At 45.5% G+C, this 57,671-nt stretch carries 56 protein-coding genes (2 of these 56 running past the window's edge); 32 read left to right on the forward strand and 24 right to left on the reverse strand.

Annotated elements, in window-relative coordinates; genetic code table 11:
* On the reverse strand, positions 1 to 1,266 hold the 5' portion of the coding sequence (locus MHH76_RS01405) for an aminotransferase class I/II-fold pyridoxal phosphate-dependent enzyme (protein ID WP_039073129.1). The gene continues 174 nt to the left of window position 1, outside the view; the window shows 1,266 of its 1,440 coding nt (coding positions 1–1,266); the start codon lies at positions 1,264 to 1,266; its stop codon lies beyond the left edge, outside the window.
* A 289-nt stretch (positions 1,267 to 1,555) separates the two neighbouring features.
* Here MHH76_RS01405 and MHH76_RS01410 point away from each other — a divergent pair, with 289 nt between their 5' ends.
* Positions 1,556 to 2,173, forward strand: a complete 618-nt coding sequence (locus tag MHH76_RS01410) for a nitroreductase family protein (protein ID WP_020449953.1) — start codon at positions 1,556 to 1,558, stop codon at positions 2,171 to 2,173.
* Between the two features lie 39 nt (positions 2,174 to 2,212).
* On the opposite strand, the gene MHH76_RS01415 is transcribed toward MHH76_RS01410, so the two are convergent.
* On the reverse strand, positions 2,213 to 2,878 hold the full coding sequence (locus tag MHH76_RS01415) for a GntR family transcriptional regulator (protein WP_039073258.1): 666 nt from the start codon (positions 2,876 to 2,878) through the stop codon (positions 2,213 to 2,215).
* Positions 2,879 to 2,952: 74 nt separating this feature from the next.
* On the reverse strand, positions 2,953 to 3,690 hold the full coding sequence (locus MHH76_RS01420) for a sulfite exporter TauE/SafE family protein (RefSeq protein WP_039073130.1): 738 nt from the start codon (positions 3,688 to 3,690) through the stop codon (positions 2,953 to 2,955).
* Positions 3,691 to 3,956: 266 nt separating this feature from the next.
* On the opposite strand from MHH76_RS01420, the gene MHH76_RS01425 reads away from it, so the two are divergent.
* Complete coding sequence (locus tag MHH76_RS01425; RefSeq protein ID WP_039073131.1) at positions 3,957 to 4,829, forward strand: SDR family oxidoreductase; 873 nt, start codon at positions 3,957 to 3,959, stop codon at positions 4,827 to 4,829.
* Positions 4,830 to 4,915: 86 nt separating this feature from the next.
* Here the strand turns inward: MHH76_RS01425 and MHH76_RS01430 are convergent, their stop codons facing one another.
* A complete protein-coding gene (locus MHH76_RS01430) occupies positions 4,916 to 5,230 on the reverse strand; it encodes a hypothetical protein (RefSeq protein ID WP_230631814.1) in 315 nt (104 codons plus the stop codon).
* A gap of 80 nt (positions 5,231 to 5,310) precedes the next feature.
* Positions 5,311 to 5,817 (reverse strand): DUF1648 domain-containing protein, encoded by a 507-nt coding sequence (locus MHH76_RS01435; RefSeq protein WP_039073132.1) that lies wholly within the window; start codon positions 5,815 to 5,817, stop codon positions 5,311 to 5,313.
* Positions 5,818 to 6,057: 240 nt separating this feature from the next.
* Here MHH76_RS01435 and MHH76_RS01440 point away from each other — a divergent pair, with 240 nt between their 5' ends.
* Positions 6,058 to 7,692, forward strand: coding sequence for a Na/Pi cotransporter family protein (locus MHH76_RS01440; protein WP_023857728.1), 1,635 nt, complete (start codon positions 6,058 to 6,060; stop codon positions 7,690 to 7,692).
* Between the two features lie 149 nt (positions 7,693 to 7,841).
* The gene (locus tag MHH76_RS01445) at positions 7,842 to 8,102 is read left to right on the forward strand and encodes a YiaA/YiaB family inner membrane protein (protein WP_020449960.1); all 261 of its coding nucleotides are present in this window, start codon (positions 7,842 to 7,844) and stop codon (positions 8,100 to 8,102) included.
* Between the two features lie 31 nt (positions 8,103 to 8,133).
* Here the strand turns inward: MHH76_RS01445 and MHH76_RS01450 are convergent, their stop codons facing one another.
* The 5 genes from MHH76_RS01450 to MHH76_RS01470 all read right to left on the reverse strand — a co-directional run bounded on the left by MHH76_RS01450 (position 8,134) and on the right by MHH76_RS01470 (position 13,156).
* Positions 8,134 to 8,589, reverse strand: a complete 456-nt coding sequence (locus MHH76_RS01450) for a hypothetical protein (protein WP_039073133.1) — start codon at positions 8,587 to 8,589, stop codon at positions 8,134 to 8,136.
* A gap of 114 nt (positions 8,590 to 8,703) precedes the next feature.
* On the reverse strand, positions 8,704 to 10,881 hold the full coding sequence (locus MHH76_RS01455) for a glycoside hydrolase domain-containing protein (RefSeq protein WP_039073134.1): 2,178 nt from the start codon (positions 10,879 to 10,881) through the stop codon (positions 8,704 to 8,706).
* A 117-nt stretch (positions 10,882 to 10,998) separates the two neighbouring features.
* Positions 10,999 to 11,418 carry a DUF2000 domain-containing protein gene (locus MHH76_RS01460; protein ID WP_035337395.1) on the reverse strand — a complete coding sequence of 140 codons (420 nt, stop codon included), beginning with the start codon at positions 11,416 to 11,418 and terminating at the stop codon, positions 10,999 to 11,001.
* On the reverse strand, positions 11,415 to 12,323 hold the full coding sequence (locus MHH76_RS01465) for a DMT family transporter (protein WP_043054027.1): 909 nt from the start codon (positions 12,321 to 12,323) through the stop codon (positions 11,415 to 11,417). Before MHH76_RS01465 ends, MHH76_RS01460 begins: the two co-directional genes overlap by 4 nt.
* Positions 12,320 to 13,156, reverse strand: a complete 837-nt coding sequence (locus tag MHH76_RS01470) for an AraC family transcriptional regulator (protein WP_025810854.1) — start codon at positions 13,154 to 13,156, stop codon at positions 12,320 to 12,322. The genes MHH76_RS01465 and MHH76_RS01470 overlap by 4 nt, the downstream gene beginning before the upstream one ends.
* Positions 13,157 to 13,408: 252 nt before the next feature.
* On the opposite strand from MHH76_RS01470, the gene MHH76_RS01475 reads away from it, so the two are divergent.
* Entirely contained in the window at positions 13,409 to 13,876 is a 468-nt protein-coding gene (locus tag MHH76_RS01475) for a helix-turn-helix domain-containing protein (protein WP_025810853.1), read from the forward strand.
* Positions 13,877 to 13,994: 118 nt separating this feature from the next.
* Here the strand turns inward: MHH76_RS01475 and MHH76_RS01480 are convergent, their stop codons facing one another.
* Positions 13,995 to 15,041 carry a LuxR C-terminal-related transcriptional regulator gene (locus tag MHH76_RS01480; protein WP_224066835.1) on the reverse strand — a complete coding sequence of 349 codons (1,047 nt, stop codon included), beginning with the start codon at positions 15,039 to 15,041 and terminating at the stop codon, positions 13,995 to 13,997.
* Positions 15,042 to 15,158: 117 nt separating this feature from the next.
* Here MHH76_RS01480 and MHH76_RS01485 point away from each other — a divergent pair, with 117 nt between their 5' ends.
* The 3 genes from MHH76_RS01485 to MHH76_RS01495 are packed head-to-tail and all read left to right on the forward strand — an operon-like array spanning position 15,159 to position 18,030.
* Entirely contained in the window at positions 15,159 to 15,845 is a 687-nt protein-coding gene (locus MHH76_RS01485; protein ID WP_043054537.1) for a methyltransferase, read from the forward strand.
* Positions 15,842 to 16,957, forward strand: coding sequence for a saccharopine dehydrogenase NADP-binding domain-containing protein (locus tag MHH76_RS01490; RefSeq protein ID WP_020449970.1), 1,116 nt, complete (start codon positions 15,842 to 15,844; stop codon positions 16,955 to 16,957). Before MHH76_RS01485 ends, MHH76_RS01490 begins: the two co-directional genes overlap by 4 nt.
* A gap of 17 nt (positions 16,958 to 16,974) precedes the next feature.
* Positions 16,975 to 18,030 carry an iron-containing alcohol dehydrogenase family protein gene (locus MHH76_RS01495; protein WP_020449971.1) on the forward strand — a complete coding sequence of 352 codons (1,056 nt, stop codon included), beginning with the start codon at positions 16,975 to 16,977 and terminating at the stop codon, positions 18,028 to 18,030.
* A gap of 50 nt (positions 18,031 to 18,080) precedes the next feature.
* Here the strand turns inward: MHH76_RS01495 and MHH76_RS01500 are convergent, their stop codons facing one another.
* Entirely contained in the window at positions 18,081 to 18,848 is a 768-nt protein-coding gene (locus tag MHH76_RS01500; protein ID WP_020449972.1) for a SurA N-terminal domain-containing protein, read from the reverse strand.
* A 154-nt stretch (positions 18,849 to 19,002) separates the two neighbouring features.
* The gene (locus tag MHH76_RS01505) at positions 19,003 to 19,767 is read right to left on the reverse strand and encodes a sulfotransferase family 2 domain-containing protein (protein ID WP_020449973.1); all 765 of its coding nucleotides are present in this window, start codon (positions 19,765 to 19,767) and stop codon (positions 19,003 to 19,005) included.
* 342 nt (positions 19,768 to 20,109) lie between these two features.
* On the opposite strand from MHH76_RS01505, the gene MHH76_RS01510 reads away from it, so the two are divergent.
* Positions 20,110 to 20,997 carry a glycoside hydrolase gene (locus MHH76_RS01510; protein WP_020449974.1) on the forward strand — a complete coding sequence of 296 codons (888 nt, stop codon included), beginning with the start codon at positions 20,110 to 20,112 and terminating at the stop codon, positions 20,995 to 20,997.
* 34 nt (positions 20,998 to 21,031) lie between these two features.
* Here MHH76_RS01510 and MHH76_RS01515 read toward each other — a convergent pair whose 3' ends face one another.
* The 3 genes from MHH76_RS01515 to mmuM are packed head-to-tail and all read right to left on the reverse strand — an operon-like array spanning position 21,032 to position 23,840.
* Positions 21,032 to 21,412 carry a DUF2512 family protein gene (locus MHH76_RS01515; protein WP_003178548.1) on the reverse strand — a complete coding sequence of 127 codons (381 nt, stop codon included), beginning with the start codon at positions 21,410 to 21,412 and terminating at the stop codon, positions 21,032 to 21,034.
* A 26-nt stretch (positions 21,413 to 21,438) separates the two neighbouring features.
* A complete protein-coding gene (mmuP, locus tag MHH76_RS01520; protein WP_020449975.1) occupies positions 21,439 to 22,893 on the reverse strand; it encodes an S-methylmethionine permease in 1,455 nt (484 codons plus the stop codon).
* The gene (mmuM, locus tag MHH76_RS01525) at positions 22,893 to 23,840 is read right to left on the reverse strand and encodes a homocysteine S-methyltransferase (RefSeq protein ID WP_020449976.1); all 948 of its coding nucleotides are present in this window, start codon (positions 23,838 to 23,840) and stop codon (positions 22,893 to 22,895) included. The genes mmuP and mmuM overlap by 1 nt, the downstream gene beginning before the upstream one ends.
* Positions 23,841 to 24,051: 211 nt before the next feature.
* Between mmuM and chbG the strand changes: the two genes are divergently transcribed.
* From chbG to MHH76_RS01540, 3 genes are all read left to right on the forward strand, one after another.
* The gene (gene chbG / locus MHH76_RS01530; protein WP_043054028.1) at positions 24,052 to 24,792 is read left to right on the forward strand and encodes a chitin disaccharide deacetylase; all 741 of its coding nucleotides are present in this window, start codon (positions 24,052 to 24,054) and stop codon (positions 24,790 to 24,792) included.
* Between the two features lie 13 nt (positions 24,793 to 24,805).
* Positions 24,806 to 26,179, forward strand: a complete 1,374-nt coding sequence (locus tag MHH76_RS01535) for a PTS transporter subunit EIIC (RefSeq protein WP_043054029.1) — start codon at positions 24,806 to 24,808, stop codon at positions 26,177 to 26,179.
* 121 nt (positions 26,180 to 26,300) lie between these two features.
* Positions 26,301 to 27,077 (forward strand): MerR family transcriptional regulator, encoded by a 777-nt coding sequence (locus MHH76_RS01540; RefSeq protein WP_023857747.1) that lies wholly within the window; start codon positions 26,301 to 26,303, stop codon positions 27,075 to 27,077.
* An 18-nt stretch (positions 27,078 to 27,095) separates the two neighbouring features.
* On the opposite strand, the gene MHH76_RS01545 is transcribed toward MHH76_RS01540, so the two are convergent.
* The 5 genes from MHH76_RS01545 to MHH76_RS01565 all read right to left on the reverse strand — a co-directional run bounded on the left by MHH76_RS01545 (position 27,096) and on the right by MHH76_RS01565 (position 32,403).
* The gene (locus MHH76_RS01545; RefSeq protein WP_025810840.1) at positions 27,096 to 27,818 is read right to left on the reverse strand and encodes a DUF421 domain-containing protein; all 723 of its coding nucleotides are present in this window, start codon (positions 27,816 to 27,818) and stop codon (positions 27,096 to 27,098) included.
* Positions 27,806 to 28,516, reverse strand: a complete 711-nt coding sequence (locus tag MHH76_RS01550) for a carbonic anhydrase (protein ID WP_025810839.1) — start codon at positions 28,514 to 28,516, stop codon at positions 27,806 to 27,808. The genes MHH76_RS01545 and MHH76_RS01550 overlap by 13 nt, the downstream gene beginning before the upstream one ends.
* Positions 28,517 to 29,434: 918 nt before the next feature.
* Positions 29,435 to 29,833, reverse strand: coding sequence for a DUF2809 domain-containing protein (locus tag MHH76_RS01555; protein WP_020449984.1), 399 nt, complete (start codon positions 29,831 to 29,833; stop codon positions 29,435 to 29,437).
* Between the two features lie 132 nt (positions 29,834 to 29,965).
* The gene (locus tag MHH76_RS01560) at positions 29,966 to 31,396 is read right to left on the reverse strand and encodes an alanine/glycine:cation symporter family protein (RefSeq protein WP_020449985.1); all 1,431 of its coding nucleotides are present in this window, start codon (positions 31,394 to 31,396) and stop codon (positions 29,966 to 29,968) included.
* A gap of 23 nt (positions 31,397 to 31,419) precedes the next feature.
* The gene (locus tag MHH76_RS01565; RefSeq protein ID WP_020449986.1) at positions 31,420 to 32,403 is read right to left on the reverse strand and encodes a glutaminase; all 984 of its coding nucleotides are present in this window, start codon (positions 32,401 to 32,403) and stop codon (positions 31,420 to 31,422) included.
* Positions 32,404 to 32,791: 388 nt separating this feature from the next.
* On the opposite strand from MHH76_RS01565, the gene MHH76_RS01570 reads away from it, so the two are divergent.
* Together MHH76_RS01570 and MHH76_RS01575 are read left to right on the forward strand one after the other, a co-directional pair.
* Positions 32,792 to 34,120 carry a sensor histidine kinase gene (locus MHH76_RS01570; protein WP_039073141.1) on the forward strand — a complete coding sequence of 443 codons (1,329 nt, stop codon included), beginning with the start codon at positions 32,792 to 32,794 and terminating at the stop codon, positions 34,118 to 34,120.
* Positions 34,121 to 34,126: 6 nt separating this feature from the next.
* Positions 34,127 to 35,062, forward strand: coding sequence for a DNA-binding domain-containing protein (locus MHH76_RS01575; RefSeq protein WP_020449988.1), 936 nt, complete (start codon positions 34,127 to 34,129; stop codon positions 35,060 to 35,062).
* 42 nt (positions 35,063 to 35,104) lie between these two features.
* Here the strand turns inward: MHH76_RS01575 and MHH76_RS01580 are convergent, their stop codons facing one another.
* The 3 genes from MHH76_RS01580 to MHH76_RS01590 all read right to left on the reverse strand — a co-directional run bounded on the left by MHH76_RS01580 (position 35,105) and on the right by MHH76_RS01590 (position 37,928).
* Positions 35,105 to 35,641, reverse strand: coding sequence for a GNAT family protein (locus MHH76_RS01580; RefSeq protein ID WP_020449989.1), 537 nt, complete (start codon positions 35,639 to 35,641; stop codon positions 35,105 to 35,107).
* Between the two features lie 93 nt (positions 35,642 to 35,734).
* Positions 35,735 to 37,540: a BlaR1 family beta-lactam sensor/signal transducer gene (locus MHH76_RS01585; protein ID WP_020449990.1), complete on the reverse strand. Its 1,806-nt coding sequence runs from the start codon at positions 37,538 to 37,540 to the stop codon at positions 35,735 to 35,737.
* A 1-nt stretch (position 37,541) separates the two neighbouring features.
* A complete protein-coding gene (locus MHH76_RS01590) occupies positions 37,542 to 37,928 on the reverse strand; it encodes a BlaI/MecI/CopY family transcriptional regulator (RefSeq protein WP_020449991.1) in 387 nt (128 codons plus the stop codon).
* Positions 37,929 to 38,292: 364 nt separating this feature from the next.
* Between MHH76_RS01590 and blaP the strand changes: the two genes are divergently transcribed.
* From blaP to MHH76_RS01680, 18 genes are all read left to right on the forward strand, one after another.
* Positions 38,293 to 39,216, forward strand: a complete 924-nt coding sequence (gene blaP / locus MHH76_RS01595; RefSeq protein ID WP_023857755.1) for a class A beta-lactamase BlaP — start codon at positions 38,293 to 38,295, stop codon at positions 39,214 to 39,216.
* Between the two features lie 342 nt (positions 39,217 to 39,558).
* On the forward strand, positions 39,559 to 41,310 hold the full coding sequence (locus MHH76_RS01600; protein ID WP_023857756.1) for an alkaline phosphatase: 1,752 nt from the start codon (positions 39,559 to 39,561) through the stop codon (positions 41,308 to 41,310).
* 22 nt (positions 41,311 to 41,332) lie between these two features.
* On the forward strand, positions 41,333 to 41,545 hold the full coding sequence (locus MHH76_RS01605; protein ID WP_020449994.1) for a twin-arginine translocase TatA/TatE family subunit: 213 nt from the start codon (positions 41,333 to 41,335) through the stop codon (positions 41,543 to 41,545).
* A gap of 75 nt (positions 41,546 to 41,620) precedes the next feature.
* On the forward strand, positions 41,621 to 42,355 hold the full coding sequence (tatC, locus tag MHH76_RS01610; RefSeq protein ID WP_023857757.1) for a twin-arginine translocase subunit TatC: 735 nt from the start codon (positions 41,621 to 41,623) through the stop codon (positions 42,353 to 42,355).
* A 195-nt stretch (positions 42,356 to 42,550) separates the two neighbouring features.
* Complete coding sequence (gene kdgD, locus MHH76_RS01615; RefSeq protein WP_020449996.1) at positions 42,551 to 43,477, forward strand: 5-dehydro-4-deoxyglucarate dehydratase; 927 nt, start codon at positions 42,551 to 42,553, stop codon at positions 43,475 to 43,477.
* 20 nt (positions 43,478 to 43,497) lie between these two features.
* A complete protein-coding gene (gucD, locus tag MHH76_RS01620; protein ID WP_023857758.1) occupies positions 43,498 to 44,964 on the forward strand; it encodes an alpha-ketoglutaric semialdehyde dehydrogenase GucD in 1,467 nt (488 codons plus the stop codon).
* A 40-nt stretch (positions 44,965 to 45,004) separates the two neighbouring features.
* Positions 45,005 to 46,381 carry an MFS transporter gene (locus MHH76_RS01625; RefSeq protein ID WP_035337354.1) on the forward strand — a complete coding sequence of 459 codons (1,377 nt, stop codon included), beginning with the start codon at positions 45,005 to 45,007 and terminating at the stop codon, positions 46,379 to 46,381.
* Between the two features lie 37 nt (positions 46,382 to 46,418).
* Positions 46,419 to 47,786: a glucarate dehydratase gene (gene gudD / locus MHH76_RS01630; RefSeq protein WP_020449999.1), complete on the forward strand. Its 1,368-nt coding sequence runs from the start codon at positions 46,419 to 46,421 to the stop codon at positions 47,784 to 47,786.
* A 94-nt stretch (positions 47,787 to 47,880) separates the two neighbouring features.
* A complete protein-coding gene (locus MHH76_RS01635) occupies positions 47,881 to 48,594 on the forward strand; it encodes a FadR/GntR family transcriptional regulator (protein ID WP_003178602.1) in 714 nt (237 codons plus the stop codon).
* 82 nt (positions 48,595 to 48,676) lie between these two features.
* Positions 48,677 to 50,209, forward strand: a complete 1,533-nt coding sequence (gene garD, locus MHH76_RS01640) for a galactarate dehydratase (protein ID WP_025810829.1) — start codon at positions 48,677 to 48,679, stop codon at positions 50,207 to 50,209.
* A 311-nt stretch (positions 50,210 to 50,520) separates the two neighbouring features.
* Positions 50,521 to 51,231 carry a lipoprotein YvcA gene (locus MHH76_RS01645; RefSeq protein WP_075213479.1) on the forward strand — a complete coding sequence of 237 codons (711 nt, stop codon included), beginning with the start codon at positions 50,521 to 50,523 and terminating at the stop codon, positions 51,229 to 51,231.
* 1 nt (position 51,232) lies between these two features.
* On the forward strand, positions 51,233 to 53,155 hold the full coding sequence (locus tag MHH76_RS01650; protein WP_043054030.1) for a DUF6792 domain-containing protein: 1,923 nt from the start codon (positions 51,233 to 51,235) through the stop codon (positions 53,153 to 53,155).
* A gap of 15 nt (positions 53,156 to 53,170) precedes the next feature.
* The gene (locus tag MHH76_RS01655; protein ID WP_020450003.1) at positions 53,171 to 53,524 is read left to right on the forward strand and encodes a hypothetical protein; all 354 of its coding nucleotides are present in this window, start codon (positions 53,171 to 53,173) and stop codon (positions 53,522 to 53,524) included.
* Between the two features lie 252 nt (positions 53,525 to 53,776).
* Positions 53,777 to 54,457 carry a response regulator transcription factor gene (locus tag MHH76_RS01660; RefSeq protein ID WP_095323705.1) on the forward strand — a complete coding sequence of 227 codons (681 nt, stop codon included), beginning with the start codon at positions 53,777 to 53,779 and terminating at the stop codon, positions 54,455 to 54,457.
* A gap of 1 nt (position 54,458) precedes the next feature.
* The gene (locus MHH76_RS01665) at positions 54,459 to 55,394 is read left to right on the forward strand and encodes a HAMP domain-containing histidine kinase (RefSeq protein WP_039073145.1); all 936 of its coding nucleotides are present in this window, start codon (positions 54,459 to 54,461) and stop codon (positions 55,392 to 55,394) included.
* Between the two features lie 94 nt (positions 55,395 to 55,488).
* Entirely contained in the window at positions 55,489 to 56,412 is a 924-nt protein-coding gene (locus tag MHH76_RS01670; protein ID WP_023857762.1) for an ABC transporter ATP-binding protein, read from the forward strand.
* Between the two features lie 14 nt (positions 56,413 to 56,426).
* Positions 56,427 to 57,110: an ABC transporter permease gene (locus MHH76_RS01675; RefSeq protein WP_020450007.1), complete on the forward strand. Its 684-nt coding sequence runs from the start codon at positions 56,427 to 56,429 to the stop codon at positions 57,108 to 57,110.
* A 15-nt stretch (positions 57,111 to 57,125) separates the two neighbouring features.
* A protein-coding gene (locus tag MHH76_RS01680; protein WP_023857763.1) for an ABC transporter permease crosses the window boundary here: on the forward strand, positions 57,126 to 57,671 show its 5' portion. 153 nt of this gene lie beyond the right edge of the window; 546 of the gene's 699 nt are visible here — the first part of the coding sequence; the start codon lies at positions 57,126 to 57,128; its stop codon lies off the right edge, out of view.

Raw genomic sequence — 57,671 nt, forward strand, 5'->3', positions numbered from 1 at the left:
ATTCCAGTTATCCCATTGAGCTTCATCAAGGTGATGCGGGATGCCTCTAAAGCAGACAACGTTTGTATCCGGCTCGCTGGACAGTTCGAGATAATGGCGCTGTTTCACCTGCTTGGTAAACTCGTCTTTTAATGCGAGGCTTTCATGCAACAGCTCCCTGTAGCCTTTTAATCCAATGTGCTGAAGCGATAAATATAACTTTAGGATATCCGCATGCCGCGTGCCCTGAACACTGATTTCGCCCAAGTTAGCAAAGGCTGTTTCATTCATATAAGGGGCGGGAATGCGAAAACCGGTTTCCAAAACGCCGTGATTTTTGAATAAAACCATTGCACAAGTCTTCGCAATGTACATCCATTTTTGCGGATTGAATGTGATGGAATCTGCCATTTCGATTCCGTTCAGCTTATCGCGGTAAGTTTCTGAAAAAATGAGTGCTCCTCCGTATGCCGCGTCGACATGCAGCCATAATCCGTTTTCCTTTGCGATGTCAGCGATCGATCGAATGGGGTCGATGCTTCCTGTGACTGTCGTTCCGGCCGTGGCTGCAATTGCAAAAGGAATCTTGCCTTCATTTTTTGCCTGCTTGATTTTCTTTCTTAAATCGTCAAGATCCATTTTCGAATCGCTGCTGCTTTTCACCGGGATTACGCTGGAGGTACCCAGTCCCAACAGCATCGCTGCTTTATGCAGGGAAGTATGGCTGACGTCTGAAGCAAAGATGACCGGCTGTCCGGAAAGACCGAATAACCCCGATTCCTTTACCTTCAATTGATCGTTTCGTGCTGCTGCGAGCGCTTGAAGATTCGCGAGGCTTCCGCCGCTTGTCATCACCCCCCCTGAGTTGTCGTCATATCCAAACATACGGGCAATGGTGCCCAAAAGCTGTACTTCCATCTTCGAAAAGACAGGCGACATTTCAAGGCTCAGCATATTGTTATTGATTGAAGTGCTGACGAATTCGCCCAGACAAGACATTAGAGTCGGTATGGAATCCATATGCCCCATATAATTCGGGCCTAGAGGATTCATGGAGTTTTTTACAATCGCCTGCAACTTTTTTAAGAGCTCTTCTAATTCGATTCCGGTCTCGGGTATATCGCCGTAATGTGATGATTCCGGAGAAGGCAAAGTGCGGTGATTCCCAGCGTTGCTTGCATGCTCAATGACAAATTTGACGATTTGATCAACAAGAATCGATATTTCCTTAATATTCTCACCGTTCGGATCGATAAAAGTGTTACTGGGCAAAAAGGATAGTTTCATAGTTCACACGCTGCTTTCTTTCACATTTTTTCTCAATTATAGCATTTTGATTTTGGCGTAGCATGGTTGATTGCTGAGTATAGAAGGTTCGAAGGAAAAATTAATGTGGTGACAGAAGCTGCTATGACGCCGGTCACAAGACATTTGAGCATGTCTATCGACAGAAGCCCGACACCACGCCGCGTTCTCTTTGGTTCATGTGAGCATCGCTAAACAATAGGTAGCTTATCGTCGATCATAAAAGTAAGGATATTGATGCAAAAGGATAGATGAATGGAGTTTTTTGAAAATGGAATTTAACGAGCTTATCGAAACGCGTCACTCTGCAAATAATTTTCTGGAAGATGTTCAAATTACGGTGAAAGATTTGGAGCCTATCTTTGAGGATATCAAGCTAGCGCCTTCAGCGTTCAATTTGCAGCACGCAGAGTATAAAGTGGTATTGGAGAAGGATTTAAAAGAAAAAATCAGGGAAGCTGCGAGCGGCCAATATAAAGTGCATTCAGCCTCCGCCGTGATTTTAGTGACGGGAGACCGCTACGCCTACCGGCAAACGGAAAAAATCAACGAAGGCATGAGGGATTTAGGAATTATTAAGGACTTTGAGCTGCAGGAAATGGTTGAAAACAATACCCAATTTTACGAGACGCGCGGGGAGCCATTCATGAAGGAAGAAGCGATTCGCAATGCTTCTCTTTCTGCGATGATGTTTATGCTTGCCGCCAAAAACCGGGGGTGGGACACATGCCCAATGATCGGATTTGACAGCGATCAGGTCCGCGAGTTGCTAGAGATCCCGGATACACATGAAATCGTCCTCATGATTACGATCGGCAAAGAAAAAGAAAGCAGCCGACGCTTGAGAGGATATCGCAAGCCGGTTAATGAATTTGTTTCTTTCTATTAAAAAAAGGAGAGGGCGCCTTAAGACAGGCAGCCCTCTTTATCATTTTTCCCCGCGGTGAGACAGTACTTCGACTAAGTGGTCAAGATCAAGCTTAAGGTGGCGAATCATCGCTTTTGATGCCTGCTCGTCGTCTCTTTGTTTCATATGGCGGAAAATTTCCCGATGCTGCTCCAAAATGGCTTCAGCCCGTTTTTCTCCTTCAAAATTCAAAATGCGGAAATAATAAATTAATCCTTCCAAATCGTTGAGTTGCTTCCGCAATAGACTGTTTCGTGTATATTGGATAATTAAGTCGTGAAATGTATCATTTAATTGGATAATTGTGTTTTGATCCTTGGATTGAAGGATGGCTTCCTCCGTTTTTTGCAAAACGTCTTCAATCGTTTTCAGTTCCTCTGCCGTTGCAATTCTTGCCGTCAATCCCGCAGCGAATGATTCAAGCGCCGTTCTGCAAAAATAGATTTCTTCAACGTCCTTGATTGTCGGCTGATAGACCTTCACTCTTGAGTCGATGACGATGAGCCCCTCTTTTTCCAGAACTCTGATCGCTTCTCTCAAAGGGCTTTTGCTGACGCCGAGCTCCTTAGCTAACTTCGCTTCGGCGATTCGTTCACCGGGCTTTAATTTCCCTTCAAATATCATTCGCTTAATCGCATGGTAGGATTGTTCATAAAACGGTTTTGGTTTTTCAATCACGCTTCTCATCCTCGTATTCGTTTTCATTTCGTATTTTACCACAGGTTCCTTCGTGATCTCCCGCTATAGCCATTCCAAGTTAATTAAAATAAGAGAATGAACCCTGAAACGGCGGGAGTTAAAAATAAACCCGATTTCAAGACGACTTTCGGCAGGACATTGGTGAATTTAGCTCCGACATATGCGCCGCACATCGTACCGATCAAGATTTTGACCAACAGAACATAATCGACGAAGCCTTCTGAAATATAGCCCGCCCCACCGCCTAACGAGAGCGGAATAATGACGAGCATCGTCGTTCCTACGGAATGGCGAATAGACAGGTTCAGCATCATCATCAACCCGATTTGAATAAAAGGCGCAGAGCCGATTCCGAACGTTCCGGACAGGATGCCGGCTACGATTCCCAATAAACTGGCCTTGATCCAAAAGGCAAGGTTCGTTTCCTGGTCAGCTTCTTTTTCTTGCAAAAAGAATAATCTGATTAAAATCAGAATGGCCGATAAGAATAACATTCCTGCGGTCATATAGTGCAATGAACTTGAAGGTATCAGAGAAGTCAGTTTAGCTCCTGCAAAGGATCCTATTGCAGCAAAACAGCCGACGGTTAAGCCGATTTTCAGCTTGATAATTCCTTCGCGAAAGTGGCTGTACGTTCCTGATAAGCTCGTAAAAGCCATACCGGCCAGAGATGTTCCCAATGCTGTATGAATCGGAATGTGAAACATCATCGTTAACAGTGCGATGACGAATCCGGCTCCGCCGGCCCCGACAAAGCCAAGTACAAGACCTAATAAAAACATAACCAACACAATCAACATGTTGCTTCTTCCCCTTTATGAATAACTGATTTCGCATCATCTTAAGGTCGACGGTATCTGGTCGACCAAAATCAATGATAACATCTTACTCTATTATTCCCATATTGACAAGAGAGCCAGGAGGGCGTATATCGTCTACTTTTATTTTTTTAGCCAAGTGAAGGACATTCCTGTTGACAATCAGTCTATTTGTAATTATGATAGTTACATCAAGTGTAACGTTTTTTGTTACAGTTCGACATTAAAACATCAGGAGGAATTTGAGTATGAAAATGTTAGTAACAGGAGCAACTGGAAAATTAGGATCGAAAGTTGTGAAAAAACTGCTGGAAACTGTACCGGCGGATCAGCTGGCGGTCAGCGTGCGCAATCCGGAAAAAGCGGAAGCGCTGCAGGCGCGAGGAGTCGATGTGCGTCAAGGGGATTTTGACCGCCCGGAAACATTGGCATCCGCATTTCAAGGCGTTGACCGTCTGCTGATCATCTCTGCCGATGGAGACAATGAGACGAGAATCCGTCAGCACGGCAATGCGGTAGCCGCCGCAGAACGCGCGGGAGTTCGGTTTATCGCTTATACGAGTATTGCGAATGCCCGCGAAAGCAAAAACTTCCTTGCGCCTACTCACAAAGCAACTGAAGAAGCGATTTTGAAAACGGGGATTCCATACTCCTTCTTGCGCAATAACTGGTACTTGGAAAATGAAATGTCGAGTATTCAAGGTGTTTTGGCGGGAGCCCCTTGGGTGACGTCAGCAGAGAACGGCAAGGTGGGCTGGGCGCTGCAGCAGGATTACGCGGATGCAGCGGCGGCGGTTCTGTCCGGCGAAGGCCATGAAAACACCGTCTACGAACTTTCAGGCAAGCTATTAACTCAGGAAGAAATCGCTTCTGCCCTTGCAGAAGTATTGGGCAAAGAAGTATCCGTTCAGCATGTTGACGATGCTGCCTATCGCGATATCATGAAAAATGCGGGTGTACCGGATTTTCTGATTCCAATGGTTGTCGAAATCCAAAAAGGCATTCGTGAAGGCACACTTGAAGTCGAAAGCGATGATTTTGAAAAAGTGCTCGGCCGTCCGCTCACTCCAATTAAAGAAGGATTGGCTCAAATTGTTGCAAAAATCTCAGAAGCGAAATAATTAACGGCATTCGAAAGAGTGATGAACAAGATTACAGTGTTCATCACTCTTTCTTTAAAGATAGATAACTAAAAAACTCACCACAATCACCGCGCATACCTTATAGCCCAAATTCTTTTTATTAAATAAGTAAAAATCGACTGGATTCCAGAGCTAATGATGAAGGCGTAAAAAAAGTGTTCAAATGTAAAGTGAAATCCGCGAAATATAAATTGCATGAAAAGGGCGATACCGGTCAGGTAAAACCAGCCGTGATCATCTAACATTTTTTTAAATTCGGATTTAGCTTCATCAGTGGAAGATATAGAAACAGATTCAGTTGACAGCTCTCTTTTTAAAGATAAAAAGCCGGCTGCGAGAACCGAGACCCCTAAAATAAATAGAATAATTGCTTCGAACATCGAGTACCTCCGTTTCGACTAACAATAAAAATCCGTTGGGGACGACCATTTTGAATCTTTACAAATATGCACCTTGACCGTTATTTGATCTTTTTTTGCTGTATTAAACTTACGGCCACAAGCATGGCGGTGCCGAGTAAGGCAACCGGAAGAAACCATCCGCCAAATCCGCTTCCCCAATCTAAAGCGATTGACACAGATTCCATTAATATGAGAGAAAAAATGATGAGGCATGCATTTTTTAAGCGGTTGATCAACTTTCGGCTGAGCAGGTAGAAATGTTCAGCGTTTGTTTCATTCAGGCGCTTTGGATGGTTGTGAATCTCAGGATGCTTTTCTAAGAATTGCATGAACAAAAGGATAAGTAATCCGATCCCCGGCAATATCAAAAGCTCCCATTTTGATCCCCAGCGATCGACTTCACCGAGTGCGTTGTAATGTGCAGGCACTTTTTCGGGGAGTGCTCCCCAGACAGCGGCCAAAAAGATAATTGATCCCAGGTAAAAGAAATAGCCAAATGCGTTCCAAACCCGTTCCCCTTTTGTCTTTTTAATTTTAATGTGAGTACCGTTAGCTCTGTTTGGCATATGTGATCTCTCCTTTAGTTTTAAATACGGTTTAACCCATGAAAAAGTTCGGGATTTTTGCCTGTTGGAATAGGGTATATTTGCGATCAGTACAGGCAATGTTAAGGGAATGTAAATCATCAGCCGGCAATGTTAAGTTATTGTAAATTTTCGATTTGAATCGTTTACATAGGCTTTAATCTCCATCATAATCATAGTGTTTGGTTTGTAGATTTATGTCGAATTAGGGGGGCAACGACTTTGGAAATAGATGTGCAGAAATTGCTTTTTGAATTCATTGGAGGTCTCGGGATTTTTCTTCTCGGTATTAAGTTTATGGGAGAAGGACTCCAAAAATCAGCCGGAGATAAGCTGAGAGACATTTTAGATCGTTTTACAAGCAACCCTCTGATGGGTGTTTTGGCAGGTATGATTGTCACGGTTTTAATTCAAAGCAGTTCCGGCACCACCGTTATTACTGTCGGTCTTGTCAGCGCCGGCTTTATGACCCTCCGCCAGGCGATCGGCGTCATTATGGGTGCGAACATCGGAACGACGGCCACAGCCTTTATTATCGGCTTTGACGTTGGGGCATATGCGCTTCCGATCATCGCCATTGGTTCATTTTTGCTGTTTTTCTTTAAAAACAAAAAGCTCCAGAACATCGGACAAATTCTGTTTGGATTTGGTGCACTTTTCTATGGCTTGGAGTTAATGAGCAGCGGGATGAAGCCGCTTCGGACGGTTGAAGCTTTTCATGATTTAACAGTCAGCATGAGTGCGAATCCAGTTCTCGGTGTGATTGTCGGCACCCTTTTCACCGTTCTCGTCCAAAGCTCAAGTGCAACGATCGGGATCCTGCAAGGGCTGTTTGCCGATTCATTAATAGATCTCAACGGCGCTCTGCCTGTATTATTTGGAGACAATATCGGTACGACGATTACCGCCGTACTGGCATCTCTTGGCGCCTCCGTTGCAGCCAAACGGGCCGCGGCCGTTCACGTATTATTCAACCTGATTGGGACAGTTATCTTCCTGATCTTGCTGAAGCCGTTCACAGCTTTGATTTTAACGCTTCAATCCTCTTTAGGGCTGGACCCTAAGATGGTGATTGCGTTTGCCCACGGGATCTTTAATACGTCGAATACGCTGATTCAGCTTCCGTTTGTCGGCATATTGGCTTTGATCGTTACGAAGCTGATTCCGGGCAAAGATTCGGTTGTGGACTATAAAGCAACACATCTGGATCCGCTGTTCATTCAGCAGTCTCCTTCAATTGCGCTGGGTCAGGTAAAAGAAGAAGTATTGCGCATGGGTGAATTTGCGGTAAAGGGACTTGAGGAAACAAAAGAGTTTTTTAATACAAAACAGGCAAAACATGCGCAAAGCGCTTTTCAAATAGAAGATGCGATCAACAATTTGGACAGAAAGATTACTGATTATTTGATCGAACTGTCAGCGACCACTCTTTCTGAACAAGAATCTGAAGAACATCATATGTTAATGGACACAGTCAGAGACATTGAAAGAATCGGCGATCACTTTGAAAACTTGGTTGAGCTTGGCGAGTACCAGCAATCCAACAGGGTGAAAATTTCCGAAGCGGCAATGGCGGACTTAACAGAAATGCTTGATCTGACCATTTCCACTGTTAAGGAGTCTATCACAGCTCTTGGAGAAAATAACGAAGATGCCGCAAGACGTGTAGTCGAAAAAGAAAATCAAATCGATAAAATGGAACGCAAGCTTCGCAAAAAGCACATTCTTCGCTTAAACGACGGATTATGCAGCGGACAAGCAGGCGTGATCTTCGTCGATATCACCAGCAATCTGGAAAGGATCGGCGACCATGCCGTCAATATTGCAGAAGCTGTTTTAGGCGAAGAAAAGCATTAAAAACCGGGAGTCATTCCCGGTTTTTTATTTTGTAGGCCTTTTTTATCACTGTGTGACATATTTACTAAATTATGTGTGGGAAGGAAGAACATTCTTCTTCTGTTGACCTAAATAAAGTATAATAGTTTTATTCTTTAGGAGGTATTAAGATGCAGAAACACAGAAGAAGAAACACAACGGCCTTTACGGTTATGTCATATTTCACATTTTTTGCGGGGGTCTTTTTGTTCGGTATCGGCCTTTACAATGCGGACAATCTGCAGCTCAATGAAAAAGGCTATTACATAGCTGTGATGATTTTAGTGGCGGTCGGCGCGATTTTGACGCAGAAAGTGACGAGAGACAACGCTGAGGATAATGAAATCATCGCGGAGCAGGAGAGAAGACAGAATTTGTCGAGTGGTGAGTAAACATGAAAAAAGCATCTTTAGGGATGCTTTTTTAATTTGAAATATTTTTATGTTTGTTTTCCAAAACGAAGTCAATCATTCCAATAATTTTTGTATGGTTCGCTTTTTTTCTAAAGTGTAAAAAGTTTTGGTCTTTGTTTCTTTGCGATTTAGTGATTGTGCCGAACACCCAGATGGAGCTGGCTAAAAGTAATATTGTTAATATCAAAGGAAAAAAATTATGCTCAATGTCATATGAAATGGAAACGACTTGACCAGAAAATATAGCAGTTATAATGCTGGCGGTGAAGGAGCTGTAAAGCGAAGCTTTGATCACGTGGCTAATTTTTAGCGTAGGACCCGAAAAATAAACTTTCAGCCGGTTTAGCGTGGATAAATCTTGTTTTTCGAGGTATGCCATCAGCTCTTCATCGTTTTCAGCTTTTGATAACAATAGAGTTTTAGCTGTTTGTTTTGTTTCTTCAAATAATTGTTTGTCTGTTTGCATGTCTCCTATCCTCCAAATCATTAAAAAGATATGATGATAATTACCAATTATCATCATATCATATTATTAAAAAAATTAATTCCATGTTATTCAAAAGTGCTATTTTGAAAATTTTTAAAAAGCTAATTTCCTTAATAGAGATAGAAGAAATTCTCCTATCGCAGCAGCAGCTCCCTCGGGAGCTGCATATACTATTCCAATTGCTAGTACACCAATACCGACAACTAACAAAGCTGTTTGGCCAATCGGCTCCCAATATCTAGAAAGTCCGCTTTCTGGAGAGGTGACGGGTACTCCTTTATAATTTTTTAATTTAAAAGTAATTGTTGCTGAAAGCTCAGTTTTTGTATCGCCAACTACAGGAATTTCGTTGCTGAAAATCGTTAATGAAAGATCCAATGATTCAATAGAAGGTGAAACGTTTACCATGATAAATCCGTTACGCACCGACAAGCCGATATTTTTTAAAAGCTCATCATATGAATGAATTTGTGAAGAACTCAATGATGTTTTGGAGTCTCCCAGGATTTCTGTAATCGTCGCTCCAACCTTACCGTTTTTAACTTGTATAGTCCCTGGTGATGTATCACTTGGGTTTTTAAATATGAGTGAAGTAGACAACGTAATATCCAAGTTTAATGACTCGTAAACTGTCTCAGTTTTATCAAAAACAAACATTGTTGTAAATAATTTTGGAATATTGCTCAATGCCGGGATATTCGCTAAAATATTTCTCAACGTTCTTACTCGTGCGTCATAGACCGGATCTGACGATGGGGTGACACTAGCTGCTCCTTTGTCCCTGCCAGAATAAGCGTCTTTATCAATGCCGATGGCGCCGCTGCCTGTGCCGATTGAATATTCATAGAATTGGTCAAAGGCCCAGTTTTGCGGCATCGTGTAGCCGAGGTTGCCGCTGAAGCCGGTCGACATGTCGGCGACGAAGCTGTATTCCGTTAATCCGGCGTCTGCTGTTCTGATACAAATGTTTCTTGGGCCATATACACCGATCTTATATTTAGGGGTATTCGGAATGCTTTGCATTTTATCAAACGCTGCTCTGATTTCGTTAAAATACGGGATGATTTTATTTGTTACTTCATAATCATACGCGTCGAAATCAACGGCAAAATAAATGGTTGTGCCGGATGGGAAGCCTAATCCTTGCGCTGCGTTGACAGCGGCATACGCATCTGTTGTTCCTTGATTTTCTACAAAATACGAGGATTCATAGCCCCCGTCTTGGTAAATCGGAAACACTCTCAAACCTTCATTAAAAATGATTGAAAGCTCGGCAGGAGTCATCGCTTTTGATTTAAGCCCACTGCTTGTCCGCACATTGCCAGTCAAATATCTGCCGACCACTTTATATCCGTTGGTCCGTAAAGTTTTCGCAGTGTCCGCCGTTAAGATTGTGGCAGTATCGCATGCCGCAGCAGCACGTGAAGTATCGCCGGAGCTTGCCAATAAGGCTTTAATCGTTGCCATATTGGCAATTCCTGTTACCGGCAAACACATGAAACTTTGGAAACGTGAGACGGCAGATTTTACTTCAGCATCGTAGATGCCGTCAAATTCACCAGAAGGATAGCCATTGCAATATAGTGCGTACTGAAGAATCAGCACGAGCTTGGTTCGGGAGTCTCCGGGTGAGAGTGTCGGGCATTTGCTTGTTGTACCTGGTCCAAAAAAGCCGTTAGCCACACTTGTACTCATACCTTCTTCTTTTTGCAAGGCATAAATGAGCGCCTTATTTGTCTCTCGGGAATAAACGCCGTCACAAGGCATTAGTCCGAAATAATTGTTGTAATCCCGATTTAGATTTTGCTGAATTTGACGGATTTTCGTATCGCCGTTTGAAACCAATGTAAAAGCGCTCATGTTGAGCAATGCTTTCATGATCTGTGCTGTGACAACACCATCTTGTTTGGCCAGGCCCGCAGCTTTTTGAAATTTTTTCACGGCTTCCTCTGTACCTTCAAAGAATTGACCTGTTAATCCGCCGGGATTAAACCCGCTTCCTTTCACCCAAAAAGCGCCTTGTAGAATGTAATTGAGGTTTGTCGGTTTTTCATTTTTGGCCTGCCGTTTGAGCGGAATAAACTTACTCTCTGTTGCCGGTCCGAAATTATCAGCGGGCTCCGCGATTCCGAGCTCGATCTGCAATGCTCTCGTTAAACCGTAAATCGTCTTCCAATTCGGTATTCCGTTCTCCTCCACCTTGTTGTAACCGTGTTTCCCGCTGTAGGTTTTGTTTAGCCATTCCTGCGTTTTCAACACCATTTCATCCATTTATGATCCCTCTTTCTTTCATTGTGCTTTCACTATTAGGTGGCAAACGTATGACATAAAAAAATACGGAAATTGACTCCTTCATTAAATGAAGCGAAATCAATTTCCGTATTTTGTTTATCTCAACAGCCCTAAGCTTCCTGTCAGCCGCGCGACTTTTTTCTTATCGCCGCAAACGCCGATTCCAAAATAGCTGTAATCGGAAGCTGCGGTGCTTTGAAATGTCTCAATATATGCTTCATATGTATGAATGCCTTGCGCGACATCGGTGAAATCGACCGTCAGAATATCGTTGAATTCGTCGGTCAACAGCTTTTGTCTTAATTGATGAAGCAGCTCGGCGTTGCCTTTTAAAATGGGGATTGGAAGTTTGACGATACCCAAATGGTCGATTCCCGAGCCGTCCGTTACATTTTCTCCGAGCAGGCCGGGGTTGTTTTTGCCGAGTGCAGCCCCCAGGATTGCAGCTGTATTGGCAATTAGCCCGAGCGGCAGGCTTTCATCGATGATCAGTGCGCATTTTGTCTCTTCTATCAAATTTGTTCCTCCTTCAGCTGCGGTTTTGGTTTTGTTTCAGAAATATAAAGACCGGCCAATGTGAGCGCTCCTCCGCAAAAAGCAACCCATGTCAGTTTTTCTTGCAGAATGACGACGGATGCGGCAATGGTGATGACGGGTACCATATAGATATAAGCGCTCGTTTTTACCGCCCCAAGCACACCGACCGACCAGTTCCATGTCACAAAGCAAAGCGCAGATGCGCCCGCACCTAAGAACAGGATATTCAGCCAATTGGCGGGGGAGGCGAAAGGGCTTGCGTCGAAGCGGAAATCAAACAGGAACAGAGCGGGAATTATGAATAGCAAGCCGTACAGAAAGATCCGCTGTGTGCATTGGATTGTATGATAACCGAAAGTGCTGATTTTTTTCATCAAAATCGCATATGCTGCCCAGACGAATGCAGAGGCAGCAGCAAGAATGTCGCCGAGTGGATTCAGCTTGAGCATCATTTGTCCGTTAAAGAAAATGAGCGCAAGTCCTGTAAAAGCAGCGGCGAATCCAATGAAGAAACGGGGCTCCAGCTTTTCGCCCGAAAGGAAAAAATGCGCCAATACCGCGGTGATCATCGGAATAACTGCGACGATCATGCCGGCGTTTGAGGCGTAGGTAAGGGTAAGCGCGATGTTTTCCAACAGAAAATAAAGCGTCACCCCGCATAAGCCTGCTCCCGCAAACAGCGCTTCCTGCCTCCAGCTCCGGAATGTCGGCACATGCGGATGCACCATAATCAGCACGATCAATCCGATGAGAAACCGGTAAAACAATATATCTACGGGCGCAAAATCCTCGAGCAGCACCTTTGTCGAGACAAAAGTGGTACCCCAGATGATGATCGTGATAACAGCTGCGAGGTGTCCGGCGGTTTCGCGTCTTATCTTCATCCTTTGATCTCCTGCCTGTCATATTCAAAGATTTTCATATATTGTTTCGGCGTCAGCCCGACCTGCCGCTTGAAAAATTTCGTCATATGGCTCTGATCGCTGAAGCCTGTTTGGAAAGCGGCATCGATTGGTTTTACGCCTTCTTCCAACAGCTTTTTCGCATGATTGATACGGACGGTTTCCAAGTAGCTGTAGGGGGAAATTCCTTTCTGCTTCGTAAACGACCGCAGGAGGTGATACTTGCTCCAGCCTGCCAGCTTGCTTAAATGTTCAAGCGTAATGTTTTCCTGGTAATGGGATTCCAAATAACCGCACACCGCTTTGACTTCGTCGGACGGTTCAGGCGTATTTTCGAGAAACGCAACATCAGAATACGTCCGAATCAACTCTTCGAGAAGATTGAGAAAAAGTTCCTCTTTTTTCAAAGCTTTTTCTTTCTGCAATATTTGAATGTGAAGCTCCTTCAAGCTGGCGTTCAGCTCATGACGGAACAAGACATTTTCCGTGAAATATGGGAGGCTGTCGGTTCCGGTGATCTCCTTCACAAATTTTCTCATAACGTCAGGCATCACATTTATGCAGCGATAATCGAGCGCCTTTCCGTCAATCTGCTCGCAACTGTGCGTGTCATAAGGATTGAAAAGCACGAGGTCGCCCTGATTAATGATGTATTCTTCTCCTTTGCAAAGCAAATAGCGCTGCCCCTTCTCAATAAAACCAATCACAAAGTACTCGTGAAAGTGATTCGGAAACTTCTGCATAATGCCTTTAAAGCGGTAGGCTTCAACATTTAGATCAGGGTCGAGGAAAAGCGTGCGGGTTTCATTTCGCATGTCGGGCCTCCTTGGTGTGATGATGTTTAAGTTTATCATGTTTTTGAGAAATTTCTTGTATGATGTTGCTTAATGAAAAAATCGTATTTTTTGTGAAAAGAATGAGCAATTTAAAGCTGTCGTGGAATGGAATCACAATGGTGAAGATCATAAGGAGAGTGTTAAACTGACAGCAATTACAGGGTCATAAAAATTGAACCATTGTAACTTTTAGTATAATATTACACTAAAAAGAACATCGGAGGTTCCTCCATGGATAAAGAATACATAACCGAACTCATTTCATCCAAGTTAAGATTAATCCGTGCGGAAAGCGGCTATACGCAGGAGAAAATGGCGAACGTGCTCGGGATGTCGAAGAAAACGCTCGTGCAAATTGAAAAGGGCAGGTCGGCAGCGGGGTGGGCGCATGTTGTCGCGGTATGCGCGCTTTTTCGGAACAGTGAGGTGCTGCAGGCCGTGCTCGGGGATGAGCCCCTTGAGGTGGTGGAGACTGTCGCTCACCGAAGCATCGACAGACCAAAAGGGAAGACGCTCGGCGGAAAAGTGTGGTGGCGGGACATTGAGAAAAAAGGCGAGTTTCGGCTTCAGCAAAACTTGATTTCTCACCATTACCGCATTTTGGATTCGTATGACGACCTATGGTTCAGCACCTTTGAAAAACAGGATGCTGTGGCGCGTTTGGACGAGCTGTTCAATGAACAGGATGGGGTGGAATGAAGAAAAAGTTAAGTCCTCTGAATTTGCTGGTCTTCATTCCTCCAAGATAAGACATAGTGAAAAACACTGCGTGTCTTGTCTGTGGAATCGGAGTTGAGAACAGTTTTCCACCTTATTCTCACTCCAGCACATCATCAAGCAGCTTCCACATCAGCTCCCTCCGGTTTCCTGCGCCCGTCTTCAAAAAAATCGATTTCAAGTGGTCTTGAACGGTGTAAGCCGATATATGCAATTCGTCTCCGATGGCTTTTGTTGAAAGTCCGCGGATGACCCGGTACACGATGTCTTTTTCCCGGTCGGACAGGTTGTAGGCTTCTGCTATCAGCGGTATGGTTTCTGCCGGTGAAGCAGGCTCGAATGAAACGGCGATCTGGCCTGATGGACCAAAGCCGTCTAAACGACTCGCTTTAATGGATAGGCAGGAATGACCCGGAATCGAGATGACCGTTTTTGCCGGATCGGCAGTTTCAGCCGCTGCCCGCGTGCAGACGGCCCGGACAGGTCTCGGCACGGCATCGCTGCCGATCCTTTCCCAGCCGCGCAAGATATTTAGCCAATGGAGGGCCGCTCGATTGCATGACAAGGGCTGCAGGTCTTCCGACAAAATCAGAATGCCTCCGACATGTTTCATGTGAAACACGTCTTTTTTTGACAGGTGGTGTCTGAATTGCTGAAGGTGCCGGCCGATAAGCGGTGCGAGTGAAGCGAGTAAGCTCTTATCCTTTTCTGTAAATAGCGGCTGTCCTCTTTTCCTCAACAGGGTAAGGTATCCCCGGCACTCCCCCTTGCTGAGCAGAACGGCGCGCAATTCATCTTCATAGCCTGCAGGCCCAAGAATGTTGCTGTAGCGTTTGCTTTGCCGGAAGTCTCCTTTGACCGATTCACTTAATATAGCCGCTGTCTGTCGTGTCTGAATTAAGGCTTCGAATCGATTCACATCCTCCTGCGTGTACTCAAGCTCGAATAATTGCGGATGGATCGCTTCAATTTGATCGTCTGTGACGGCTCCGATGGACAGTAAGGTCTTGGGGTCTACAGCCGTGCAGCATGATGCATCAAACGGAATCGCCTGTTTTAATGCAGACAGCATGGCTTCGATATATTGGGGCGAAGAACGGGTTGTGCGCTGCAGTTCGTTCAGTATGTCTTTTAACGGCCGGTTCATGTCGGTCCTCCTCTTTAAAAATCCCAGGTTTAAGGGATGGTGGTTTGTTGAAACTCCTTTATAATTGAGAACAATTCTTAATTAATTTTACTAAAAGGAGAACGGCTTGTCGTGAACATGGACTGGAATCATCCTGATGTCTATCAATACGAAAAGAAAATCCCTTTAAAAATCCCATGCTATGAAATGCTCTACGATATGATGGATCGCTTGTTGACGGTCCGGTTTTCTGAAGATGCGGCTAATGTGATGGTCGTCGGGGCCGGAGGTGGGCAGGAGCTCGTGACGCTTGCAAAAAGACACCCGAATTGGTCATTTACAGGAGTCGATCCGTCTGCCAGCATGCTCGGTTTGGCGAGAAAAAGGCTGGAGCTCGCCGGAATTCAGCCTCAAGCCGATCTGATTGAAGGAGAAGTACATCAGCTTGAGTGCGGATTTCAATATGATGCTGCGACATGCATGCTTGTGCTTCACTTTGTCCGCCATAAGCTTGAATTTTTGCAGCAGATCGCCTCAAGATTAGCGGATGGCGCTCCGTTTTTCATTGCAGCCATTCAAGGCGACATGACGTCAGAGGCATTCAAGTGGCAGATGTGTGCCTGGAAGGAGCATATGCTGGCAGGCGGGATTTCTGAACAGGAATGGGAGAGCTTTTCCGCTTCAATCGGCAGCCGCTCTCATCCGGTGCCGGCTTCAGAGGTGGAGGATCTGCTCGGCAAAGCAGGCTTTACAAACGCAACGAGATTTTTCAGCGCTTATGTAATCGACGGCTGGTTTGCTGTGAAAGGAGGCGGCAAACAATGAAGAAACATATTGTCGTGATCGGCGGGTACGGTCATGTCGGCGCCCAAATCTGCCGGAGTCTCGGGGAAAAATATCCGGGCCGTGTGTATGCTGCCGGAAGAAACCTGGATCACGCCGAGCGTTTTAGTCAGGAAACGGGCGGCCAAGTGAAGCCGATGCGTTTCAACAGAGATGCACCGGCTGACTGGGATTGGCTCAAGACGACGAAGCTGGTGATCGTGTGCATCGATCAGGAAAACACTGAGTTGGCAGAGGCTTGTCTGGCGAGCGGCACGGATTATATCGACATTACGGCGAACGGTTCATTTTTGGCTCAGCTTGAACAGCTGAATGACGAAGCATGCCGCGGCACGGGATTATTAAGCGTCGGCCTGGCTCCGGGGCTTACCAATTTACTTGCGCAGAAAGCCGCCCAGGCTCTCGATGAAACGAGCCGGATTGATATTGCGATCATGCTCGGTTTAGGTGACAGCCACGGAAAAGCGGCGATCGAGTGGACAGTTGACCATCTGAATACGGTGTATGATGTGAAAGAAAATGGACGCTTGATGGAAGTCAGCAGTTTTACAGACGGCCGGCGGACAAACTTCGGCGGGCGATTGGGGGGCCGGACAGCGTACCGGTTTCCTTTTTCCGATCAGGTGACATTGCCAGGCACATTAGCCGTCCCTTCTGTTTCTACCCGGCTTTGCTTTGATTCAAGGCCTGCCACCGCACTGATTGCGGCCATGCAAAAAATCGGCGCAGTCAAGCTCTTAAACAATAAGGGAATTCGAAATCTGGCGGTCCGTATGCTGGGGGTGCTCAACATCGGATCAGCGCAATACGCGGTAAAGGTGGATGCTGAAGGATTGAAAAACGGCCGGAGCACCGGGACAGGCATCGCGCTGTTCGGCGAAAATGAATCATTCATTACCGCACAGACAGCCGCTGCAGCCGCGTCAGCTTTGTATACCGGAAGCTTTCCACACGGAATATTTCATTTGGAACAGCTGTTTGAGCTTGAATGGGAAGGAAGAGAGTCTTGCTTAATTCAGAAAGAAACCGGTGACCGGTTTGTGATATCGTTTGACATCTTGTTAGAAAGTGAGATGATAAATATTAGAAAATAATAGAAGGAGTGGGAAATATGCAGCCTGAAGATATTGTCAGAAGCGGTCCGAACCAGTACGTTTGCAGAGAGGGGATCGCGAAAGAACTGCCGTCATTTGCGAATGCATTCGAACGGCCCGTCATCATTACTGGAGTCAAATCGTTTAAAGCTTTTACGAGTTATACGACGCCTCCAAACGATTGGAAAGTCGTTCAGCATACGGGCTGCAGTTCCCTAAATAAGATTAAAAAAGCAGCAGAAGCAGCAGAATCGGCAGATGTCATCATCGGGATAGGCGGGGGAACCGTCTTAGATACGGCGAAGGCAGCCGCCGATTTGTTGAACATTGAAGTCATGATGATTCCGACGATCCCGGGAACATGCGCGGCAAGCACGCCGTTAAGCGTGATCTATGATGATGACGGCAACTTTTCGGGCGTCCAATACCATAAGCGCTCAAGCTATTTGACGCTGGTCGATCCGCTGCTTCTCCTTTCTTCGCCGGTCGCTTATGTGAAAAGCGGAATCGGTGATACGCTTGCGAAATGGTATGAGGCCGAAGCGATCATCAGAAATACGGCCGATTCGCTTTCCATCATGGTTCAGACAGGGCTGAGGCAGTCTGTCTATATTCGGGATATTTTGTTGACAGAAAGTCTGAAAGCCATAGAAAGTCTTGAAAAAGGCGAAACCTCCTCATCTTTCGCACATGTCCTCGAAGCGGTTATCGCGCTGGCTGGCACAGTAGGTGGATATGCGGGACGCTATGGCAGAATGGCCGGAGCCCATGCAATCCACAACGGCTTAACGTTCATCCCCGAAACCCATCGTGTGCTGCACGGCCAAAAGGTAGCCTACGGGATACTCGTGCAGCTTGCTTTAGAAGGACGGACAGATGAAATTGCCGAACTGATTCCCTTTTATGAAGGGCTCGGTTTTCCGAAAAGACTTAGCGATTTAGGCATTTTAGAAAACGTTGAAGAGGCAAAACGGACCGTTGCCGCTCATGCCGTGCGTCCGGATGAATCTTTATGTCTGATGGGATCTTTTCATGAAGCTGATGTGATGGCGGCGATAGAGTCGCTTGAATAAACCTGATAAATAAAACGAGTCAGCCATCCTGTAACGGATGGCTGACTTTGTTAAATTTCCACTTTCACATCGGCGCTTTTTTTCAGTTTTTCAACCTGCTGTCCGAGTTTTTCCTGTCTTTTTTGCTGTTTGAGCATGTCTTGGATTTGTTTCTTGACATCGTCAAACGCAGGTGTGTTTTTCTGTCCGCTGTCTTTTTGCTGTGCGGCAAATTGATCATAGTAATCTTTGATTTCTTTGTCTGTGACCTGATCTGCCGGCAGTTCTTTGTCAATATATTTTTCTGTTTTGATATTGTCGGCAATGTCACTTTTCAGCGTGTTCATGTTTAAGCCGGCTTTCTTGACAGCTTCCTCAAAATCTTGTTCATTTTTATACTGCTTTTTGCTTTCGTCCAGCTGTTTTTCAATTTCTTTCTCAGATGCTTTGTAGCCTTTTTTGTCCGCTTCTTGGGTAATTAAAGCCTGTCCGACCAGGCTGTCGATGGCCTGCTTTTTGATTTGCTGTGCCGCATCTTTTGAAGTCGGATCCTGTCCTGTTTGCTGATACTGCATTTGTGCGGTTGATAATACGCTGTTATAGTCCTTGCCTGTGATCTTTTCATCGTTAACGACAGCCACTGTTTTTGTATCATCGACTTTTTGCTGATCAAGCTTTTTCTGCATGGCTTTCATTTGCTTTTCTTGATCCTGCTGCCCGCTTTGGGCTGTTTTTTCTTGATTGTTTGCCTTGGATTGCTGATCATCATGATTTGAAGTGCAGGCGCCCAATACGACAGCCAATAATCCAATCATGAGAGATGATATGCCTTTTTTCATAATATATCTCCTTTCTTCAAACAGAAGTGATTCTTAAAATGACCTTTAGTGGGCATTCTAAACGATCGTCTCTGAAAAAGAAACCATTTGGAATCAATTTTCCAAAATGTAATCGAATTGAAAGGAGATCGTAATGTGATGGCCGAGTTCCGGTTTACTTGATATGTTTCGGATCAAAGCCGTAGACTTCGAAGTCCTTCGCAAAAATCTCCTGCACCAGCTCTTTTGTTTCGTCATTGTAAAAGCTCTCAAAAGTCGGTAACACCCAGTCGAAGGATGACATGGTGAAAACGGTGTCCGCGAATTTTCCTTTTTTGAGCATAGTATCGGAAAGATGGTGCGGTGATTTCGACAGCTGTGATATCGGAGATTTCAATAATTTGTATTTGTTTTCAATCTCTCTGATTTGCGCGCTGAATTGCTCGAGGTAAATATAATTGGTGACAAACTCTTCTTCTCCTTCGAGATACTGAGGACCAAGGTGCCGGTCAATGGCGCTGATTTCCGGCCCCAAATCTTTTAAATAATGCAAGAATTGGGTGAAAGACAGCCCTGTATTCATGTCACTGTTGAACAGACAGATAAAATTCGGGGAGCAAATTGCCGCCAGAAAGGAACTGACTGCTCTCCGGAAAGGGTTGCGCACAAGCTTGTAAGTGTCCTTTTTTCCCTCTTTTAATTCTGCCAGAAGATCCTTCACATAATCCGGCTGCTGCGTATAGATCGTATTTCTGTAGTGATGAACCTCCCCCGCGCATCTTCGGCCAACATCTTCAAGCAGTCCGTTTTGGAAAAAGAACCAGCGATTCAGCGTCGTGCAGCCGCTTTTTGGAATCCAGAACAGAATGATCGGAAAATCTTTCGCAAAAAGAGGGGTATAAAGGTAAATCAAGCGATTCAGTCTCTCATCTTCAAACATGCAGAACACATCCACTTCTTTCTTTGTTTTGGTCCGCCTGAGACAGCGGTTGCCTTTATACACAAAGTATGCCGTCACCAATGAATTGATAGGGCGATAATATGAATATATTTCAAAATGATAAGATCTGGCAGACGGTTCCTTATTGAACCATATATAGAAAAATAAGTTTATGCTTTAAAACAATCTTATGATACTAGAGCATGCCTGTACAGTTTATATTTAATGGAACTTTCTGTTTCACTGCATGCTCCGCCTGAGGTAACATGAAAATGAGAAATGCCTGGGAGCGTTCTGAAAGGTCAGATGCTCAAGGAAAATGGAATAAAGGGAGGGTCGCTCATGCAGATTCGCATGACTGAATATCACGTTCCCGACCCCGAGTCGGGTCCGTACGGGATCGCCGTATGTGCAAACGGGCGCATTTGGTTTACTGAACAAAAGGGAAACCGGATCGGTATGCTCACAGAGTCTGGAGATATTACCGAATATACGATTCCGACGAAGAGCGCAGGCGCCTCGATTATTACTCCCGGGATTAGCGGTGAGCTATGGTTTACGGAGTATAAAGCGGGGAAAATCGGAAAAATGACGCCTCAAGGGGAAATAACTGAGTATGCCCTTCCTCCAGGTACTGCCCCGTTTGGGATCACCGTAGGCTGTGACGATGCCATGTGGTATACCGATATGGCCGGACATCAAATCGGCAGGCTGTCATCTTCAGGCGAAATCACTGAATATAAACTGCCCAAACCGGGAGCCTTCCCGTCATTTATTACAAGGGGAGCAGACGATGCACTCTGGTTTACACAAAATCAAAGCGGCTCCATCGGGCGAATAACGGCAGATGGAGACATCAGCGAGTATCCGCTTCCTGGAGAACAATCCGGACCGGTCGGAATCACTGCAGGCCCGGACGGAGCTTTGTGGTTTACAGAAATAAACGAAAATCAAATTGGGAGAATTGCGGTCTCAGGGAAGATCAGCGAATACCCGCTTCCGACAGCCAATGCCCGCCCGCACGCGATTACCGCCGGCGGCGATGGTGCCCTGTGGTTTACGGAATGGGGTGCGGGTCAAATCGGCCGCATTACAGTCAACGGGGATATTACGGAATATCCAATTCCGACGGCCGAGTCTGAACCGCACGGGATAGCGGCCGGACCAGCCCAATCGATCTGGTTTGCAGAAGAGTGCGGCCGTATTGGGAAAATCTCTATTCTTGATTAAAAAACGTCCAGTTTGCTGGACGTTTTTTTATATATTATTCCGTTCTCGTTTCCATTCTGCGGTTGGGAGAGCCAAGGCCTTTATTCATCAAGTAAAAATGGAAAATGTATTCACCGATTGCCATAGCGACTGCTGCAAAAAACGCGGCCAATGCAGCGGTGTTTGCAGCCGTTCCCATCGCAAGAGCCATCAGCCAAACGACAAGAAAAGCGACGCCTAAATCGGCTAAAGTGGCTGTGATGTTATTGGTCTTCGGCAAAATAAACAAATCACCCAGCAAATAGGATACCGCGCCAAGAACAATTGTGATGAAGAGGGTGTTTTCAAAACTGAAACTAAACCCGAGCCCGAGAACAAGGTACAGTATCACAATTGTCATGATGCCTTTAATGGCAAGGGCTTTCACATGTTCCATAACAATTCGCTCCTTTATACGAGATTTTAGTTTTTCTTTTCCTCGTATTCAGAAAACGAAACATGCAAACTTGCTTTTTTAACGGGCTCAGACATTTTTCCGCCATTCTTTCTGTTTCTTGCATAGTAGATGATATAGCATAACGCCATAAATGGAACACCGCAAAAAAGGGCGATTCTTTGGTTCGGATCAAAGGCAATGCCGATGCAGGATGCCAGACATAATAGAAAAGCGGCAATCGGTACTGCCGGATAAAACGGTGTCCGGTATTTTAAGCCGTCTGCGGTGTTTCCTTCAGCCAAAAAGCGTCTGCGGAACATGAACTGCGAGGCTGCAATGCTCATCCAGACGGCAACAACGGCAAAGCCTGAAATTGATACAAGAACGATATAGACGGAATCAGGTGCAAAAACACTGGAGAGCAGCGACAGAATGCCGCCGATCATACTGAAAATCAGCGCGTTCAACGGAATTCCCCGTGAAGTCAGCTTTTGAAAAACGGGGTGTAACGTTTTTTCTTTTGACAGTGACCAGAGCATCCGGGAGCAAGCATATAAGCCTGAGTTGGCCGCGGAAAGCAGAGCCGTCAGAATCACAAAATTCATAATGTCGGCCGCGTATGGAACACCGATACGGTCAAAAACGACGACGAACGGGCTTTTGATCACACCGGCTTCTTTGACCGGAATGAGGCATGAGAGCACGAAAATCGTTCCGATGAAGAAAAGCACCAGTCTCCAGAGTGTTGTCTTGATCGCTTTTGGAATGTTCTTTTCCGGTTCGGCGCTTTCTCCGGCGGCAATCCCGATCAGCTCCGTACCCGAAAACGCAAAATTCACGGAGAGCATCGCCATAAAAATTGGAAGGAAACCGTTCGGAAAGAGCCCGCCTTCTCCTGCAAAGTTTGAAAGAAGCGGTGCGGAATCTGTATTTTGTAGCGGGATGATGCCGAATATCGCCGCTCCGCCTAAAATAATAAACAATATAATGGCAAGTACTTTAATGCTCGAAAACCAAAATTCGGACTCGGCAAAAAATCTCACTGAGACAGCATTGAACACGAAAATCAGTGCAGCGAAAACCGCGCTCCACATCCACACCGAAGTATCGGGGAACCAGCGCTGCATTAATAACCCGGCAGCGGTAAATTCCGAACCCAGCGCGACAGCCCAGGTCAGCCAGTAAAGCCAGGCGACGGTGAATCCGGTGCCCGGCCCGATGAATTTGGAGGCATACATATGAAACGATCCGGTGACAGGCATGGCGACCGATAATTCGCCGAGGCAGAGCATGACAAGGTAGACAATCAGAGCCCCGACTAAGTAGGCTAAAATCGTTCCGGCAGGACCCGCCTGTGAGATCGTATAGCCGGAACTTAAGAAAAGACCCGTGCCGATAACGCCTCCCAAGGAGAGCATGATCAGGTGTCTCGTTTGCATTTTTCTTTGAAAGTTCTGACGATTGTTGTTTGACTGTTCCATCATATCTCCAGCTTTCTCGCCCAGTCGGCGACGGCTTTTATGTCTTCAGGTGTTGTTCTGCAGCAGCCGCCGATCAGCTGTGCTCCTTGGTTGTACCAGCTGCGGGCGCTTTCTCCGAAGGAAGCTTTGCATGCCGCACCATGCCATGTTTTTGTCTCCGGATCATACTGTTCACCGGAATTCGGATAGACGATAATCGGTTTAGCTGTATGCTTTTTGATGCCGCCAATGAGCGAAGAGACATGCTCCAGCCGCGTACAGTTTACGCCAACTGCCGCAACCTGGTCATGCTGATCGAGCCATTTCGCGCATTCGCCGGCTTTCGTGCCGTCGCTGATATGACGTCCGTCTTTAGCGCTGAAACTGATCCACGCATGTGTGTCAGGGAATTCTTTCAATAAATGAACGATTGCTTTTGCTTCTGAAAGGCACGGTATTGTTTCACAGGCTAACATATCGGCGCCTGCATCGATTAAAGCGGCCATTCGCTGCCTGTGAAAATCGGCCAATTCGTCTTCTGTGACGTCATAATCCCCCCGATATTCGGAACCATCCGCTAAAAAAGCGCCGTAAGGGCCTACTGAAGCGGCTACAAACGGTTTGGGCCGGCCTTTGCGGTTTTCCGGAACCGCCCAAAATTCATCGCGTGCTTCTACAGCAAGACGTACAGACTCCCGGATAAGGTGGAGCGCTTCTTGTTCACTGAGGCCGCGTTTTGTGAAACCTTCAACCGTCGACTGATAGCTGGCTGTCATCGCGCAATCGGCGCCCACACGGAAATAATCCAGATGCACTTGTTTGATAAGCTCGGGGTTTTCGATGAGCATTTTTGCAGACCACAGGCTGTCGTTCAAATCACAGCCGTACCGTTCAAGCTCGGTGGCCATCGCGCCGTCAAGTGTGATGATAGGAAATTGTTCTAAAATCGATTGGATCGGATTGGTCATCTCATTGTTGAGGATCTGTCGTTTGAGACCCCGGCCTCCTTTTTTAGAGTTTTTAAAAATATATGAAAAATAGTTTAAAAGACTTCAGTAGCTTTTGTCAATCTACCAAAAATCAGTTTTTACTAGTAGCTTTTGTCGTTTTCTATTTAGGGTAAAACGGTACGTCTCCGCATATTTTTTTTAAAAAAGACTGATAAGGGGTATTGGATGGATGAAAAAACTGATTATCAATGCTGATGATTTTGGATATTCAAGAGGCGTGAACTATGGAATTATTGATGCCTATAAGCTGGGGATTTTAACATCAGCGACGTTCATGACAAATATGCCGGGCGCAGGTCATGCGGCGCGGCTGGCTCGCGAATCGCCCGGGCTCGGGATCGGCGTACATTTGGTGCTGACCTGCGGAAGACCGCTTTTGTCTGACCACCGGACGATCGTCGATGCAAAGGGGAATTTTCGCAATCTCGCATTTTATCAAGGTGCTTTTACAATTGATACTGATGAAGTATACCGAGAGTGGAAAGCGCAGATTGAAACATGCATCAACATGGGCTTGGAACCCGATCATTTGGACAGCCACCATCACATCAACGCTTCCCCGGCCATCTCAGACGCATTTTTGACGCTCGCCAAAGAGTACCGTTTGCCTGTCAGGCGCAATATGGAGAGTGCTGTGATCACGGAAAAAGGAGTGAAGACAACAGACTTTTTTTTACCTGTCCTCGAAGCGGCTTTAAAGGATGAAGAAGCCGTCTCTGAACTGTTTGAAGAGCATGATACCGTGGAGGTCATGACCCACCCGGCATACATCGATAAGGAGCTTTTGACGAACTCTTCTTATACTTATCCGAGAGTCGATGAACTTGAATTTTTAACCGATCCGGACGTTGTCATCCGTTTGAATAAGCTTACTGATGTCCAGCTCGTATCATTTAGGAATTTGACATAAGGAGAATGCCGAAATGAAACATATTTTTCAGCTGCTGGGAAAGTCTTTGCTGATTCCGATTACCGTTCTTCCGATCGCCGGCCTGCTGCTGCGTCTTTCTGCGGAAGATATGCTGAATATACCGCTTTTTCAAGCGTCAGGCGTGATATTGAACAATATGGATGTCCTGATCGCAATCGGCATCGCCATGGGCTTTGCCCGTTCAAAAGATAAAGGAATTCCTGCGCTGACAGGATATTTGGCGATTACCGTATTAAAAGAGGGGCTCGGCATCTTGAATCCTGATCTTGATATGAGCGTCTTCGGCGGGGTGCTCGCCGGCCTGATGGCGGCTTTCATTTATAACCGGTTTCAACATACGAAACTGCCAAGCATGTTTTCATTTTTTGGCGGAGAGAAGTTTCCGATTACGATGATCGTATTGGTGACGATTCCGGTGGCAGGCTTTTTTTCAATCGTCTGGCCTTATGCAGAAGCGGCGATCGACACTTTTAGCCAGTCGCTTGTAGGTCTTGGCGCTTTCGGGGTGTTTGTATTCGGATTTCTGAATCGGTTTTTGCTGCCGTTCGGCCTTCACCATGTCATGAATACGTATATTTATTTTGGGCTTGGGCGCTATGAGACGGCATCCGGCGAAGCGGTGACAGGGGAAATTACGCGGTTTTTGAATGGAGACCCGACAGCCGGCTACTTTCTCGGCGGCTTTTTTATCACGATGATGTTTGGCATTCCGGCGATCGCTTTGGCAATCGCGCATGCAGCCAGAACGAGAAAAAAGGAAACGAAAGCGCTCATGTCTTCAGGAGCAGCCACATCACTGTTCACCGGGATTACGGAACCAGTTGAATTCACGTTTTTATTTACTTCGCCTTTATTGTACTTTCTTCACTCGGTCTATACGGGACTTGCCGGAGCGGTGCTCTGTTTGCTTGGGATTCGTCACGGCTTCTCATGGGGAGCAGGCGCAATCGATTATTTGCTGAACCTTAATTTATCAGACGGCGGATTATGGATCATACCCGTCGGCCTTGCCTTTTTTGCTCTCTATTATGTTACGTTTTACTTTGTGATTATAAAGCGAAACATTCCGGTGATCGGAAGGGAACAGGAAACACCTGAAGGAAACCGGCTGCATCAGTCTATGGCTGCAGGCATTCTTAAGCATATCGGCGGCCGTGAGAATGTCGTGACTTGCGAAAACTGTATAACCCGTTTGCGAATGAAATTAAAAGACACGTCCTTGGCGGATGAAGCGCAATTAAAGCAATTAGGAGCGCACGGTGTGGTCAAAATTGACCAGCATCATATCCAGATTGTGATCGGAACGGATGCTGGGAATGTGAAAAAAGATTTGCAGAACTTAATCGGGGAGACTCCGCCGGATTAAAAACTGGAGTTGATTGTCCCGTACCTTTTGGGAAAATCACGAGTCTGCGAAAAATAAGCTTGCACCTCCAGCAGCGTGAGGCGTTATGATAGGAATAAATCGTCAGTTGGAGGGGATTTTTATGGAAAATGACGGATATTATTCAATCGGTGTTTTTTCAGAAATGACAGGGACATCCATTCGGACGCTCCATTATTACGATGAAATCGGCCTGTTGAAGCCTGAAAAACAGCCGGGAACAGGCCGCCGCTTCTACACAGACAGAGATGCGAGAGAGTTGCAGAAAATCACATGTTTTAAGTTTCTCGGGTACAGTCTTGAACAAATTCGCGCTTTCATGAAGGATGCATGCTTTGATGCCGGTCTGATTGAGGCGCTGCAGGAGCAGAAAAAGGTGCTGGAGGAGAAAAAGGAACATATTGAAACAGGGCTGAAAGCGATAAACAGGACAATCGGTCTTCTGGAGGAGGAAGAGGAAATCGACAGTTCTGTTTTCATGAGCCTGCTGAACAGCATCCAGACTGAGAAGGAGCAGCGCATATGGCTTGAACAGCAGGTGTCCAAACGTTTTGCCGATGATGTATTCGGCAAATCAGAAGATGAGATGGCCAAATTGGATCAAGAGTATGTTCGTTTATCTAAGGAAGCCAAGCGGCTCATGGGAAAACCGGTTGATGACCCCGAAGTGCAGGAAATGGCGGACCGATATATGAAGACGAGTTTGGAATTTGTCGGAGAGGGCGTGCTGTCGGCTTTAGGACAGATGGAGACAATCGAATCGCAGCAGCTGGCAGAGAAGTTTTCTTCACCTTTTACAAAAGAAGAGGATGAGTGGCTGCAGCAGGTGTTCGAATATTACATGATTCACAACGATTTCTGTCCCGAAAACGGCCGATGAAAAAATCCGCCGGAGCTTTTAATGCAAAAGCTCCGGCTCAATTTTCGCCGTTTCATTATCAAGTGAAACATGCAGTTGATGGTTTTGATTAACCGAAGCGAAAAAGATTTCATCCATTCGTTCAAGCCCTTTTTTTTTCAGCTGGTTTTTGAGCCAGTTTTCCGTTACATTCAATTGGTGAAGGACAGATGTGTACACTTTCCCGTCAACGATGACCGGATATGAAAATTCGCCGCTGCTTTTTTGAATCCCCATATCTTCAGCCGTGACTTCCATTTTATTTGGCTTTTTGTATACCGTTAAATTTCCATTCGCCTCTATAAACGCCATTTCTACGTCGCTGACATTGAAAACATCTTTTTCACGAAGCATTTGCAGAACATTATCCACCGAATATCTGATTCGTTTTAAATTGCCGACAATAAACGTTCCATTTTTGATGACGATGGTCGGTTCAAATGTAATCAGACGTCCGAGTGTTCTGTTTTTGATCATGATTTTTGAAGCGAGTCTTTGCAATAGGGCAATCGCAGCCACCGCAGCGGCGGTATGCAAATGTTCAATCCTCGGATCGGCTATGTCAGCTCCGACGACAGCCCCCAATGTAATAATGATTAAAAAATCAAATACAGGCATTTCGCCGATTGAGCGTTTTCCCATTAGCAATGTAACAGCCAATAAAAGCGGAAGGATGGTGATGATTCGCCCGTAGACAACCAAAATTTCTTTCATAGTTTCCATTTTCTCGCTTCCTTTTTATAGCCTTTTGCCAATTCAAGATTGACGGCCGTCATTTTCGAGTTGAGGTCATGATATGGATAAGAATCGCTTATTTCAGGAAGCCGGTTGGCATCCTCCTGGTTTGAAATCACACGACCCGCCGAAACAAACCGTTTTGGGGGAATTGTAACACCGATTACTGTTGCTCCCGGTTCAATCACCGTATTCTCTTGGATATAGGCATCAAAAACAAGGCTTTGCATCCCGACAAAAACATTGTTGTCAATTCGTACGGGACCGTGAATTTGACATTGCGGGGCAAGTGAGACTTTCTCGCCTATGTAAATGGAATACGATTCACGATCCTTAAAAACGGAATGTTCAGTAACTGGGCTGTTGTACTCATAGTTTTTCATACCGTGCAAGACAACTCCGTCCTGGATATTGCAATCATGGCCGATGTAGATTTTTAATCCCGTGTCTCCTCTGATCGAAGAGAAAGGCCCGATGAAAACATTTCGCCCGATGACCACACTGCCGATGACCGAGGCGAAATGATGGATGTATGAGGACGCATCAATATCCGGAATATCTGCTTCTTGATTAAATGACGCGGTAATATTGGGACTGACATTGTCTTGGATCAGCAGCTTTTCAAGAAACTTCCCGGCGAGTGACGAAACCGTTAACCCGAGGATGAGTTTGTTGCTTAATTTCATATGACCTGCCTCCTTTATTCAGGTAGTCTGTCTAAAAAACGGGATAATATTTATGGGCGGCGGTCTGAAACTAAAAAAGAGGATATGGGGAGATAACGGCTAATAAAGCAATGGAATAGGTTTTAGGAAGCGTTCAAGACGATTACCATTTTCATCTCTGAAAAAACAAAGGAAATGATTCATTTAGAGGAGGAAATTTACGGTCAGCTTGCCTTGGCTGACTCCTCGACAGAGCTCTATTTTAAGGGAGGTTGAAACTTTGAATCTATCTTTGGCAGTTGCATTAGTTATATCTGTGTTTTTAAATATATTTCAGCTGGCACAACTCAAATCCAATAACCGAAAAACGCAAACTGGGAAGAGAGTACAAAAAGGCCGCTCAACCCCTTCGCTGCCATCCTGTGGACTTATTTCGCCATTATCATTCTTTTGATGTTGGCTGCATTAGTAACCGTTATCATACAGCTTAACGAATAATATTAGCGCTTCTCTTCTGCTGCCGGCTTTTTATTATTGCCACAGTCATAACGAAAAATGCGCAGAAATTGCAAGGAGAAAAAACGATGAAAACGGGATCGCTCGGCTTTACACACACGGAAACGATTGCCCCGAAGGGATCTATTTAAAATGAAGAGACGTTCGAATTTGAAACTCAAAAAAGATGGGCAAATCGTAAAGCATGCGGTAGAAAATCATAAGGAAGAGACAAATACCGCAGCTCCTCCTGCCAAAAAGGATAGAGACATTGGACATGTCAAAAAAAACAGGAGGCAACCCGCTGCCGAATACAGGAAATAATCGCCTGTACCGTGCTTTACTCATTGGACCCATCCTTCTTATTATCGGACTTGCTATGTTTGTTTTAAACTGTAAAAAGACTCAAAATCAAAGTGCGTAAATATTCCCCAAAAGACAGCGTTACGGCTGTCTTTTTCGTTTGCGAAACAGCTTTTCGCCCGCGGCACCTGCGGAAACGCCGAGCACATAAGCCAATAAATCGCTCCACAAAAATCCATAACCGAGAATGAGTCCGCCGAGCGGAACGGCTCTGATATCATCAATCCATGGAGCGTGATACAGCTGGCTGCATTCGATTAAAAAACAAAACGCGAGCGCAATCAGCGCCACTGAAGCTGTCTTCGCGTTTTTGAACAAAAAGCCTGCGCCGAAGAAAATCATCAGCGCCCACAGCGCATCCCCTAAATAGGCATTCACGATGTCCGGCAGCATATCGGCCGCCTTTCTTGAAGCAAGCCCCGCCGCCATCGCTGCGAATATCAGCGCAAGCCGGCGGATACGGCTTCTTTTCATATTCATGGCTGGACCCCTTTTCTGCCAAAGCAGGTGAAGTAAATCTTCGGAGACATGACGGATACAAGAGGAAAAACGTTTTATTATTTTGGACGGTTTAAAATGAACGAAAAAAGCCGCCGGATACGGCGGCTTGTGTTATATCGCATTTTTGCTTTCGGTTTTTTGTTCGGTGCCGGAGCGTTCCCAGCATTCGACGCCTTCATGGTTTTCAAGAACATCTTTATAAAAGACCGGATCTTTTCCAGCTTTTCGCTGTTTCACATAGTCTTTCAAGGCGGCAAATGCCACTTTTGACAGCAGGAAAATCGCGATTAAGTTGACGATGACCATCAAGCCCATGAACAAGTCGGCGAGGTCCCACACAAGCTGGACTTTTGATACCGATCCGAAGATAACCATCGCAAGCACACAGATTCTGTAAATGAAGAGCCATGCTTTGTTCGTGTGCAGGAATTCGATATTCGTTTCTCCATAGTAGTAGTTTCCGATTAAGGTGCTGAAAGAAAACAGGAACACCATAATGGCAAGAAAGCCTGAGGCCCATGCTCCGATGTGCGTGCTGAGCGATGCTTGCGTCAACTCGATTCCGCTCAGCCCCGGTTCTTGATACGCATCGGAAAACAAAATGATAAAAGCTGTGCTTGAACAAATCACCAAAGTGCTCGTGAAAACCCCTAAAGCCTGGACAAGACCCTGTTTGACAGGATGGCTCGTTGTCGCTGCGGCTGCTGCATTCGGCGCGCTGCCCATCCCGGCTTCATTTGAGAAGAGGCCGCGTTTGATTCCGTTCATTAGCGCTGCGCCGATGGCTCCGCCTGCCGCTTGTTCAAGGCCAAACGCATGACCGACAATCAAAGAGATGACGTCCGGCAGTTTCGTAATGTTCATCAGCATGACAAAAACGGCGACGCCGATATATAAGACGGCGAGAAATACGACAATATATTCGGACAGCTTGGCGATCCGTTTGATACCGCCGAAGGTAATGATGCCGAAGGCAATCGTAATGATAATCCCCAGTGTAAGACGGTCTGTGCCGAATGAGTTTTCAAAAGCGACCGTTATCGTATTGGACTGGACCGCGTTAAACACGATTCCGAAGGATAATGTAATCAAGACGGCAAACAGCGCACCCATCCAGCGTTTTTTCAAACCCTTTTCCATATAGTAAGCAGGGCCGCCGCGGAAGCCGTCTTTATCCTTTATTTTATAAATTTGCGCCAGCGTGCTTTCGACAAAGCTTGACGCCGAACCGATGATGGCGATGATCCACATCCAAAAGATAGCGCCGGGTCCGCCCAAGGCAATGGCGATCGCAATCCCCGTAATATTTCCTGTGCCTACTCTCGCGGCCATGCTAATGCAAAAAGCCTGAAAAGGAGAGATTCCGTTTTTGTCGGGTGCTCCTTCCTTTAAAACCCGGAACATGTCTTTCAGCAAGCGAACTTGAAAGAACTTCGATTTAAAAGTAAAAAACAGTCCTGAAGCCAGAAGCATAATAATTAATAGTTTTGACCAAAGAAAATCATTTGTGACAACAATGACTTCTTGAAGGAATTGCTGCATGCTTTCACCTCTTTTTTGTGATTTTAAAAAATACTGAGATCCCATTCACGGGCTATATGTTTTAACAGCATTCCGCCCGTCATGCTGTTGCCGTAATCGTCAATCGCCGGACCGTAGATGCCGATGCCGCATCCATGCCGAAAAGGCTGTTCTCTTTTCATGCTGGCAGGCACCGCGCACATGATTCCGCCGGAGACGCCGCTCTTTGCCGGAATGCCGACAAAGGCCGCGAATTTTCCTGAAGCATTGTACATGCCGCACGTCAGCATTAAAGCTTTTGTCAGCCTGGCGACATCCTTCGGGATCACCTGCTCTTGGCGGAGAGGGTGATATCCGTCATTTGCGAGAATCATGCCGATCAAGGCGATGTCTTCAGTGCTTCCTTCCATGGAGCATTGCTTCAAATAGACTTCAAGCGTTTCTTCGACGTCTGCTTCGAGGAAGCCGGTTTCCTTTAAATAATGGGCCAATGCTCTGTTCCGATGGGCGGTTTGCCACTCTGACCGAAATACTTCCTCATTGATTTCAAGCCGTTTTCCAATCATTTTTTCAATGACTTCATGAAGCGACTCCATTTTTTCCAGTGCCGATTCACCGGGTAGGATCGACGCAACGGTCAGCGCTCCGGCGTTGATCATCGGGTTAAACGGCTTTCCCGGCTTGTGCATTTCAAGGCGGATGATTGAATTGAACGCGTCTCCCGTCGGTTCTACATCAACACGGTCTAATACGTAAGAAATCCCTTTCGTCAAACACGCTGCGATAAAGCTGACCACCTTTGAGATGCTCTGGAGTGTGAATGATACGTCCCAAGTTCCTGCTTTGATCACCGTTTGATCAGAACCGATCACACAGATGCCGAGCTGGTTAGAGTCGATTTTTCCTAAAGCGGGAATGTATTCGGCGTTGCGTCCGCTTGCGGAAAAAGGACGGTAATGTTCAACCAAATCTTCAAGGCGGGATTGCCAGAAGCGGGCGTCATAGCGTTCTTCCAATACTTCATTCATCGAATTTCCTCCAATCTGACCTGTTAAAGCTTGCAGGTTTGCTGAAAAAATACGAGGCTCTAAAAAGCGGTGATTAGGGCATGGCGGCAGAAGGCAAAGGGGTATAAGCCTCTGCCGCACAAGTTGTTTTAAAGCCTGTTCTTTCCTGGGAAAAGGGGTTTGGGTTGCGCAAGGGAGTGAGTTGCGGGAAAATATAAGCGTTTTCAAATAGAGAAAATATACATTCAATTTATAATAGAACCTACATAAACCTACAAAAAGCGACAAAAATATTTAAAAAATAAGCCAATTGATTTAAAAATCAAATCGACTGTGGGTAAAATGGGAGTTGCGGAAAACGTGCGGTTAAAGTCAAAATAAAGCAACACGTTTGTAATGGAGGATCAGCATGATGGGTGGAAATTGGGGAAGCGTGATGAAGCAGGCGGCCCGGCTTGTAAAGAAAGACGGCTATATCTTAACAGTGATGATGTTAACGGTGCCGCTCGCAGGAGAGCTGAAGTTCTATCCGTTGAACGAGACCTTCCGGGTCAGCTTCGGCGTTCCAACTTTTTTCTTTCTTTTGTTGCTGCTGCGGAATGTCCCGGCTGTGCTGTCCGGCTTTTTAACGGGAGCGGCCGTCGTCGGGTTTCGGGTGCTGCTTGATGCATTCGGCCCGGGGCAGATCGATTGGTTGTCATCCTTTTATCACCATTATCCGACTTTTTTCTTTTATTTCACATATGCGTTTCTATTCTACTTGGCAAAAGTGAAGCGATTTCAATTTCGCCCGCTCTACATCGGGTTTCTGGGCTTCGGAATTGAACTGATTGCCGATGGAGCCGAACTGGTCGTTCAATATATGATGTTCGAGTCTACCGTCACCCCGGGAAAGATCCGCGACATGATGGCGATTGCTTTTTCCCACAGCTTTATTGTGCTGAGCTTTTTTAATGTCATGAAGCTGTATGAAACGCAATCGCGGGAAAAGCAGATCCGCGAACAAAATGAGCACATGTTGATGATCGTTTCAAATTTATATGAAGAAACCGTTCATTTGAAAAAGACGTTGAAGAATACTGAAGAGATTACGAACGAATCCTATCAGCTGTACAGGCTCTTAAATAGACAGAGCGATAACAATTCCTCTGTCCGGCAGATCAGCCAGAAGGTGCTGCGCCTCGCCGGTGAAATCCACGAGGTCAAAAAAGACAACCAGCGCATTTTCGCCGGGCTTTCAAAACTAATTTCGAAAGAAAGCTTCAGAGACTACATGGCGGCAGAAGATCTAGTTCGGCTTGTGGCCGGCATTAATCGAAAGTATGCCGAATCGCTCGAAAAAGACATTGACTTTCATTATTCGATAGACGGAGAACATCCAAAATACCACGTGTATACTGTATTATCCGTGATTAATAATATTATGGCGAATGCGGTGGAAGCGATTCAAAGACAGGGCTCCATCCGCCTCAGCCTCTATAGGCGCGCCGATGACATGCTGGAATGCCGCGTGGAAGATGACGGACCGGGCATTCCAGAGAAAGTCGGGGATGTGGTGTTTGAGCCGGGATACACGTCAAAATATGATGAATTCGGAACCCCTTCAACCGGAATCGGTTTGTCTTATGTGAAGGAAACTGTCGAGGAGCTCGGGGGGAGCATTCGATTTCAGAGTGATGCAAGCGGTGTTGTGTTTACGATCAGACTTCCGGTCCAACAATTGATTCAGAAAGGGTGAAGGCCTGTGCGTTTTTTTATTGCAGATGATGACCGTGCTGTGCGATCGATTTTAAAACAAATCATTGAAGACGAAGATTTGGGAGAAGTGGCCGGAGAAGCGGAAGACGGCTGCGATTTGGAAGGCCACGTCCTGAATTTGCAGCAAATTGATATTTTGTTTGTCGATCTTTTAATGCCGCTCCGCGACGGAATTGAGACGGTTCGTCATTTGTATGGCGCTTTCTCAGGGAAGATCATCATGATTTCCCAGGTGGAATCGAAGGAAATGATCGGTGAAGCCTATTCTTTGGGGATTGAATATTATATACATAAACCGATTAACCGCATTGAAATCTTGAACGTCATTCAAAAAGTCAAGGAGCGCATCGAGCTGGAAAGGTCGATCCATGACATACAATCTTCGCTGAACCGGCTCGTGAGTCTCGGCAGCGGACGAAAAAACGGCTTTAGGGAAAAAAGCATTCAGGAAACGGGCGAATTTCTCCTTTCTGAACTCGGAATCGTCGGGGAGAGCGGGTCCCAGGATTTACTCGCCATCCTTCAGTATTTGTTTGATGATGAACAGACTTCATTATATGAAAAGGACTTTCCGCCGCTCAAACAGATTTTTCATCAGATTGCCGAGCAAAAGCTCGGGCCGGCTGCTTCACCCGTGGAGATCAACAGGGAGATTAAAGCGTCTGAGCAGCGGATACGGCGGGCGGTCAGCCATTCGCTAAACCATTTCGCATCACTCGGTTTAACAGATTTTTCAAATCCGCGGTTTGAAAGCTATGCGTCCCGTTTTTTTGACTTTACTGTCATCAGCAAAAAAATGAAAGAGCTGCAGAAAGACTCTGCCGCCGCCTTGCCGTCCGCCCGCGTCAACACGAAGAAATTTATTCAGGTTTTCTTTTTGGAAGCCAAGCGGTTGAGCGAAAGCGCCGGAAAAAGGGGTTAAAAAGAGCTTCCTCACCTTAGAGGAAGCTCTTCTGCATGCCGGTTACCCAGCGTATTCTCTTTTCAGCAGCGAAAACATGTATACGTCAATCAGTCTTCCTTTCGCTTTCTCGTAATCTCTTAGCAGTCCTTCCTTTTGAAAGGATAACGAGTTGAGGAGTTTGATTGAAGGCGTGTTTTCGGGCTCTACCTTCGCTTCGATCCGGTTGAGGTTCAAGCTTGTAAAGCCGTAGTCGATCAGCTTTTGAACAGCTTCGGAAGCAAAGCCTTTTCCCCAATGATTTCTCCCTAAGTCATAGCCGATTTCAGCTCTGCCGTTTTCCTGGTCGATCATATTAAAACCGCACGTCCCGATGACTTCATCCGTTTCTTTCACAATGATTGAAAAGCGGTTTGCCTGCCCTTCAAGGCTTAAATCATTGATCATTTGGATCATGTCCCGCGCCTGTGAGACGTCTGTAAAAGGCGTGATATTCATATATTTTGTGACTTCCGGATCTGACCAGTATTGACAGAGGACATCTGCATCTTCCAATTCCATTTTTCTCAAAGTCAATCTTTCTGTATAAAGGGTTTCCATGTTCTTGCCTCCAAGTTCCGTATTATTAGGAATGTGAAAGGACCATTCATCGATTTGCGCATCATTCATGTTCATAGAATAAAAAGTAAACTGTTATCGGGAAACGGAGGGATAAATCCCTTTTTTATCTAAAATGGAAAGTGCAATTTCGGCAGCGGAGCTTCCGGCAGCCCGTTTTTCACCTTGAATATGAACAGCAAAGAAAAAAGTATTATCGGCAGTTTCTACATACCCGATAAACCAACCGGCATGGAGTTCCCCGTTGATTACCGAGGTTCCGGTTTTACCGGATAAAACCCTGCCATTTGATTCTTCTAAACGTATCGAATCTTTCACAGTTTCAATATTAGACTGTTTAAAATCAAATTCGTTATCATAAAACTTTTTTAATATATTGACCTGTTCAAGTGGAGAAATTTGAAGAGAGCCATCCAGCCAATAATCGGCCGGGACTGAAAAATCCTCATTTCCATAATGTATAGATTTGAGATAATGACGTAAATGATCCTCCCCAATTTGCCGGTCCAATTTTTGAAAATACCATGTTGTGGAGCTGCTCATCGCAGAGAATAAATCCTGGTCTTGATTCCATTCTTTATACGGATATTGAGTCCCATCCCAAGTCATGTGAGAGTCGTTCTTCGTGATGATCCCGGATTCCAGTGCGAGCAATGCGCTAAACACCTTGTAGGTGGAAGCAGGTGCGAATCTGGAGGTGCTTTCTTTCCTATTGTATATTGTATACTTTTTCCTATTAGAATTAAACAGGACAAAGCCCCCTGAGGCTGAAAATTTATCAAAAAAAGTGCTGTAATCTTCGTATTCTACATTGGTGCCGGGTAAAAAGCGTGTTTCTTTTTGCATGGCCAATATAGACACAGAAGGAGTACCGGCTAATATGGCCCCAAGAACAAGAGTGAACACTAAGGCGCTTTTCGCCTTTAGCAAAGGTGATGCCGTCTGAAAGTTGACAACTGTAACAATCCGTCTTTTGATATGTTTGTATGAGTTGCTGAATTCAGAAGCGGCTAACAAAGACGATGTTCTTTGCTTAATTGAAGTGAATTTTAAAATCACCTCGCCATATTTGAGGTGCAATTTTTTATCAAGCGTTTTTAATACGGCAAAGTCGCAAGAAATCTCCATCTCCGTTTTCGCTTCCTTTGATAAATACCATACGAGAGGATTAAACCAATAGACGATTTTCAACAGGCAAAGAAAATAGTTGATAAGCATATCTTTTCGTTTGCAATGGTACAGTTCATGAAGCAAAACACATTTCATTTCGTCGGCTGAAAACATTGAAATATCTTTTGGCAAGATAATATATGGACGAATGACCCCAAATGTAATGGGGGATTTTATCAATGGAGAACGGCCCAAAATGACTTTTTGATGAAAGCGTATTTCCTCTTTACATGTGTGAAAAAGGGATAATAGCTCTTTGTTGTTAACAATTTGCAGGTTCTTTTTTATTTTGCCGATTTTTAGATTGCTATAAAGAGTAGCCAAAAGCATAACGGCAACGCCCAATATCCAAACTGCGAAAAAGGCTGAATCTATCATTTTGGAAGACGATTGTTCAATCGACAACGAAAAGTCCTGCACCCAGTTTACATGTTGGCCGATTGCTTCTGTCGTCTTGTCTGTGGAGTGGGTTTGGGATAAGGCCGATTGAGCTCCTCCTAAATTCAGAATCCAGTCAAAATGATGGCTTTTTAGAAAATGAAAGGGGATAAAAGGAGCGATCAATGCCAAAAGAGAAATCACGCTAATATAATAGTGGGTGCCTACAGTGATTTGAGTCCTGAGCAGTTTTTTAATGAGTATGATGATAGAAAAAAACAGAGACAATAGAATTTGACTAACCAAAAAGGGAATAAAGAAAGAACTGCTCATTTCATTCCTTCTTTCTGTTCTTATGTTCTTCTAATATTTGATACAATTCATTAATTTCTTCACCTGACAGCTGATCATTCTCCAAAAAGTTTAATACCATCGAATTAAGAGTTCCATTGTAAAACCGGTTTAAAAAACTGTGACTCTTAACCTCTATATAATCACTTTCGTCTATATTTGGTGTGTAAACGAAAACCCGTCCTTCTTTATGGTGGTTTAAAGCGCCTTTTTTAATGAGGCGCAGCAGCATGGTTTGGATGGTTTTAGGGCTCCATGTACTGGTTTTGGATAACTCTTTAATTACCTCATTGGTATTGATCGAAGAATGCTTCCAGATGACTTTCATCACTTCTAATTCCGCATCAGAGATTTGAGGTATTTTTTTCATTTTAATCATCCTATACTTACAAATGTAATACTCTCATTATAGGTTTGCCATTTTAAGAAGTCAATTTAACTGGAGTGAACATGCAGTTTCTGCATTTTTAATTCCATCACTTCCCTCCGTTCATTTGTCCCCGGTGGAAACGAGGTCATCATTTCCTTCCGAAAAAACGGTTGCATTTAAATCTTACATATGTAATACTTTCAAAGACTACATTTGTAAGATTTGATGTTTGAGTCGGCTGAAAGATCGTACGTACCAATTATTGTTTCGTGATTGTTCAAGCCATAACACTGTAGGGATAGTGGAAAGAGTGCTTCATCTGGTTACGATCAATCAAATATTCAAACGGAGGGAGACGATTTTGATGAAATTATGGTTCAGTACTTTAAAACTGAAAAAGGCTGCAGCAGTGTTGCTTTTCTCTTGCGTCGCGCTTGCAGGATGCGCTAACAATCAAACGAATGCCTCGCAACCTGCCGAGAAGAATGAAAAGACGGAGATGAAAGATGATTTTGCAAAACTTGAGGAACAATTTGATGCAAAACTCGGGATCTTTGCATTGGATACAGGTACAAACCGGACGGTAGCGTATCGGCCGGATGAGCGTTTTGCTTTTGCTTCGACGATTAAGGCTTTAACTGTAGGCGTGCTTTTGCAACAGAAATCAATAGAAGATCTGAACCAGAGAATAACATATACACGTGATGATCTTGTAAACTACAACCCGATTACGGAAAAGCACGTTGATACGGGAATGACGCTCAAAGAGCTTGCGGATGCTTCGCTTCGATATAGTGACAATGCGGCACAGAATCTCATTCTTAAACAAATTGGCGGACCTGAAAGTTTGAAAAAGGAACTGAGGAAGATTGGTGATGAGGTTACAAATCCCGAACGATTCGAACCAGAGTTAAATGAAGTGAATCCGGGTGAAACTCAGGATACCAGTACAGCAAGAGCACTTGTCACAAGCCTTCGAGCTTTTGCTCTTGAAGATAAACTTCCAAGTGAAAAACGCGAGCTTTTAATCGATTGGATGAAACGAAATACCACTGGAGACGCCTTAATCCGTGCCGGTGTGCCGGACGGTTGGGAAGTGGCTGATAAAACTGGAGCGGCATCATATGGAACCCGGAATGACATTGCCATCATTTGGCCGCCAAAAGGAGATCCTGTCGTTCTTGCAGTATTATCCAGCAGGGATAAAAAGGACGCCAAGTATGATGATAAACTTATTGCAGAGGCAACAAAGGTGGTCATGAAAGCCTTAAACATGAACGGCAAATAAAAACATTGCGATGAATCCGTCAAAACATCATCTTACATAAAGTCACTTGGTGATCAAGCTCATATCATTGTCCGGCAATGGTGTGGGCTTTTTTTGTTTTCTCTCTTTAAAGATCATGTGAAGAAAAACGGGAAAATCGGTCTGCGGGAAAGGACCGGGTTTTTGTCGAAATCATAGGCGAATGGATTGGATTGTGACAAAATTCGACACATCTATTGGCGGTGCGACTTGATGGACCATCAACCGCGTCTCTCCTCCTGTTTACAATACTTTACAGTTCGTTAATAAACTCTGCCTATAATAGAACCCGATCAATCATTTGTATAGAGAGGGGTAATACGAATGACACATGAAGGACCGCTGGAGGAATGGATGAAAAAGCTGAGCGAGGAAAGCCTCAAGGACAATACGTTTGACCGCCGCCGTTTTATTCAAGGGGCCGGCAAAATAGCCGGGCTTTCGCTCGGACTTGCAATTGCGCAATCGATGGGGGCAATGGAAGTCAATGCAGCACCGACATTCTCCGAATATCCGTTTACACTTGGCGTAGCATCGGGAGATCCGCTTTCTGACAGCGTCGTGTTGTGGACAAGGCTGGCGCCCGATCCGCTAAACGGGGGCGGGATGCCGAATGAAGCTGTATCCGTGAAATGGGAGATCGCGGAAGACGAACGCTTCCGCCGTATCGTCAAACGGGGAACCGAAAAAGCGACACCGCACCTTGCACATTCGGTACATGCTGAGGTATCCGGACTGAAACCGAATCATGTGTACTATTACCGCTTTAAATGCGGCAGCCAGCTGAGCCCCGTCGGCAAGACAAAAACGCTTCCGGCGGCAGGGGCAGATGTTGCTACATTCACATTCGCTTTTGCTTCATGCCAGCAGTACGAACACGGCTATTATACCGCCTATCAGCATATGGCGAAGGAAAAGCTCGATCTTGTGTTTCATCTCGGCGACTATATTTATGAGTACGGTCCGAATGAATATGTTTCAAAAACAGGCAATGTCAGGACACACAGCGGTCCTGAAATCATGTCGCTGCTTGATTACCGAAACCGCCATGCCCAATACCGTTCAGATGCAAACTTGAAAGCCGCGCATGCCGCTTTCCCGTGGGTTGTCACATGGGACGACCATGAAGTGGAGAACAACTATGCGAATGTCATCCCTGAAAAAGGCCAGTCAGTAGAAGCGTTTATTAAACGGCGCGCCGCCGCATACCAAGCTTATTACGAGCATATGCCGCTCCGCCGCAAATCCCTGCCGAACGGTCCTGATATGCAATTGTACCGGAATTTTTCCTATGGAAATCTGGCGGACATTAGCGTGCTTGATACCCGTCAGTATCGCGATGACCAAGCCAATGGAGATGGCAATAAGCCTCCTTCTGATGAATCGAATGATCCGAAGCGGACACTGCTTGGAGCCGAACAGGAGGCTTGGCTGTTTGACAACCTGAGTCGTTCCGGGGCGCACTGGAACATCATTGCACAGCAGATTTTCTTTGCGCAATGGAACTTTGGGACAAGCGCGGCGCCGATTTACAGCATGGATTCGTGGGACGGATACCCCGCTCAGCGCAAGCGGGTGATCGACTTCATCAAATCTCAAAAACTGAACAACATCGTCGTCCTCACCGGTGATGTGCATGCCAGCTGGGCAAATAACCTGCTCGTTGACTTTGACAATCCAAAATCGGACATCTTCGGTGTGGAATTCGTCGGGACGTCAATTACATCTGGAGGAAACGGCGCTGATAAAAGAGCGGATACGGATAAGATTTTATCGAACAATCCTCATATAAAGTTTTTCAATGATTACCGCGGCTATGTGCGCTGTACGGTCACACCGGAAGAATGGCGGACAGATTACCGCGTGGTCCCATATGTGACAGAACCGGGTGCCGCGATTTCGACAAGAGCTTCCTATGTTTATCATAAAGACTACACAGGGCTGAAACGGACCGCTTCCAACATTGTGCCTGGAGGCGTGAAGAAGTCAAACGAAGTCGAAGAAGACCGTTTCCTCGCACATACAAGAGCCCATCAGAAGCAAGTGAAGCAAAAGGAGAAAAAAGTAACCCAGTAATCAATGAAAGGATGACAGCAAAATGCTTTCAAATATCGGTATTCCGGGTCTCATCCTGGTTCTGGTAATTGCGCTGATCATTTTCGGGCCTTCAAAGCTTCCGGAAATCGGGCGGGCTTTTGGAAAAACGCTGACCGAATTCAAAAGCGCGACAAAGTCTTTAGTATCTGCCGATGACAATGAGATCGGACAAGAGACTAATGTGAAAAAGCAAAGCGATCCATCGGCAAAATAGATGATCAATAGAGCGGGCGGGTGAACCCGTCTGTTCTTTTTTTCTGTTTAGCATGTGAAGGGGAGGAAGGCGAAGGTGAAAAAAAGGGAAACACATTTGATTGCCCATCTTGAAGAGCTGCGCCAGCGAATCATTAAAACGCTTCTCACGTTTATTCTGTTTCTCATCACCGGCTTTTTGTTTGTTCAGGACATTTATGACTGGCTGATCAGAGACCTTGATGAAAAGCTTGCTGTACTGGGGCCGGGGGATATTCTTTGGGTATATATGATGATTGCGGGGGTGCTGGCGATCGCAGCCACCATACCGGTAGCCGCTTTTCAGACATGGCGGTTTGTGGCGCCTGCGCTGACCGACCGCGAACGGAGGGCGGCATTATTTTATATTCCGGGGCTGTTCACTTTTTTTATTTTAGGGATTGTATTCGGTTATGTTGTGCTCTTTCCGCTCGTTCTTCAGTTTTTAATCGGATTATCCGCCGGCCATTTTCAAACGATGTTTACGGCGGAGCATTATTTTCGCTTTATGATGAACCTGACACTGCCATTCGGGTTTTTGTTTGAAATGCCCCTCATCGTGATGTTTTTAACGAGCCTCGGGATTTTAAATCCGGCCAAGCTCAGTAAAATGAGAAAAATTTCTTATTTTGCGCTGATCGTCGTATCAGTTGTGATCACACCGCCCGATTTTATCTCGGATGTGTTGGTGATCGCCCCGCTGCTTGTATTATACGAATTAAGCATCTCTTTATCGGCATTGATTTACCGGAAAAAAACCGCTGTGCAACCAGGGGCTGAGGCCCAAGGCTGAAGACGGACCGTGTCTTCAGTCTCTTTTTTTTTTGCTTGATATAAAAAAATCAGAAAATAATGATATTGACAATTTGTTTATTTGTCTTACAATTAAACAAAAAGATGAATGGAGGGGTTTTCTAAAACAGAAACATCGCATTTCAACTGAATGATAACGCTTTCTCAGGAAATGAACGACAGGGGGATGACGGAGATGAGTCAATTACGGAAGGCGCCGGAAGGCATATTAGGTTTCCCGGTGGCACCCTTCAACAAGGAAGGAAAACTGGAGGAAGAAGCACTTTACGAAAACATCCGCTTTTTATTGGATGAAGGGCTTGAGGCGGTTTTTATCGCTTGCGGCTCAGGAGAATTTCAGTCTCTCAGCGCAAAGGAATATGAGCAAATGGTCGAAATTGCCGTCTCGGCGGCGGGCGGGAAGGTGCCTGTTTACACAGGAGTGGGCGGCAACTTGAGCACCGCTTTGGAATGGGCGCGGATTTCCGAGGAAAAAGGGGCTGACGGCTATCTGATTCTCCCGCCATACTTGATACACGGAGAGCAGGAAGGCCTCTATCAGTATACGAAAACAATCATTGAAAGCACGGATTTAAACGCCATCATTTATCAGCGAGACAATGCGGTTTTGACACTTGAACAGATTCAGCGGCTGACCGATCTCGAGCAGCTTGTCGGGCTCAAAGACGGCATAGGGGATATGGCGTTGAATATCAGTTTGTCGTATACGATAGGAGACAGGCTGGGCTGGCTCAACGGAATGCCGATGGCTGAAGTCACGATGCCGGCCTATGCTCCTATTGGCTTCACGTCGTATTCTTCGGCGATATCCAATTATATTCCTCATATTTCAAGGATGTTTTATGAGGCATTATTAAACGGCAACGACCAGCTTGTCAAAGAGATTTATGAGCATGTCATCATGCCGATTAACGAGATCCGCAAACTTCGGAAGGGCTATGCCGTGTCTTTGATCAAAGCCGGTATGGAAATCATGGGCCTTCATGTGAAAAACACGGCAAGACCGCCGATCGTTCCGGTGGAAAAAGAACATTGCCGGCAGCTCGAAAACATTCTGAAAAACGCGATGGGGCGTTATCCGAAAACGACCGCTGCCCTATAAACAAAAGGAGGAATTTGAAGATGTCTGTTGCAGCTGAAAATAAAACGTATTTTAACTTTATCAACGGCCGCTGGGTGAAGGCTGAATCGGGCGGGATGGAACAGAGCTTGAACCCGGCAGATACACGGGATATCGTCGGGCTTGTGCAAAAATCTTCGATTGCGGATGTAGACCGGGCGGTTGAAGCGGCCAAGCAGGCCAAAAAGGCTTGGAGAAAGCTGTCGGGAGCGGAGCGCGGTCAATTTCTTTACAAGGCCGCTGATATCATGGAACAGCGCCTCAATGAAATTGCCGAGTGTGCGACGCGTGAAATGGGGAAAACACTGCCTGAAGCAAAAGGAGAAACAGCGCGGGGAATCGCGATTCTCAGATACTATGCCGGAGAGGGAATGCGGAAAACGGGCGATGTGATTCCCTCCACCGACACATCCGCTTTCATGTACACCGACAGGGTGCCGCTCGGTGTCGTCGGCGTCATCTCGCCTTGGAATTTTCCCATTGCCATCCCAATTTGGAAAATGGCGCCTGCCCTCATCTATGGAAACACGGTCGTCATCAAGCCGGCTACAGAAACCGCAGTCACCTGCCTTAAAATTATCTCGTGCTTTGAAGAAGCAGGGATTCCGTCAGGCGTGGTCAATGCGGTGACAGGGCCGGGATCATCGGCCGGCCAAAGGCTTGCCGAACACCCGGATGTGAACGGAATTACATTTACAGGGTCGAACCAAACCGGAAAAATTATCGGCCGGACGGCGTTTGAAAGAGGGGCGAAGTATCAGCTTGAGATGGGCGGCAAAAACCCGGTGATCATAGCAGATGACGCCGACCTTGATAGTGCGGTTGAAGCGGTCATCAGCGGAGCGTTTCGGTCGACGGGTCAAAAGTGTACGGCGACAAGCCGCGTCATCGTCTTAAACGGTGTTTATAACCGGTTTAAAGAAAAGCTGCTTCAACAAACAAAAGAAATTACAATCGGCGACAGCTTAAAAGAAGATGTCTGGATGGGACCGATTGCGAACAAACAGCAGCTTGACAACTGCCTGTCCTATATTGAAAAAGGAAAGCAAGAAGGAGCGGACCTCATTTTCGGCGGCGATAGGCTGGCAGATGGAAAATACGAAAACGGCTATTATATCAGGCCAGCCATTTTTGACAATGTCACTTCCGGCATGACGATTGCCCAAGAAGAAATTTTCGGCCCGGTCATCGCATTAATCAAGGCGGATACACTTGAGGAAGCTTTGGAGACGGCCAATGACGTCAAATTTGGCCTGAGCGCCTCCATTTTTACGCAAAACATCGGCCGGATGCTGTCATTCATAGATGAAATTGAAGCGGGGCTCATTCGCGTCAACGCCGAAAGCGCCGGTGTCGAACTGCAGGCGCCATTCGGCGGCGTTAAACAATCGAGCTCACATTCACGGGAACAGGGGGAGGCAGCAAAAGAATTTTTTACAGCTGTGAAAACCGTATTTGTCAAACCGTAAATCAATCGTTTCGGTACAAATGAATAAAGGAGAAGATGCTATGAAAAAAAATCGTGCAGCCTCCCCCCATACCGCGGGGAAAAGAAGTTCTGTCCGCTGGTTTGTCGTGTCTATGCTGTTTCTCGTCACATCCATTAATTATGCCGACCGTGCGACACTCTCGATCGTCGGCGATTCTGTGCAGCATGAGCTTGGGCTGAGTTCGGTGGCGATGGGGTATGTCTTTTCCGCATTTGGCTGGGCGTATGTTGTCGGCCAAATTCCCGGAGGCTGGCTGCTCGACCGCTTTGGGTCGAAAATCATCATCGCCGCCAGCATCTTCTTTTGGTCATTGTTTACCCTTTTGCAGGGAACGCTTGGCTTTTTCGCCGCGGGAACGGCCGTTATCCTTTTATTTGCGCTCCGGTTTCTCGTCGGTCTGTCAGAAGCGCCGTCCTTCCCAGGCAACGGCCGGGTGGTGGCTTCCTGGTTTCCAAGCTCTGAACGCGGAACAGCATCGGCGATCTTCAACTCGGCGCAGTACTTTGCACTTGTCATTTTTTCACCGCTGATGGGGTGGCTCGCCCACTCATTCAGCTGGCATACGGTTTTTGTCATTATGGGTGCTCTGGGGATTGCGATGTCGTTTATTTGGCTGAAAACGATTTACGAACCCAAAAAACACCCGAGAATCAATGCCGCCGAACTGGCGTACATCGAAGAAGGCGGCGCGCTTGTCTCGATGGATGAGGGAAAGAACGCGGAAAAGAAGGAAAAGGAGTCCCAATGGCCTTACATTAAGCAGCTTTTAAGAAGCCGGATGCTGCTCGGGGTGTATATCGCCCAATACTGCATCACAACGTTGACCTATTTCTTTCTGACCTGGTTTCCGGTCTATCTCGTTCAGGCACGCGGCATGTCGATCCTTGAAGCGGGTTTTGTCGCATCGCTTCCTGCAATCTGCGGATTTTTAGGAGGATTGCTGGGCGGGTTCGTGTCAGACTTCCTTTTGAAAAAGGGCTGCTCGATAACGGTTGCCAGAAAAACACCGATCATCCTCGGCATGCTGATGTCCTGCTCGATGATCGTATGCAACTATGCAGATTCATCTTGGCTGGTCGTTTCCATCATGTCGCTTGCCTTTTTCGGAAAAGGATTTGGCGCGCTGGGCTGGGCGGTTGTGTCAGATACCTCGCCAAAGGAGTGTGCCGGCTTGAGCGGCGGCATCTTCAACACCTTCGGAAATATTGCGTCCATCACGACACCGATTATCATCGGATATATCGTGAATGCGACAGGCTCATTTAACGGAGCGCTTGTGTTTGTCGGTGCCAACGCGATTGCCGCGGTATTAAGTTATCTGTTTCTCGTCGGGCCGATCAAGCGCATCGAACTGCAGAAAGAGGAAGACCCTGCGGACACCACTTTATCCATATGAAATGTAAGCGCTTTAATAAGAGGGAGGCTAAATCGATATGAATACAAACATTCATCAGCATGTAAAAGAGGAGAAAGCATCGCAAACACCGTCAATTGCTGATATGCAGGTCATACCCGTGGCAGGGCGCGACAGTATGCTTTTGAATTTAAGCGGAGCTCACGGCCCCTTTTTCACACGGAATATCGTGATTTTAAAAGATTCATCAGGCGCTCTCGGTGTCGGCGAAGTTCCGGGCGGCGAACGGATCCGCCAGACGCTGGAGCAGGCGAAGCCGCTTGTCATCGGTCAGCCGCTCGGCGCTGTTCAATCGATTTTGCAGTCTGTCAGGCGTCGTTTTAAAGACCGGGATGCCGGAGGCCGCGGGGTGCAGACCTTTGACCAGCGGACGACAATACACGCAGTGACCGCATTGGAAGCGGCTTTGCTCGATTTGCTCGGGAAATTTCTCGGCGTCCCTGTAGCGTCGCTCTTGGGGGAAGGCCAGCAGCGGGAAAAAGTGAAGATGCTCGGCTATTTGTTTTACATCGGCGACCGAAAGCGCACAACGCTTCCCTATATTAGTGAGCAAGAGGCAAGTGACGATTGGTTCCGCCTCCGCCGCGAAGAAGCGTTGACACCCGGGGCGATCGTCCGTCTTGCTGAAGCAGCTCAAGAACGATACGGTTTTCATGATTTTAAATTAAAAGGCGGCGTCCTTTCGGGAGAAGAAGAAATCGAGGCGGCATCCGCTTTGGCAAAACGGTTTCCCGAGGCGAGAATCACCCTTGACCCGAATGGCGCGTGGTCATTGGAAGAAGCGATTGCGCTTTGTAAGGGAAAACGGGATGTGCTCGCCTACGCGGAAGACCCTTGCGGAGCGGAAGCCGGATACTCGGGTCGGGAAATCATGGCCGAATTCCGCCGTGCGACAAGCATTCCGACAGCGACGAATATGATTGCGACAGACTGGCGGCAAATGGGGCACGCGATACAACTGCACGCTGTTGATATACCGCTGGCAGATCCGCATTTCTGGACGATGCAGGGATCTGTCCGCGTTGCCCAAATGTGCCATGAATGGGGGCTGACGTGGGGTTCTCACTCCAATAACCATTTTGACGTCTCATTGGCCATGTTCACCCACGTTGCCGCAGCAGCTCCCGGTGACATCACGGCGATTGATACGCATTGGATTTGGCAGGATGGACAGCGTCTGACAAAACAGCCTTTTTCAATTGCTGACGGATATGTCCAAGTTCCTGATCAGCCGGGGCTCGGCATTGAAATCGACATGGAACAGGTGGAAAAAGCAAATGAACGGTATGAGAAAATGAAAGCAGGCGAGCGGAATGATGCCGTTGCCATGCAGTTTTTGATTGAAAATTGGCGTTTCGACCCTAAACGTCCTTGTCTTGTTCGTTAATTGCGGAAACAGCGGTTTGAGAGGCCCCTAGCCGACATTGTCATACGCGATATTTTGTCTTACAATATGAACAACTGAAAGGGGGCCCACAGTCGTGGAAGAAGATATGGAAACATTGCAGGTCGAATCAGTCAATCGCAAGACATTGGCGAAACAGGTTGTAGAACGAATCGTCCATTTATTATCAAGCGGCCAATTGAAACCGGGGGACAAACTGCCGACGGAGATCGAGCTCATGGAAAAACTGAATGTGAGCAGACCCGTTCTCCGCGAAGCTTTAATATCACTCGAAACGCTCGGAATTATTAAAAGAAAAACCCGGGACGGCACGTATTTTAATGATAAAATTGGCATCCAGCCGTTTTCTGTCATGCTGGCTTTGGCGGTTGATAATTTGCCGGCCATTATTGAAGCGAGGATGGCGCTGGAACTCGGGCTTGTCACGATCGCCGCAGAAAAGATCAATGACAGTCAGCTCGAAAGGCTGCAGGAAACGATCGATATCATTGCAAACAGCACGGATAATCATTATGGAGAAGCAGATAAAGAATTTCACCGGATTATCGCTTTGAGCGCGAACAACCCGGTGCTTGAGGGCATGATTCAATCACTCTTGATCACACACGCCAAAATCGACAGCCAGATTCCATACAGGGAAAGGGACCGGACTGTCGAATATCATACGAATATTTTGAAAGCCCTTCAACAAAGGGACCCATATCAAGCCTATCACCATATGTATGAGCACTTAAAATTTGTACGTGACAAAATACTGAATGGTCTTCGTGATGAAAAAAACAATCATTAAGTTGTTTGACAGCGCTTTCTAACATGTGCCGCAGCGGGAGAAGGGCTGTGGAAAGGCGCTGATCGAAAAGGGGAGTTGATCAATACTTATGCTTGTCAATCAAACTGAAACCCCGCTGTACATTAAGGTGAACGAAAAAGACAATACCGCAATCATCGTCAATGCCGGCGGACTGCCGAAAGGGACGGTGTTTCCTTGCGGGCTTAAACTGCAGGAACGGATACCTCAAGGTCATAAAGTGGCTTTAACAAACATTACACAGGGCGGAGCCGTTATTCGCTACGGTGAGGTTATCGGCTATGCCGTCAAACCAATCGAAAAAGGTGGGGGGATTTCCGAGTCGCATATCATGCTTCCGGAAGCTCCGCCGCTCGATGAACTGCCCATCGCCAACAAAGTTCCAAAACCCGCTCCCCCTCTTGAAGGGTACACATTTGAAGGATACCGGAATGAAGACGGGAGCGTCGGCACGAGAAACGTGCTTGGCATTATGACAAGCGTGCAATGCGTCGCAGGCGTTCTCGATTACGCGGTTAAACGAATTAAAGAGGAACTGCTTCCAAAATATCCGAACGTTGACGGTGTCGCTGCATTAAATCATCAGTACGGCTGCGGTGTGGCGATTAATGCACCGGAAGCCAAAATCCCGATCCGAACGATTCAAAATATCGCCAGACACCCTAATTTCGGCGGGGAAGCGATGGTGATCGGACTCGGCTGCGAGAAGCTCCTTCCGACGAGGATAGAGCCGGAAGGAGACGCTGAAAACATTCTTTCATTGCAGGAACGGCGAGGGTTTGAGCAAATGATACAATCGATTATGGAAATGGCCGAAGAGCGCTTAAAAAGGCTGAATGAACGGAAGCGGACAACATGTCCCGCTTCAGACCTGGTGATTGGCCTTCAGTGCGGTGGCAGCGACGCTTTCTCAGGAGTGACCGCAAACCCCGCGGCGGGATATGCGGCCGACTTACTCGTCCGGGCAGGGGCCACGGTTTTATTTTCGGAAGTCACCGAAGTCCGCGATGCCGTTCATCTCTTAACACCGCGCGCTGTCAATGAAGAAGTCGGCCGCGCCCTGATTCGGGAAATGGCTTGGTATGACCGCTATCTGGAAAGAGGCGAATCAGACCGAAGCGCCAATCCGTCGCCAGGGAACAAAAGGGGCGGGCTGGCAAACGTGGTTGAGAAATCGCTCGGCTCGATCGCGAAATCGGGAAGCAGCCCGATCAATGCCGTACTCGCGCCAGGTGAAAGGGCTGTACAGAAGGGACTCACTTTTGCAGCGACACCTGCAAGCGATTTTGTATGCGGCACCCTGCAACTGGCTTCGGGCATGCATTTGCAAGTATTTACAACCGGAAGAGGAACGCCGTACGGCCTTGAAATGGCTCCGGTTATGAAAGTGGCAACCCGGCAGTCATTATCAGAAGATTGGCGCGATTTAATCGACGTTAACGCCGGACGGATCGCAACAGGTGAAGCTTCAATAGAAGAAGTCGGCTGGGAAATTTTCAGGACGATCCTTAACGTCGCAAGCGGAAGGAAAACATGGGCGGAACATTGGGGACTCTCCAATGACTTGTGTTTGTTCAACCCCGCGCCTGTGACTTGATCGAAAAGCACCTTGATAAGGTGCTTTTTTAATTGTGAACTCGTTTTTAACAAGAAGTATAAAGTGGTTCTTTTTTCATATTTCCTCTTTGGTAAACTAAACCGCAGTACCTTTCGGAATCTTGGCGCATCAACCATACTGCCTGTTTTTTCAGAGGGCCGGCATACGATTTGCAGGGTGGTGATTCTTATTTCCTATTTATCTAATTTATTCCATGTTGTAACATAAAAAAGTATCATTTTCAAGCATGTCATTCGCATTAAAATGAAGTGCTTGCAGCTTAACTTAAAAGCCCTTGGAGGTTTAATAAAATGAAAAAGATGATGATATTGTGTTTTTCTATAATACTAATCTTTACAGGAGGATGCAGTATGAACGACAGCCAAAACGGCAAGAACGGCAATCAAGAAGAAGCGGTCAAGCCGAAAGATATGGACCCGAAAGACCTCCCGCAGGTTCCGGCGTTCCAGGATGAGAAAACAAGAGAATACATGGCATCAACAAAGGAAGTCGAGCCGGGCTATTATTTGCTTGAGTCTAAACTGAAAGGGTTTACGATGTTGTTTCCGGAGGATGGGAAATATGATGACAATTTATCCTCTCTCGGAAAAGATGAAGAGATAATCTCTTTTTATAGCTACGATGAAAAAACGAATGTTTCTCTTAATGCTTCTGTAGAATATTACCTAAATCAATCTTTTATCAATAATCCAAATGAAATGTTAGAACAAGTGAGGGAGGAAAATGGATATAAAGGACAATTTGAAAAGTTCCAGGAAAAAGATAAGGATATTTATTTTGCGTATATGAAAACTGTTCACGACGATACAAATCAAAAAAATAATGAGACTCATTCCTATATTGGTTATATAAATAAACAGAATTATGTTGGTATACAATTTACATTTGACTTTACTTGTCTAAAGAGTTCTAAACCTTGTAAACTTGATGTTGATTCTGCTGAAAAGAAAGCTAAGAAGTTAGTCAAATCCATCGTATTTTTAACTGATAAGGAGAAATAGGATGGCAACTAAAAATATATTTGAAAATGAAAATGTGAAACTTCGTATTATAAACTTGGAATACAGCTATAAAAATAGGTTTGCTTCAAATAATCCAAATGAAGTGAAAAAAGCTAAAGACAATTTTGAGGCAGATGTTCGAAGAATTTATAAAGAGGAAACAAATCATGAACTTCCAGAAAATATTGAGATTTTTACGTCAAAAGAAATTCTAGAACATAGTAAGGATAAAACAATCAGTCAATCAGGCTATGATGGAACAGCTATTCATATAAAGGATAAGACAAAACATATCGATCAGCTCCACATTATTTCCGAGGGCAGCGCCGATAATGAAGATTGGAAATATAATTTCTTTGGATTGTTTTTGGGAATGGATAACAGACAATATAAGGCTACAAGGGAATTTTCAAGGGCCTCCAAGAGAAAAGTTGGTAACTCTAAAGAGTTAAAAACTTATGCTATGGGCCATTCTCTCGCAAACAATAACCAAGTTTTAGTGCAGTTAGTAAATGGTGAATTTGATGAAGTTTATGGTGTAAATGGGGCCCAAATAAGTGTAGATCATTTATTATTGATTGATAAGAAAATGGCAAGGGAACTAAGAAAGAAGTATCAAGTAAACGATTTATCAACAATCCCAAAAAACAAACTCAAAAAAGCCATCATCAAATACTACAACGACAAAGGCGTCACAGCCAACATCACCCAGCGTATTTCCAGTGACGATCCGCTCTACGGTGTCAGCGGGAAGGCTGATTTTATTACGTTCGGCGATGTGAAGATGACGAACACACACCCGGATATAAAAGGATTCCGAAGTGTCATTGATCATATTCCTGATGAAGATGTGAGCAAACTGAAAGGGTACTTTCAAAAATATGCTGCTGATTATCGAAAGGGCGGCATTCAGGGTTTTGCTATGGAAGCAATCGGCGTAGATATGGATTTTTTAAACGGAATAATGAATGAAGAGGGTACAGCTCAGCAAATAGCATATTGCTTGAAACATCCGGCCCGCCTCTTGAATATGGTGGGTGCACTTGATAAAAAGCTGCCAGAGTTTAAAGCATTTTTTGCGAAAGTCAAGGCCTACAGCGGCCCTGTTCTCAATCAGCTTGAAGCAAACGGTTATATTGATGAAGCGAAAAAAAAGACCATTCAAAAAGACATTGCCGAAGTAGAGCGACTGACAGGAAGGCTTGACGTTTTATATGAAGAGATCAAATTTCTTGTCGACTGGAAGACTGTCATATTTACTCTAAATAATAGACAACTCTCTCAATCACTAATGAAAAATTTAATCGAATTTTATTCAACTTATAAAGCATTGGAAGAAGCCTTAGGCAAACTGGATCAAGACACAAAAGACCTTCTCAATCTTATTGGCGAAGGCCACAGCATCACCCCGCTTCTAAACGCCCTATCCAAAAAGAAAGGCATCAGCTACAAAGGAGGAGACATCTATTTTTCTAAGAAAGGCAAGGACGGAAAAGAGATAAAGGTCAATCTGTCATCTGCCATCAGGATTTACCAGGCGGGGATGGCTGCCATTTCAAAGATTGAGGCTGAAATTGAACGCTACCAACGTGTTTTCCACCATGAAATCCACGATCATTTCGCAATTAAAAAATCTGAGTTGACAAAAGCCATTCATGACATGGAAGCCAATCCTTCCCGCTACCAATTCGACATTCAGTTCAAGCTCGCCTCAGGCTTCGCCGGATCAAACGGAAAGCTGAATAAAATCGTCGTCCACGACTCGTACCACACGGCCCCGCTTCCTCAGTGCGACGGCGTCGTCAGCGAATTAAAAAAACAAACCTCCAGCAAAAAGAAATTTGTAAAAAGCATTCGCGCCAGCATTGAAAAATTGTTCGATGAAGATGAGCAAATTTCGGCGCTGTTTGATTTTAAGGCATAGGGGAGGGGGATTAAGATGGTAAAACCGTTATTGGAGGAAACTGAAACAGTTTCAGCGACATATATGTTTTTAAGCAGTATTTCAGCAAAGGATAAAGCGGCCCGGCTGAACGCGCCGCTGAAAAGCGTTTTAAAAGAACTGAAAGAATTTGATAAAGTGCTAAAAAGCGAAATCGAAGGGCAAAAAGGTATGATGATCACGAAAATTAAAGAAGAATTAGATCACAAAAGTGAAAACCGCAAAACCGTCATCACCCGGATGAAATCAGACAACGAGCAGTTTGCAAACAGTTATCATGACATGATTGAAACTTTGCGGAAGCAAAACGTAACACTTTACTATAAAAAGAATAAGCCCCTTGATCAATAAAAGATGACCCCTGATATCAGAGGTCATTTTTTTGTTCCAATGACTTGTGTTTGTACAACCCCGCGCCTGTGACTTGATCCGTGTTAGTGGGAAAGTAGATTGGTATCGGTCAATAGATCCGGAAGCTACAAGAGGATTCAACTAGAAATATAAATAATTTTTGTAAAAAACACACGTTTTTCAATTACAATGAGTGTAATTGCACGTGTGTTTTTATGTTGAAAAGGATAGGTGAACAAGATGCAGCGCATATTGCTTATTGAAGATGATCATTCGATCAGTGAAATGGTCGATCATTATTTAACAAAAGAAGGGTTTGAGGTCGTGCTTGCTTTTGACGGAGAAGAGGGCGTTCGCTTGTTTCAGCAGGGCAATTATGATGTGATTCTGCTCGACATCATGCTTCCTAAACTGAACGGGATGGATTTTCTGAAATTGATCCGTGAACAGAGCAAGGTCCCGGTTTTAATGATTTCTGCAAAAGACGGGGATGTCGATAAAGCGCTGGGGCTGGGTTTTGGTGCGGATGATTATATTGCCAAGCCGTTTTCGATGATCGAACTGACTGCAAGAATAAAAGCCGCCATTCGGCGCGCAACGCAGTATTCCGCCAGTGAGCCGGCAAATCAAAAACTAGTACGTATTCACGAGCTTACGATTGATATAGAAAATGTATCCGTACAAAAAAATGGTGAACCGCTTCAGCTGACATCAACGGAATGGAAAATGCTGACCTTATTTGTGACAAACCCTAAAAAAGTATTCACAAAAGAACAAATCTATCGTTCGGTTTGGAATGAGGATTATTTTGGCGATCAAAATATTATTAACGTCCATATGAGGCGCTTGAGGGAAAAGATAGAGGATGATCCTTCCTCTCCGCAATATATTAAAACGCTTTGGGGCATCGGTTATAAATTAGGAGAGTTTTAGCATGATAATGTTATGGATTGGCATGCTGATGATTTTGGCGTCTCTCAATATCGTTCAATATAAAATGAAAAAACAGCGGGACCAAAACTTGAAGTACATCACGGAAAAGCTCAGTATGATGCTAAATGAGCAGGCGGCTGATCAAATTTTATTAGGAACGGATGATAAAGTACTGCGGGATCTGCTCGTGCAAATGAACCTGTTTGTTGAGGAGCGTCAACGCATAACAGCCCGCTTTGCAAAAACGGAGCAGTCAATGAAACGAATGCTGACCAATATGTCCCATGATCTGAAAACCCCGCTGACTGTTGTGCTCGGATATATCGAGGCGATTCAAAATGACTCGGATATGGCGGAAGAAGAGCGTGAAAGGCTGCTGGAAAAACTTTATCAAAAAACAGGCGAAATCATTCAGCTGATGAATTCTTTCTTCGACTTGGCCAAACTCGAATCAGAAGATAAGCAAATACTGCTCACGAAAATACATATCAACGAAATATGCAGAAAAAACATTCTCCAACACTATGATGCCGTTCAGGCAAAAGGTTTTAAAGCTGTCATCGACATCCCGGATACCCCGGTTTATGCACATGGAAATGAAGAAGCGCTTGACCGGGTTCTGCAAAACCTTTTATCAAATGCGATTCAATATGGTGCAGATGGAAAGCTGATCGGATTGTCCCTTACATATGATGACACGCAGATTGTTATTACGGTTTGGGACCGTGGGAAAGGGATTGGCGAGTATGATCAGCAGCGGGTGTTCGAAAGGCTGTACACCCTTGAGGAATCGAGAAATAAAGCGTTCCAGGGAAGCGGGCTCGGCTTAACAATTACAAAAAGGCTCATTGAGAAAATGGGAGGGGGCATCTCTCTCCAAAGCAAGCCGTATGAACGGACAGCGTTTTCCATCACGCTAAAACGAATGACCTATTAGCAAACGTAAGAATTTCTTAAGAAACAAGAAATAAAAAAGACAGCGTCCATCGCTACAATAGACACATAGCAAAGACAGGAAAGGGGAAACAGAGTTGACTTACATCGTACAAACAAGCGGGCTTACCAAGACATTCAAAGGTCAAGAAGTTGTGTCAAATGTAAGCATGCATATACGAAAGGGAGAAATATACGGTTTTCTCGGCCCGAACGGAGCCGGGAAAACGACCGTCATGAAGATGCTGACGAGCCTCGTAAAACCGACAAGCGGGGAAATCAATATTCTCGGGCATAAGCTGACAAATCAATCATACGAGATTCTCGGCAAAATAGGCAGCATGATCGAATACCCGATTTTTTATGAAAATCTGACAGCCAATGAAAATTTAAATCTGCACTGTGAGTATATGGGATATCACAATAAAGCCAAGATTCAGGAAGTGCTGGACATGGTGAATTTAAAAAATATCGACAGCAAACCTGTCAAAACATTCTCGCTTGGTATGAAGCAGCGTCTTGGAATCGCGCGTGCCATTCTTACCAAACCCGACTTGCTCATCTTAGATGAACCGATTAATGGCCTTGATCCCATCGGGATTAAAGAAATCAGAAACTTATTTCAAGTATTGAGCAAAGAATATGGAATGACATTGCTCATCTCAAGCCATATCCTGAACGAAGTAGAGCAGATTGCAGATACAATCGGAGTGATTCGGGACGGCAGGCTTGTTGAAGAAGTATCGATGGAAAGCGTAAGAGGCCGGAACACAGATTACATTGAACTCGTGACGCCGAATCAATTGCGGGCTTGCTTTGTGCTTGAACATGAGCTTCAGATTGCTAATTTTAAAATACTAAATGATAAAACGATCCGAATTTATGATGCCGAAGCTTCTCAAACAGCCATTTCTAAAGCTCTGATTTTGAATGATATAGAAATTGAGTCCATGAATAAAAAGCATACTTCGCTTGAGGACTACTTCCTCAGCTTAATCAACGGCAATGCGGCCAGCGCATAAGGAGGCGGAGATGCTTGCTGAATTTATTGAAAATCGAAATGAAAAAGATGAAGCTTGGCTGGTATGTACGCGGAGCCGTTTTTGCCAATTTCATCATCCTCGGTTTTCTGTGGATGGTGACCTTCACAGAAGGCAAGGATACGTTCCAAACGATTGATGAAACATTTCTTGTGATCGGCACTTTCGTCAGAGCGGTTTTTATCATTTTTGGAGCCGTGCTGATTTCAAAATTAATCATTTCAGAGTTTAAAAACAAGACAATACTTGTGATGTTTACGTACCCGATCAACCGAAAAAAACTGCTGGCTGCTAAACTGCTGATCGCAGGCGGGCTGACTTTCATTACGATATTGATATCAAATGCATGCGTTGCCGCTGCTTTTTTTCTGCTGAATTCAATCTATGGGGTCATCCCCGGCGAATTAACAGCTTCTATGGTTTCTCAGCAGGCTCTGAAAATGATCGTTTTTGCTTTTGGCGCCGCAGGAACGAGTTTAGTGCCCATCTTTTTCGGAATGCGGAAGCACTCCGCTGCGGCAACGATCATTTCGTCTGTCGTGATCAGCATGTTGATCAGTTCCACAAGCCCGGACTTTTCCATTTCTTCAATTGTTTATATTCCTTTATCTCTGGCCGCTGTCGGTCTGATTTTTTCCTTTTTGGCAGTAAGGCGGATCGAAAAAATAGATGTATTTTAACGGAGTTGAAGTTCAATGCTGAATTTAATTAAATTGGAGTTTAAAAAAACGAAACTAGGGTGGTATTACAAAGGTGCAGTGATTGCAAATCTATGTATACTCGGTTTTTTGTGCCTGATCGGATCGGAGGAAAAAAATCTTACTCAAGACCAAATGGCGATGGCTGACGCGGGATCCACGCTGCTGCTTCTCGGAACTTTTGTAAGGTCTGTGTTTATTGTCTTTGCAGGCGTGCTGATTGCCAAACTGATCATCGGAGAGTATAAAAACAGAACCATCACGGTCATGTTTACATATCCGGTCAGCCGAAAAAAACTGATCGCCGCAAAACTGCTGCTCACCGGCGGATTGACCTTCTTGACAATGATCGTGTCCGAACTGATTCTTGCGTTTATTTTCTCGCAGCTCAATGATATCTATCAATTCAGCCCGGAAAAACTGACGCTGCAAGCCATTGGAAATGAGATTGGCAGTATGCTCATTTACGCTGCTTCTTCAACAGGGTTGAGTTTTATTCCATTATACTTTGGGATGCGCAAACAATCCGTTCCTGCCACTATT

The organism is Bacillus sp. FSL L8-0193, from assembly GCF_037976065.1.
In the GTDB taxonomy this organism is placed as follows: Bacteria; Bacillota; Bacilli; order Bacillales; family Bacillaceae; genus Bacillus; species Bacillus paralicheniformis.

Bases quoted from the DNA above. Each gene is read 5' to 3' on its own strand.
- MHH76_RS01410 (WP_020449953.1), top strand. From the start codon at position 1,556: ATGGAATTTAACGAGCTTATCGAAACGCGTCACTCTGCAAATAATTTT.
- MHH76_RS01415 (WP_039073258.1), bottom strand. From the start codon at position 2,878: ATGAGAAGCGTGATTGAAAAACCAAAACCGTTTTATGAACAATCCTAC.
- MHH76_RS01420 (WP_039073130.1), bottom strand. From the start codon at position 3,690: ATGTTGATTGTGTTGGTTATGTTTTTATTAGGTCTTGTACTTGGCTTT.
- MHH76_RS01425 (WP_039073131.1), top strand. From the start codon at position 3,957: ATGAAAATGTTAGTAACAGGAGCAACTGGAAAATTAGGATCGAAAGTT.
- MHH76_RS01430 (WP_230631814.1), bottom strand. From the start codon at position 5,230: ATGTTCGAAGCAATTATTCTATTTATTTTAGGGGTCTCGGTTCTCGCA.
- MHH76_RS01435 (WP_039073132.1), bottom strand. From the start codon at position 5,817: ATGCCAAACAGAGCTAACGGTACTCACATTAAAATTAAAAAGACAAAA.
- MHH76_RS01445 (WP_020449960.1), top strand. From the start codon at position 7,842: ATGCAGAAACACAGAAGAAGAAACACAACGGCCTTTACGGTTATGTCA.
- MHH76_RS01450 (WP_039073133.1), bottom strand. From the start codon at position 8,589: ATGCAAACAGACAAACAATTATTTGAAGAAACAAAACAAACAGCTAAA.
- MHH76_RS01455 (WP_039073134.1), bottom strand. From the start codon at position 10,881: ATGGATGAAATGGTGTTGAAAACGCAGGAATGGCTAAACAAAACCTAC.
- MHH76_RS01465 (WP_043054027.1), bottom strand. From the start codon at position 12,323: ATGAAGATAAGACGCGAAACCGCCGGACACCTCGCAGCTGTTATCACG.
- MHH76_RS01470 (WP_025810854.1), bottom strand. From the start codon at position 13,156: ATGCGAAATGAAACCCGCACGCTTTTCCTCGACCCTGATCTAAATGTT.
- MHH76_RS01475 (WP_025810853.1), top strand. From the start codon at position 13,409: ATGGATAAAGAATACATAACCGAACTCATTTCATCCAAGTTAAGATTA.
- MHH76_RS01480 (WP_224066835.1), bottom strand. From the start codon at position 15,041: ATGAACCGGCCGTTAAAAGACATACTGAACGAACTGCAGCGCACAACC.
- MHH76_RS01485 (WP_043054537.1), top strand. From the start codon at position 15,159: ATGGACTGGAATCATCCTGATGTCTATCAATACGAAAAGAAAATCCCT.
- MHH76_RS01490 (WP_020449970.1), top strand. From the start codon at position 15,842: ATGAAGAAACATATTGTCGTGATCGGCGGGTACGGTCATGTCGGCGCC.
- MHH76_RS01495 (WP_020449971.1), top strand. From the start codon at position 16,975: ATGCAGCCTGAAGATATTGTCAGAAGCGGTCCGAACCAGTACGTTTGC.
- MHH76_RS01500 (WP_020449972.1), bottom strand. From the start codon at position 18,848: ATGAAAAAAGGCATATCATCTCTCATGATTGGATTATTGGCTGTCGTA.
- MHH76_RS01505 (WP_020449973.1), bottom strand. From the start codon at position 19,767: ATGTTTGAAGATGAGAGACTGAATCGCTTGATTTACCTTTATACCCCT.
- MHH76_RS01510 (WP_020449974.1), top strand. From the start codon at position 20,110: ATGCAGATTCGCATGACTGAATATCACGTTCCCGACCCCGAGTCGGGT.
- MHH76_RS01515 (WP_003178548.1), bottom strand. From the start codon at position 21,412: ATGGAACATGTGAAAGCCCTTGCCATTAAAGGCATCATGACAATTGTG.
- mmuP (WP_020449975.1), bottom strand. From the start codon at position 22,893: ATGGAACAGTCAAACAACAATCGTCAGAACTTTCAAAGAAAAATGCAA.
- mmuM (WP_020449976.1), bottom strand. From the start codon at position 23,840: ATGACCAATCCGATCCAATCGATTTTAGAACAATTTCCTATCATCACA.
- chbG (WP_043054028.1), top strand. From the start codon at position 24,052: ATGAAAAAACTGATTATCAATGCTGATGATTTTGGATATTCAAGAGGC.
- MHH76_RS01535 (WP_043054029.1), top strand. From the start codon at position 24,806: ATGAAACATATTTTTCAGCTGCTGGGAAAGTCTTTGCTGATTCCGATT.
- MHH76_RS01540 (WP_023857747.1), top strand. From the start codon at position 26,301: ATGGAAAATGACGGATATTATTCAATCGGTGTTTTTTCAGAAATGACA.
- MHH76_RS01545 (WP_025810840.1), bottom strand. From the start codon at position 27,818: ATGGAAACTATGAAAGAAATTTTGGTTGTCTACGGGCGAATCATCACC.
- MHH76_RS01550 (WP_025810839.1), bottom strand. From the start codon at position 28,516: ATGAAATTAAGCAACAAACTCATCCTCGGGTTAACGGTTTCGTCACTC.
- MHH76_RS01555 (WP_020449984.1), bottom strand. From the start codon at position 29,833: ATGAATATGAAAAGAAGCCGTATCCGCCGGCTTGCGCTGATATTCGCA.
- MHH76_RS01560 (WP_020449985.1), bottom strand. From the start codon at position 31,396: ATGCAGCAATTCCTTCAAGAAGTCATTGTTGTCACAAATGATTTTCTT.
- MHH76_RS01565 (WP_020449986.1), bottom strand. From the start codon at position 32,403: ATGAATGAAGTATTGGAAGAACGCTATGACGCCCGCTTCTGGCAATCC.
- MHH76_RS01570 (WP_039073141.1), top strand. From the start codon at position 32,792: ATGATGGGTGGAAATTGGGGAAGCGTGATGAAGCAGGCGGCCCGGCTT.
- MHH76_RS01580 (WP_020449989.1), bottom strand. From the start codon at position 35,641: ATGGAAACCCTTTATACAGAAAGATTGACTTTGAGAAAAATGGAATTG.
- MHH76_RS01585 (WP_020449990.1), bottom strand. From the start codon at position 37,540: ATGAGCAGTTCTTTCTTTATTCCCTTTTTGGTTAGTCAAATTCTATTG.
- MHH76_RS01590 (WP_020449991.1), bottom strand. From the start codon at position 37,928: ATGAAAAAAATACCTCAAATCTCTGATGCGGAATTAGAAGTGATGAAA.
- blaP (WP_023857755.1), top strand. From the start codon at position 38,293: ATGAAATTATGGTTCAGTACTTTAAAACTGAAAAAGGCTGCAGCAGTG.
- MHH76_RS01600 (WP_023857756.1), top strand. From the start codon at position 39,559: ATGACACATGAAGGACCGCTGGAGGAATGGATGAAAAAGCTGAGCGAG.
- MHH76_RS01605 (WP_020449994.1), top strand. From the start codon at position 41,333: ATGCTTTCAAATATCGGTATTCCGGGTCTCATCCTGGTTCTGGTAATT.
- kdgD (WP_020449996.1), top strand. From the start codon at position 42,551: ATGAGTCAATTACGGAAGGCGCCGGAAGGCATATTAGGTTTCCCGGTG.
- gucD (WP_023857758.1), top strand. From the start codon at position 43,498: ATGTCTGTTGCAGCTGAAAATAAAACGTATTTTAACTTTATCAACGGC.
- MHH76_RS01625 (WP_035337354.1), top strand. From the start codon at position 45,005: ATGAAAAAAAATCGTGCAGCCTCCCCCCATACCGCGGGGAAAAGAAGT.
- gudD (WP_020449999.1), top strand. From the start codon at position 46,419: ATGAATACAAACATTCATCAGCATGTAAAAGAGGAGAAAGCATCGCAA.
- MHH76_RS01645 (WP_075213479.1), top strand. From the start codon at position 50,521: ATGAAAAAGATGATGATATTGTGTTTTTCTATAATACTAATCTTTACA.
- MHH76_RS01650 (WP_043054030.1), top strand. From the start codon at position 51,233: ATGGCAACTAAAAATATATTTGAAAATGAAAATGTGAAACTTCGTATT.
- MHH76_RS01655 (WP_020450003.1), top strand. From the start codon at position 53,171: ATGGTAAAACCGTTATTGGAGGAAACTGAAACAGTTTCAGCGACATAT.
- MHH76_RS01665 (WP_039073145.1), top strand. From the start codon at position 54,459: ATGATAATGTTATGGATTGGCATGCTGATGATTTTGGCGTCTCTCAAT.